Annotated in this window: 56 protein-coding genes and 2 pseudogenes (1 of these 58 running past the window's edge); 36 read left to right on the top strand and 22 right to left on the bottom strand. The window is 54.0% G+C overall.

Annotated features, from left to right (window positions below; translation table 11 throughout):
- The 5 genes in view from ABLV11_RS13410 to ABLV11_RS13390 are tightly spaced (at most 26 nt apart) and all read right to left on the bottom strand, a layout consistent with a single transcriptional unit that may run on beyond the window.
- Positions 1-798 carry the 5' portion of a sugar kinase gene (locus ABLV11_RS13410; protein ID WP_004112280.1) on the bottom strand. 150 nt of this gene lie to the left of the window's left edge, so only the first 798 of its 948 coding nucleotides appear in the window; it begins with the start codon at positions 796-798; its stop codon lies off the left edge, out of view.
- Positions 799-802: 4 nt separating this feature from the next.
- Positions 803-1,639: a ketose-bisphosphate aldolase gene (locus tag ABLV11_RS13405; RefSeq protein ID WP_016808483.1), complete on the bottom strand. Its 837-nt coding sequence runs from the start codon at positions 1,637-1,639 to the stop codon at positions 803-805.
- Positions 1,640-1,663: 24 nt separating this feature from the next.
- The gene (locus ABLV11_RS13400; RefSeq protein ID WP_115239676.1) at positions 1,664-2,707 is read right to left on the bottom strand and encodes an NAD(P)-dependent alcohol dehydrogenase; all 1,044 of its coding nucleotides are present in this window, start codon (positions 2,705-2,707) and stop codon (positions 1,664-1,666) included.
- 17 nt (positions 2,708-2,724) lie between these two features.
- Positions 2,725-4,104, bottom strand: a complete 1,380-nt coding sequence (locus ABLV11_RS13395) for an MFS transporter (protein ID WP_017146094.1) — start codon at positions 4,102-4,104, stop codon at positions 2,725-2,727.
- Positions 4,105-4,130: 26 nt separating this feature from the next.
- Entirely contained in the window at positions 4,131-5,207 is a 1,077-nt protein-coding gene (locus ABLV11_RS13390; protein ID WP_126488967.1) for a zinc-binding dehydrogenase, read from the bottom strand.
- 323 nt (positions 5,208-5,530) lie between these two features.
- Here ABLV11_RS13390 and ABLV11_RS13385 point away from each other — a divergent pair, with 323 nt between their 5' ends.
- Positions 5,531-6,784: a glycoside hydrolase family 18 protein gene (locus ABLV11_RS13385; protein WP_126488966.1), complete on the top strand. Its 1,254-nt coding sequence runs from the start codon at positions 5,531-5,533 to the stop codon at positions 6,782-6,784.
- Between the two features lie 100 nt (positions 6,785-6,884).
- Positions 6,885-7,229, top strand: coding sequence for an HNH nuclease YajD (gene yajD, locus ABLV11_RS13380; protein ID WP_004101273.1), 345 nt, complete (start codon positions 6,885-6,887; stop codon positions 7,227-7,229).
- A 49-nt stretch (positions 7,230-7,278) separates the two neighbouring features.
- Here the strand turns inward: yajD and ABLV11_RS13375 are convergent, their stop codons facing one another.
- Complete coding sequence (locus ABLV11_RS13375) at positions 7,279-7,554, bottom strand: YeaC family protein (protein ID WP_004101272.1); 276 nt, start codon at positions 7,552-7,554, stop codon at positions 7,279-7,281.
- 43 nt (positions 7,555-7,597) lie between these two features.
- Complete coding sequence (gene msrB, locus ABLV11_RS13370) at positions 7,598-8,011, bottom strand: peptide-methionine (R)-S-oxide reductase MsrB (protein WP_126488965.1); 414 nt, start codon at positions 8,009-8,011, stop codon at positions 7,598-7,600.
- Positions 8,012-8,350: 339 nt separating this feature from the next.
- On the opposite strand from msrB, the gene gapA reads away from it, so the two are divergent.
- Positions 8,351-9,346 (top strand): glyceraldehyde-3-phosphate dehydrogenase, encoded by a 996-nt coding sequence (gene gapA / locus ABLV11_RS13365; protein WP_004101269.1) that lies wholly within the window; start codon positions 8,351-8,353, stop codon positions 9,344-9,346.
- A gap of 269 nt (positions 9,347-9,615) precedes the next feature.
- Complete coding sequence (locus tag ABLV11_RS13360; RefSeq protein ID WP_126488964.1) at positions 9,616-10,500, top strand: D-hexose-6-phosphate mutarotase; 885 nt, start codon at positions 9,616-9,618, stop codon at positions 10,498-10,500.
- A gap of 163 nt (positions 10,501-10,663) precedes the next feature.
- Here ABLV11_RS13360 and ABLV11_RS13355 read toward each other — a convergent pair whose 3' ends face one another.
- The gene (locus ABLV11_RS13355; RefSeq protein ID WP_126488963.1) at positions 10,664-11,518 is read right to left on the bottom strand and encodes an aldo/keto reductase; all 855 of its coding nucleotides are present in this window, start codon (positions 11,516-11,518) and stop codon (positions 10,664-10,666) included.
- A 93-nt stretch (positions 11,519-11,611) separates the two neighbouring features.
- Positions 11,612-12,358 carry a MipA/OmpV family protein gene (locus tag ABLV11_RS13350; protein ID WP_004101263.1) on the bottom strand — a complete coding sequence of 249 codons (747 nt, stop codon included), beginning with the start codon at positions 12,356-12,358 and terminating at the stop codon, positions 11,612-11,614.
- 427 nt (positions 12,359-12,785) lie between these two features.
- Between ABLV11_RS13350 and yeaG the strand changes: the two genes are divergently transcribed.
- Positions 12,786-14,720 carry a protein kinase YeaG gene (yeaG, locus tag ABLV11_RS13345; RefSeq protein WP_004101257.1) on the top strand — a complete coding sequence of 645 codons (1,935 nt, stop codon included), beginning with the start codon at positions 12,786-12,788 and terminating at the stop codon, positions 14,718-14,720.
- A gap of 130 nt (positions 14,721-14,850) precedes the next feature.
- Positions 14,851-16,134 carry a YeaH/YhbH family protein gene (locus ABLV11_RS13340; protein WP_348855347.1) on the top strand — a complete coding sequence of 428 codons (1,284 nt, stop codon included), beginning with the start codon at positions 14,851-14,853 and terminating at the stop codon, positions 16,132-16,134.
- Positions 16,135-16,178: 44 nt separating this feature from the next.
- Here the strand turns inward: ABLV11_RS13340 and ABLV11_RS13335 are convergent, their stop codons facing one another.
- On the bottom strand, positions 16,179-17,336 hold the full coding sequence (locus tag ABLV11_RS13335; RefSeq protein ID WP_126489710.1) for a glycosyltransferase family 9 protein: 1,158 nt from the start codon (positions 17,334-17,336) through the stop codon (positions 16,179-16,181).
- A gap of 454 nt (positions 17,337-17,790) precedes the next feature.
- On the opposite strand from ABLV11_RS13335, the gene dgcJ reads away from it, so the two are divergent.
- The 3 genes from dgcJ to ABLV11_RS13320 all read left to right on the top strand — a co-directional run bounded on the left by dgcJ (position 17,791) and on the right by ABLV11_RS13320 (position 20,447).
- Positions 17,791-19,287, top strand: a complete 1,497-nt coding sequence (gene dgcJ, locus ABLV11_RS13330; protein ID WP_224330444.1) for a diguanylate cyclase DgcJ — start codon at positions 17,791-17,793, stop codon at positions 19,285-19,287.
- A gap of 33 nt (positions 19,288-19,320) precedes the next feature.
- Positions 19,321-19,821: a YbaK/prolyl-tRNA synthetase associated domain-containing protein gene (locus ABLV11_RS13325; protein WP_126488961.1), complete on the top strand. Its 501-nt coding sequence runs from the start codon at positions 19,321-19,323 to the stop codon at positions 19,819-19,821.
- 179 nt (positions 19,822-20,000) lie between these two features.
- Positions 20,001-20,447, top strand: a complete 447-nt coding sequence (locus ABLV11_RS13320; protein WP_004101248.1) for a DUF441 domain-containing protein — start codon at positions 20,001-20,003, stop codon at positions 20,445-20,447.
- On the opposite strand, the gene ABLV11_RS13315 is transcribed toward ABLV11_RS13320, so the two are convergent.
- On the bottom strand, positions 20,431-21,222 hold the full coding sequence (locus ABLV11_RS13315) for a helix-turn-helix transcriptional regulator (protein WP_004101246.1): 792 nt from the start codon (positions 21,220-21,222) through the stop codon (positions 20,431-20,433). The genes ABLV11_RS13320 and ABLV11_RS13315 overlap by 17 nt on opposite strands.
- Positions 21,223-21,322: 100 nt before the next feature.
- Here ABLV11_RS13315 and ABLV11_RS13310 point away from each other — a divergent pair, with 100 nt between their 5' ends.
- The gene (locus ABLV11_RS13310; protein WP_126488960.1) at positions 21,323-22,507 is read left to right on the top strand and encodes a CynX/NimT family MFS transporter; all 1,185 of its coding nucleotides are present in this window, start codon (positions 21,323-21,325) and stop codon (positions 22,505-22,507) included.
- A gap of 37 nt (positions 22,508-22,544) precedes the next feature.
- Here the strand turns inward: ABLV11_RS13310 and ABLV11_RS13305 are convergent, their stop codons facing one another.
- Positions 22,545-23,237: a CTP synthase gene (locus tag ABLV11_RS13305; RefSeq protein ID WP_032728084.1), complete on the bottom strand. Its 693-nt coding sequence runs from the start codon at positions 23,235-23,237 to the stop codon at positions 22,545-22,547.
- A 162-nt stretch (positions 23,238-23,399) separates the two neighbouring features.
- On the opposite strand from ABLV11_RS13305, the gene ABLV11_RS13300 reads away from it, so the two are divergent.
- Positions 23,400-23,909 (top strand): DUF523 domain-containing protein, encoded by a 510-nt coding sequence (locus ABLV11_RS13300; RefSeq protein WP_004112253.1) that lies wholly within the window; start codon positions 23,400-23,402, stop codon positions 23,907-23,909.
- The gene (locus ABLV11_RS13295) at positions 23,896-24,243 is read left to right on the top strand and encodes a DUF488 domain-containing protein (protein ID WP_004101238.1); all 348 of its coding nucleotides are present in this window, start codon (positions 23,896-23,898) and stop codon (positions 24,241-24,243) included. Before ABLV11_RS13300 ends, ABLV11_RS13295 begins: the two co-directional genes overlap by 14 nt.
- A gap of 3 nt (positions 24,244-24,246) precedes the next feature.
- Here the strand turns inward: ABLV11_RS13295 and ABLV11_RS13290 are convergent, their stop codons facing one another.
- Positions 24,247-24,486, bottom strand: coding sequence for a DUF333 domain-containing protein (locus ABLV11_RS13290; protein ID WP_004101237.1), 240 nt, complete (start codon positions 24,484-24,486; stop codon positions 24,247-24,249).
- 296 nt (positions 24,487-24,782) lie between these two features.
- Between ABLV11_RS13290 and ABLV11_RS13285 the strand changes: the two genes are divergently transcribed.
- The 3 genes from ABLV11_RS13285 to ABLV11_RS13275 all read left to right on the top strand — a co-directional run bounded on the left by ABLV11_RS13285 (position 24,783) and on the right by ABLV11_RS13275 (position 26,295).
- Entirely contained in the window at positions 24,783-25,796 is a 1,014-nt protein-coding gene (locus ABLV11_RS13285) for a sensor domain-containing diguanylate cyclase (RefSeq protein WP_004101236.1), read from the top strand.
- A gap of 57 nt (positions 25,797-25,853) precedes the next feature.
- The gene (locus ABLV11_RS13280; protein WP_004101234.1) at positions 25,854-25,955 is read left to right on the top strand and encodes a YoaK family small membrane protein; all 102 of its coding nucleotides are present in this window, start codon (positions 25,854-25,856) and stop codon (positions 25,953-25,955) included.
- A 214-nt stretch (positions 25,956-26,169) separates the two neighbouring features.
- Complete coding sequence (locus ABLV11_RS13275) at positions 26,170-26,295, top strand: hypothetical protein (protein ID WP_085955747.1); 126 nt, start codon at positions 26,170-26,172, stop codon at positions 26,293-26,295.
- Positions 26,296-26,343: 48 nt separating this feature from the next.
- Here the strand turns inward: ABLV11_RS13275 and ABLV11_RS13270 are convergent, their stop codons facing one another.
- From ABLV11_RS13270 to ABLV11_RS13255, 4 genes are all read right to left on the bottom strand, one after another.
- Entirely contained in the window at positions 26,344-26,607 is a 264-nt protein-coding gene (locus ABLV11_RS13270; protein ID WP_004101230.1) for a DUF2534 family protein, read from the bottom strand.
- A 128-nt stretch (positions 26,608-26,735) separates the two neighbouring features.
- Positions 26,736-27,374 (bottom strand): leucine efflux protein LeuE, encoded by a 639-nt coding sequence (gene leuE / locus ABLV11_RS13265; RefSeq protein WP_023320731.1) that lies wholly within the window; start codon positions 27,372-27,374, stop codon positions 26,736-26,738.
- An 89-nt stretch (positions 27,375-27,463) separates the two neighbouring features.
- Positions 27,464-28,378, bottom strand: a complete 915-nt coding sequence (gene lpxP / locus ABLV11_RS13260; protein ID WP_004101221.1) for a kdo(2)-lipid IV(A) palmitoleoyltransferase — start codon at positions 28,376-28,378, stop codon at positions 27,464-27,466.
- Between the two features lie 537 nt (positions 28,379-28,915).
- Positions 28,916-29,704, bottom strand: a complete 789-nt coding sequence (locus ABLV11_RS13255) for a class I SAM-dependent methyltransferase (protein ID WP_064398444.1) — start codon at positions 29,702-29,704, stop codon at positions 28,916-28,918.
- A gap of 257 nt (positions 29,705-29,961) precedes the next feature.
- Between ABLV11_RS13255 and fecI the strand changes: the two genes are divergently transcribed.
- From fecI to ABLV11_RS13230, 5 genes and pseudogenes are all read left to right on the top strand, one after another.
- Positions 29,962-30,483, top strand: coding sequence for a ferric citrate uptake sigma factor FecI (gene fecI / locus ABLV11_RS13250; RefSeq protein WP_004101219.1), 522 nt, complete (start codon positions 29,962-29,964; stop codon positions 30,481-30,483).
- Positions 30,480-31,427, top strand: coding sequence for a ferric citrate uptake sigma factor regulator FecR (fecR, locus tag ABLV11_RS13245; protein ID WP_004101218.1), 948 nt, complete (start codon positions 30,480-30,482; stop codon positions 31,425-31,427). The genes fecI and fecR overlap by 4 nt, the downstream gene beginning before the upstream one ends.
- A 97-nt stretch (positions 31,428-31,524) precedes the next feature.
- Positions 31,525-33,855: a TonB-dependent Fe(3+) dicitrate receptor FecA gene (fecA, locus tag ABLV11_RS13240; RefSeq protein ID WP_224330550.1), complete on the top strand. Its 2,331-nt coding sequence runs from the start codon at positions 31,525-31,527 to the stop codon at positions 33,853-33,855.
- Between the two features lie 60 nt (positions 33,856-33,915).
- A pseudogene (gene fecB / locus ABLV11_RS13235) lies at positions 33,916-34,256 on the top strand (Fe(3+)-dicitrate ABC transporter substrate-binding protein FecB); the annotation flags it as partial.
- A gap of 89 nt (positions 34,257-34,345) precedes the next feature.
- Positions 34,346-34,661 (top strand): annotated as a pseudogene (locus ABLV11_RS13230) (ferric citrate ABC transporter ATP-binding protein FecE); the annotation flags it as partial.
- A 36-nt stretch (positions 34,662-34,697) separates the two neighbouring features.
- Here the strand turns inward: ABLV11_RS13230 and fraE are convergent.
- Positions 34,698-35,741, bottom strand: coding sequence for a fructose-asparagine asparaginase (fraE, locus tag ABLV11_RS13225; protein ID WP_023320727.1), 1,044 nt, complete (start codon positions 35,739-35,741; stop codon positions 34,698-34,700).
- 278 nt (positions 35,742-36,019) lie between these two features.
- Between fraE and ABLV11_RS13220 the strand changes: the two genes are divergently transcribed.
- From ABLV11_RS13220 to ABLV11_RS13210, 3 genes are all read left to right on the top strand, one after another.
- Positions 36,020-37,207, top strand: coding sequence for an HD domain-containing phosphohydrolase (locus tag ABLV11_RS13220; RefSeq protein WP_126488937.1), 1,188 nt, complete (start codon positions 36,020-36,022; stop codon positions 37,205-37,207).
- 80 nt (positions 37,208-37,287) lie between these two features.
- Positions 37,288-39,072 carry a diguanylate cyclase gene (locus ABLV11_RS13215; protein WP_126488936.1) on the top strand — a complete coding sequence of 595 codons (1,785 nt, stop codon included), beginning with the start codon at positions 37,288-37,290 and terminating at the stop codon, positions 39,070-39,072.
- Between the two features lie 196 nt (positions 39,073-39,268).
- On the top strand, positions 39,269-39,607 hold the full coding sequence (locus ABLV11_RS13210; protein ID WP_004101200.1) for a hypothetical protein: 339 nt from the start codon (positions 39,269-39,271) through the stop codon (positions 39,605-39,607).
- Between the two features lie 96 nt (positions 39,608-39,703).
- On the opposite strand, the gene icd is transcribed toward ABLV11_RS13210, so the two are convergent.
- The gene (gene icd, locus ABLV11_RS13205) at positions 39,704-40,954 is read right to left on the bottom strand and encodes an NADP-dependent isocitrate dehydrogenase (RefSeq protein ID WP_004101197.1); all 1,251 of its coding nucleotides are present in this window, start codon (positions 40,952-40,954) and stop codon (positions 39,704-39,706) included.
- A 236-nt stretch (positions 40,955-41,190) separates the two neighbouring features.
- Here icd and rluE point away from each other — a divergent pair, with 236 nt between their 5' ends.
- Genes rluE through purB form a run of 5 tightly spaced genes read left to right on the top strand, consistent with a single transcriptional unit; the run spans position 41,191 to position 45,558 of the window.
- Positions 41,191-41,841 (top strand): 23S rRNA pseudouridine(2457) synthase RluE, encoded by a 651-nt coding sequence (gene rluE, locus ABLV11_RS13200; RefSeq protein WP_023329523.1) that lies wholly within the window; start codon positions 41,191-41,193, stop codon positions 41,839-41,841.
- 20 nt (positions 41,842-41,861) lie between these two features.
- Positions 41,862-42,338, top strand: a complete 477-nt coding sequence (locus ABLV11_RS13195) for an NUDIX hydrolase (RefSeq protein WP_004112222.1) — start codon at positions 41,862-41,864, stop codon at positions 42,336-42,338.
- A 38-nt stretch (positions 42,339-42,376) separates the two neighbouring features.
- Positions 42,377-43,483 (top strand): tRNA 2-thiouridine(34) synthase MnmA, encoded by a 1,107-nt coding sequence (gene mnmA / locus ABLV11_RS13190; protein WP_032728076.1) that lies wholly within the window; start codon positions 42,377-42,379, stop codon positions 43,481-43,483.
- Between the two features lie 59 nt (positions 43,484-43,542).
- Positions 43,543-44,184 (top strand): high frequency lysogenization protein HflD, encoded by a 642-nt coding sequence (hflD, locus tag ABLV11_RS13185; protein WP_004101185.1) that lies wholly within the window; start codon positions 43,543-43,545, stop codon positions 44,182-44,184.
- Positions 44,185-44,187: 3 nt separating this feature from the next.
- A complete protein-coding gene (gene purB, locus ABLV11_RS13180; protein ID WP_004101184.1) occupies positions 44,188-45,558 on the top strand; it encodes an adenylosuccinate lyase in 1,371 nt (456 codons plus the stop codon).
- Positions 45,559-45,607: 49 nt separating this feature from the next.
- On the opposite strand, the gene ABLV11_RS13175 is transcribed toward purB, so the two are convergent.
- Complete coding sequence (locus ABLV11_RS13175; protein ID WP_348855345.1) at positions 45,608-46,822, bottom strand: MFS transporter; 1,215 nt, start codon at positions 46,820-46,822, stop codon at positions 45,608-45,610.
- A gap of 101 nt (positions 46,823-46,923) precedes the next feature.
- On the opposite strand from ABLV11_RS13175, the gene ABLV11_RS13170 reads away from it, so the two are divergent.
- The 4 genes from ABLV11_RS13170 to ABLV11_RS13155 all read left to right on the top strand — a co-directional run bounded on the left by ABLV11_RS13170 (position 46,924) and on the right by ABLV11_RS13155 (position 50,800).
- The gene (locus ABLV11_RS13170) at positions 46,924-47,370 is read left to right on the top strand and encodes a helix-turn-helix domain-containing protein (RefSeq protein ID WP_017146109.1); all 447 of its coding nucleotides are present in this window, start codon (positions 46,924-46,926) and stop codon (positions 47,368-47,370) included.
- A gap of 84 nt (positions 47,371-47,454) precedes the next feature.
- Positions 47,455-48,129, top strand: a complete 675-nt coding sequence (gene phoP / locus ABLV11_RS13165) for a two-component system response regulator PhoP (RefSeq protein ID WP_004101181.1) — start codon at positions 47,455-47,457, stop codon at positions 48,127-48,129.
- On the top strand, positions 48,126-49,592 hold the full coding sequence (gene phoQ, locus ABLV11_RS13160) for a two-component system sensor histidine kinase PhoQ (RefSeq protein ID WP_004101180.1): 1,467 nt from the start codon (positions 48,126-48,128) through the stop codon (positions 49,590-49,592). The genes phoP and phoQ overlap by 4 nt, the downstream gene beginning before the upstream one ends.
- Before the next feature lie 86 nt (positions 49,593-49,678).
- Positions 49,679-50,800, top strand: coding sequence for a cupin domain-containing protein (locus ABLV11_RS13155; protein ID WP_004101179.1), 1,122 nt, complete (start codon positions 49,679-49,681; stop codon positions 50,798-50,800).
- A gap of 47 nt (positions 50,801-50,847) precedes the next feature.
- On the opposite strand, the gene pepT is transcribed toward ABLV11_RS13155, so the two are convergent.
- Positions 50,848-52,077 (bottom strand): peptidase T, encoded by a 1,230-nt coding sequence (pepT, locus tag ABLV11_RS13150; protein WP_004101177.1) that lies wholly within the window; start codon positions 52,075-52,077, stop codon positions 50,848-50,850.
- A 257-nt stretch (positions 52,078-52,334) separates the two neighbouring features.
- Here pepT and potA point away from each other — a divergent pair, with 257 nt between their 5' ends.
- From potA to potD, 4 genes are read left to right on the top strand one after another with little or no spacing between them, the layout of a single operon-like run.
- Entirely contained in the window at positions 52,335-53,471 is a 1,137-nt protein-coding gene (gene potA / locus ABLV11_RS13145) for a spermidine/putrescine ABC transporter ATP-binding protein PotA (RefSeq protein WP_023320723.1), read from the top strand.
- Entirely contained in the window at positions 53,455-54,312 is an 858-nt protein-coding gene (potB, locus tag ABLV11_RS13140) for a spermidine/putrescine ABC transporter permease PotB (RefSeq protein WP_126488934.1), read from the top strand. The genes potA and potB overlap by 17 nt, the downstream gene beginning before the upstream one ends.
- Positions 54,309-55,094 carry a spermidine/putrescine ABC transporter permease PotC gene (gene potC / locus ABLV11_RS13135; protein ID WP_004101171.1) on the top strand — a complete coding sequence of 262 codons (786 nt, stop codon included), beginning with the start codon at positions 54,309-54,311 and terminating at the stop codon, positions 55,092-55,094. The genes potB and potC overlap by 4 nt, the downstream gene beginning before the upstream one ends.
- The gene (gene potD / locus ABLV11_RS13130) at positions 55,091-56,137 is read left to right on the top strand and encodes a spermidine/putrescine ABC transporter substrate-binding protein PotD (RefSeq protein ID WP_004101169.1); all 1,047 of its coding nucleotides are present in this window, start codon (positions 55,091-55,093) and stop codon (positions 56,135-56,137) included. Before potC ends, potD begins: the two co-directional genes overlap by 4 nt.
- Before the next feature lie 50 nt (positions 56,138-56,187).
- On the opposite strand, the gene ABLV11_RS13125 is transcribed toward potD, so the two are convergent.
- Positions 56,188-56,469, bottom strand: a complete 282-nt coding sequence (locus ABLV11_RS13125; RefSeq protein WP_004101168.1) for a hypothetical protein — start codon at positions 56,467-56,469, stop codon at positions 56,188-56,190.
- Positions 56,470-56,741: the final 272 nt, after the last annotated feature.

The following is a 56,741-nucleotide window of genomic DNA, read 5'->3' as shown; positions in this document are numbered from 1 at the left end:
AAATCCCGAGGCAAAATTATCCCCTGCGCCAATGGTGTCGATGGCGGTAATGCCTGAAACCGCCGGCACTTCCAGCTTCATATCGGCACGCTTAATAAAGCAGCCTCGCTTGCCGGTCTTAATAACCACCGTTTTCACCCCGCAGTTCAGGAAGCTATCGGCGATCTCATCCAGCGTCTCTTTGCCGGTGAGCAGTTTTGCCTCGGCATAATTGGGAAACAGATAATCGACGTAGCTCAGCGCCTGGCGAATATCGTTCAGAGTTTCGTTAAGCCGCGGCTTAATCATATCGGCGCAAATAATTAATCCGTGCGCTTTGGCCTGAGTGAATATCTCCGTTAACGCTTTACCATCGAGCAGCGGGCTATTAAAAATGCTCGCCAGCGACAGCAGCTTTGCCTGAGAGAAGCGGCCAAAGTCCACATCGTTAATATTCAGCTTCCACAGACTACCATTGCGGTTAGTCACAAAAGTACGCTCGCCATCGGCGGTGACCAGACCCACATTAATGGAGGTATCGATTTCGCCATCCTGCTTCAGGCTGTGGATATCAATATTCTCCCGGCGACAGTGTGCAAGAATAAAATGTCCCGCCGCGTCGTCCCCTACCCGACTCATTAATGCCGTTCGATGACCGAGTCGGGAAATAATGGTTGCCTCGTTAATTGCGTCCCCCCCGGTGGTCATGGCGATGCGTTCTAAGGGATATGAGTCAACATCAAAGATATTTTTGCTCACCGGCTGCAGGGGAATATCAACAATGGCCGCGCCTATACAAATAACCTCGATATTATCCATGTTGTCATTCCGCTTTACCGTCAGAGCCAAACAGTTTTATTTTCTCCAGCGCGCGCGTTTTGACCGCTTTGCGCACTTCGCGCTCAACGTGCAGGAACGGTTGATTCTGGTTCTCCTGCACTGCCGCCATCGCCGCCTGGCACAGTTCGGTATGAATGTTAATTTTGGAAATACCCAGCGAAATAGCCTGCTTAATATCCGCGTCGCTAATGCCGGATGCGCCGTGCAGTACCAGCGGAACGGATACCGCCTCGCGCACGCGTTTCACCACCTCAAAGTTGAGTTTCGGCTCTGAGGTATAGACCCCGTGCTGGTTACCAATCGCTACCGCCAGGGAATCGCAGCCGGTGCGCTCGACGAATTCCGCCGCTTGATCCGGATCGGTATAGTGATAGCCCGCCAGCGCTTCTTCATAGACCGTTTCATTGCCCACGTGTCCCAGCTCCGCTTCGATCGGAATGCCCAGCGGATGGAAGAAGTCCACCGCCTCTTTGGTCAGACGAATATTCTCTTCGAAATCAAAGGCGGAAGCGTCGCGCATCAGGGAATTCATGCCATGGGCCCACGCATTGTGGATAATTTCCATGCTGCGTCCGTGGTCCCAGTGCGCAATCACCGGTACCGAGGCCTTTTTGGCCATTGAAACCATCATATGCGAAAAATCTTCAAACGAGGTATTGCCCACAAATCCGGTGCCGAAAGAGATAATCACCGGCGATGTTGACTCTTCCGCGGCATCGATAACGCCCATCAGCATTTCGGCATTCCACACGTTAAAGTGGGCAATGGCATAATGTTTATTTTGCGCATCATTTTCCCAATATTTAATATCAGCCAGCATAGTTGTTTCTCCCTTTTTAATAAATTAATGGTTAACTCTAATAACGCCTTTAATCATCTCGCGTTTGTTATTAACAGATTCCTCAAACGCGCGCTGAACATCCTCGTAGTCGTAAATGTGCGTCACCATCGACTTCACATCGAAACGGCCGGAGGAGATAGCTTCAATAGTCACCGGGTAGCGGTTGGCATAGCGGAAAACGGTCTGAATCGATACTTCGCGGTTAATTTTCAGGAAGTTAATTGCCGAATCCCCGGGGACCGTACCGACGATCATGATTTTCCCTCCACGCATGACCAGATACGGTGCCTGCTTAACGGTGATGGCCGAACCGGCGGTTTCGAATACGATATCAGCCCCCATGTCGCCGGATAACTGCTGGCAGCGCGCGACGGTGTCCTCTTTTGAGCCGTTGATAACGACTTTGGCCCCGAGCTGTTCGGCCATGGCCAGGCGTTTTTCCAGCACATCAACCACCGTGATATCAGTAGCCCCCAGGCAAAGGCATGCCTGCAGGGTCATTAAACCAATACAGCCTGCGCCAAGAATGACGATTTTCTTGCCAGGCTTGACGTCCGCCAGCATTGCGGCATGCATGCCGACCGCCGCAGGCTCCACCAGCGCGCCTTCCATCGTGTCCATATTGTCGGGCAGCTTATAGGTGAAGCTCTCCGGATGGCACAGGTAGTGGGTTAACGCGCCGCGATAATTTGGCTGCGTGGCCATGAAATCAACGTCAGGACAGATATTGTATTTCCCCTCCAGACAGTAGCGGCAGTGGCCGCACGGCACCCCGGGTTCAATATTCACCCGGTCGCCGGGTTTAAATTTGCTCACGCGGTTTCCCACCGCGACCACCGTACCGGCGCATTCGTGCCCCAGACCAATTTCCTGATTGGGATCTTTCGGCGGAATAAAGGGACCTGATTCGAAACCGTGAACATCTGAACCGCAAATACCAACGTATTCAATTTTGATCAGCACTTCATGTTCTTTGGGTACCGGAATATCAGCAGCGATGATTTTCATCATACCCGGCGTTTTTAAAATCGCTTTTGAATTATTCATTTTATTTTCCGTCAATATTATTTGCTGGTAACGGCATCAATACCGAGACTTTCGACAGAGACGCCTTTAGTTTCAATTCCGATTGTGGCGATAGCGACCGCAACAATAATGGAGACGGCCCCCAGCAGCACAAATACCCCGGTTACGCCATAGCCGTTAAGTAATACCGCCACCGCATAGGGCGCGGCGATACCGCTGATGCGCCCCACCGCGTTCGCCAGGCCTGAACCACGAAGCTTCGCTTCGGTCGGCCATATTTCCGGCACATAGACCGCTGAGGCGTAGCAAACGTACATATAGACAAACGTAATCAGGAAGAAGCCAATTAATGTGATGAGCAGCATACTGGTTTGCAGAGAATAGATATATCCCAGCACGGCGATTAATACCAATAAGCCCACACCCATAGTTTTCCGCGGTATTTTATCCATCACCAGCATGGCGATGAAAATGCCAAACGGCGCGCCGAACATACTCATGGTGTTTAAAACAATGGAGTCTTTCAGATTAATGCCCTGGGTCATAAATATCGTCGGCAGCCAGTTAATTAAGGTATACTGGACGACATTCATGGCAATCAGGACGAAGGAGCCTAAAATAACCCGCTTGAGTAATACGCCGGTTAATAAGGCTGAATAAGGAACCGCGCGCGGCGCTTTACCATCATCTTCTATTACCACTGGCGGCAATGGCTTACCGGTTTGCTGCACGACCCTCTCTTCAATGGCCCGCATCACCTTTTCCGCTTCCGCGTAACGTCCACGAGACTCCAGCCAGCGTGGCGATTCAGGGAAACTGCGCCAGGCAATAACGGTAGCAATTAGCGACAGCACCGCCGGGATCAGCAGCTGTACGCGCCAGTTCCATTCCGCGCTGATTAACGGCGTTAATCCCATCGCAATCAGCGAACAGAGCGGATAAGACCAGTTGCCGATAAACGAGACCCGACTGGACCAGGTGCCGCGATTTCTGCCAGGCATATATTCGGTGAATCCGGCAAATAAGGTCACCAGCAGCGCGCCTAACCCTACCCCCATGATAAAACGACAGGCAATCAGAAAGATCATATTCGGCGAAAACGCCCCAATGACCATGGCAATAATATGAATCGCTTCATACAGGATGAACGCATTTTTACGCCCGATCTTATCGCCGATAATGCCGCCACCGAGCGCGCCAAGAAACATTCCCGCCGTGGTAATGGCAGAAAACGTAGCGGTCGTGGAATTATCGGTCCAGCCCAAGTCTTTTAGCTGCGCGAGTATTAACCCGCCTACGGCATTACTCCAGCAGACAAGTAATCCGAAAGCGACCATGGCAAACATTGAAGCGTGCCAACGGCAGTCGGGCAGGCGATCGAGCCTGGCGCCGCAGTGCGGTTTTGCTATCTGTTCCATCCGGGAACCTTCCTTTAATAAATGGGTTATTCATCAAAGTCGTAAGTCATGATGACCTTAATCGCGGTTTTATCGATCATGGCATCAAAACCTTCGCGCCACTGCGACAGGCCAATGCGATGAGTAATCATTGGTTTGACTTTGATCGCGCCGCTGGCGAGCAGGCGAATGGCGTTGCGCCAGGAGGTGGAGTCGTAAGCCATATGGCCGATGATGCTTTTGTTCCAGGCAGTGATGTCGTTGATGGAGAAGTCCAGCGGTTTGAAGCCCATCCCCACGCGGACCACTTCACCGTTGGGGCGCAGCATTTCGATAGACTGTTTGAGGGCAATGTTGGCGCCTGAACATTCGATAACCAGACCGAGATTATCTTTGCCGCAAATTTCCTGACAGCGCGCAACTACATCTTCGCTCGAACCGTTGACCACCGCCGTCGCACCCAACGCTTTAGCGATGGGGAAACGCACCGCGACGTCCTCTTCCAGCCCGACCATCACGATATTGACGGCCCCCATGATGCGCGCCATCTGTACGGCAAAGAGCCCTAGCGGACCGGTACCGAAGACCACCACGTCCTGACCGGGGAGAAATTTGGATTGTTGAGCGATAGATTTATAGGCGTTACAGATAGGATCCAGCACCGCCGCTTCTTCGTAATCAACGCCCGGCGGGATTTCCCACAGCGCGTGGCGATGAATTTTGAGGATCTCCCCCGGCACCAGGCAGTATTTCGAAAATCCGCCGCCCCAGGTATTGTTATCAAGACCTAAATTAACTTTTTCTGTACAACACAGAAAATCACCTTGTTCGCAGGCCGGACACACGCCGCAGACGTGCCCGCTATTATCTGAAACCACCCGCTGGCCCACTTTCCAGTCCTTAACCTTTTCGCCGACCCGGACGATTTCACCGGCAAATTCGTGGCCGCGAATGGAGTTGAATTGGTCGGATCCGCTATCGACGTTGTAGTGCTTCATATCCGCGCCGCAAATGGCTGCCGCCTTGATTTCAATCACCACATCATCCGGACCGCAGACCGGTTCCGGAACATCAATCATCTTATAGCCGCCAAAGGCCTTACCAAATCTTGCCAGTGCTTTCATTGCGTCTTCCTTTGTTTGTGGTTTTGCATCAGTGGGAGCAATACTTAACCACGAAATCTTTAAGGTCAACATTAAATCTTTAAAACACAGATATTGATCTGCATTTCACAACTTAGATCACAAATACGGCAAAATGGATGGCGGAGAGAGATGTGAAGGAAAGCTTATGGCGTTGGCATGGCGCGGCTTCGCTGATGCAGCGTGAACCCCTTCGCAGTTTTGGGCAATGGAAGATGCTAGCCTGCACGAGCTGTTTTTTCGCCACGTCATTTCCGTGGCGTGTTTGTTTTACTAAGTCACTTTTCTGTCAAAGAGGATTTGCTATGAAACTTTTGCCTTTACTGGCAGCTTTACCCCTGCTCTGCGCGAGCGTCGCTTCTGCTAATACCCTGATGTCCGTCGGCTACTTTAACGGCGGCGGCGACGTCACTGCCGGACCTGGCGGCAATATCGATAAACTTGACGTCCGGCAGATTACCCATCTCAACTACTCGTTTGGTCTGATCTATAACGACGAAAAAGGTGAAACCAACGCGGCCCTGAAAGACCCCGGCAGGCTGCATCAAATCTGGCTGTCGCCGAAAGTGCAGGCTGATTTGCAGAAAATCCCGCATCTGCGCCAGCAGAATCCGAACCTGAAAGTTTTGCTTTCCGTCGGCGGCTGGGGAGCGCGCGGATTCTCCGGCGCGGCGGCGACAAAAGAAACCCGAGCGCTGTTTATTCAGTCGGCGCAGGAGATCATTGAAAAATATGGTCTTGATGGTATCGATCTGGACTGGGAGTATCCGGTCAACGGCGCATGGGGACTGGTCGACAGCCAACCGGCCGATCGCGATAATTTTACCGTCCTGCTGAAAGAGCTGCGCGCGGCGGTGGGCAATAAAAAACTGGTGACCATCGCCGTGGGCGCTAACGCGGAGAGTCCGAAGAGCTGGGTGGATGTCAAAGCGATAGCCCCCTCGCTCGACTACATCAACCTGATGACCTACGACATGGCTTACGGCACCCAGTACTTCAATTCCAACCTGTACGACTCCTCTCAATGGCCGACGGTCGCAGAAGCCGATAAGTACAGCGCTGATTTCGTGGTCAACAACTATCTTGCGGCGGGTTTGAAGCCCAGCCAGATGAACCTGGGGATTGGTTTCTATGGGCGGGTACCGAAACGCGCCGTCGAGCCGGGCATTGACTGGAGCAAACCGGATGCGCAGAAAAATCCGGCAACGCAGCCTTATTTTGAGCCGCAGCAGGTCGAGCTGTTCAAAACGTTGGGCGTCGATCTGTCAAAAGATACCTACGTGAAATATAACGATATCGTGGCGAAGTTCATCAACGATCCGCAGAAGCGCTTTACTCAGCATTGGGATGATGAAGCGAAAGTGCCGTGGCTGTCGGTAACTTCTTCCGACGGTAAAGCGCTCTTTGCCCTCTCCTACGAGAACCCGCGCTCGGTGGCGATCAAAGCCGACTATATCAAGAGCAAAGGACTGGGAGGCGCGATGTTTTGGGAGTACGGCGCCGATGATCAAAACCAGCTAGCGAAACAGCTGGCCGAATCCCTGGAGATCAAACGCTGATCTGCGCGATGTCACCGCCTGCACAATAGGTTATGATAAGCACATTCCGCTGCGCCAGCTCCGGCGCAGCTTTTCATTTGCAACAGAAGGCATGGGTATTATGGCTTATATCCCGAAAAACTACGCCCGTCTGGAAGTCGGATATCGCGAAAAAGCGCTGAAGCTCTTCCCCTGGGTCTGCGGACGCTGCTCGCGTGAGTTTGTCTATTCGAATCTGCGTGAACTGACGGTACATCATATCGACCACGACCACTCCAATAACCCGGAAGATGGTAGCAACTGGGAGATGCTGTGCCTCTACTGCCACGATCATGAACACTCAAAATACACCGAGGCCGATCAGTATGGTTCAACGGTGGTGGCCGGCGAAGATGCGCAGAAAAGCGTCGGCGAAGCGAAATATAACCCTTTCGCCGATCTAAAAGCGATGATGAACAAGAAATAACGCCCAGCTGACGCTAAGCCCGGCGTTCAATTGGCCGGGCCGTTCAGGCTCAGGATTTAAACGTCGCGATAGGTTGCGGCGAAATACCAAAGTCCACTTTCAACTGCTGTTTACTCTTCATCACCATCTGTCCGTTGGTGTCGATGGTCATATGCTGCGCGTCAACGTTATATCGGGCCTGCCAGAGCATCACCAGCTGCAGACAGTTCTCTTTCTGCTCGGCTGTTAACGCCACGCCGTCGGGCCATTTTCCCAGCTCCACCGCCGTCGCCAGACGCTGATACACTTCCGGCGTCATGCCGTCGATAATCCGTTCAATTTCCATCGTTCTCCCACCTCATGTTGGAATAATTTGCTGAATCGTTTTTTCAACCCTTGGTTTGCTCACCATTTTCATCATTGGTGAAGCTTAAAGAGGCCGAATTAACACAAAAACGCTCACCGGTAGGCTGCGGGCCATCCGGGAAGACGTGTCCAAGGTGAGCATCGCAGTTTCCGCAGCGAATTTCCGTGCGCTGCATACCGTGGGAGTAATCGTTAAGATAGCGAATAGCATCATCGCTTACCGGCTCATAAAAGCTCGGCCAACCGCAGCCTGAATCATACTTGGATTGCGAGTTAAACAGCGGCGCGTCGCATACCAGGCAGTGGTAGACGCCGTCGCGTTTGTTGTGGAGTAGCCGCCCGGTGAACGGCGGTTCAGTACCGTGATTCTGCGTCACGTAAAACTGCATCTCGCTCAAATTTTTTTTGAACTCGTCCGAAGAGGGTTTATTCGACATTGGCTTGCTTCTCGCTGTGAAAGGACAACTTTTTCGGCTTAATTCTAACAAAATATTAACAATAAAGCGTGCACTTTTGTTCTAAACTTAGGCGACGCCAAAAGGCAGCCACACAATTGTGATGAATATCACATTTTTATCTCAAATGACCTTTAAAATTCCGGGCGCAGCCCCCATATGGAATTGGGCTCAAAGGGAAAGTGGGATAAATCAACCGCGCAAAGGCATGCTCCGGATTGATTTGTCGCAATGATTGACACGATTCCGCTTGACGCTGCGTAAGGTTTTTGTAATTTTACAGGCAACCTTTTATTCACTAACAAATAGCTGGTGGAATATATGACTATCAAAGTAGGTATCAACGGTTTTGGCCGTATCGGTCGCATTGTTTTCCGTGCTGCTCAGGAACGTTCTGACATCGAGATCGTTGCAATCAACGACCTGTTAGACGCTGACTACATGGCTTACATGCTGAAGTATGACTCCACTCACGGCCGTTTCAACGGTACCGTTGAAGTGAAAGACGGTCATCTGATCGTTAACGGTAAAAAAATCCGTGTTACCGCTGAGCGTGACCCGGCTAACCTGAAGTGGGACGAAGTGGGTGTTGACGTTGTTGCTGAAGCAACCGGTATCTTCCTGACCGACGAAACCGCTCGTAAGCACATCACCGCTGGCGCGAAAAAAGTCGTTCTGACTGGCCCGTCCAAAGACAACACTCCGATGTTTGTTAAAGGTGCTAACTTTGACAAATATGAAGGCCAGGACATCGTTTCCAACGCTTCCTGCACCACCAACTGCCTGGCTCCGCTGGCAAAAGTTATCAACGACAACTTCGGCATCATCGAAGGTCTGATGACTACTGTTCACGCCACTACCGCTACTCAGAAAACCGTTGATGGCCCGTCTCATAAAGACTGGCGCGGCGGCCGCGGCGCAGCTCAGAACATCATCCCGTCCTCTACCGGCGCTGCTAAAGCTGTAGGTAAAGTACTGCCAGAACTGAATGGCAAACTGACCGGTATGGCGTTCCGCGTTCCGACTCCGAACGTATCCGTTGTTGACCTGACCGTTCGTCTGGAAAAAGCTGCTTCTTATGAAGAAATTAAGAAAGCAATCAAAGCTGCTTCCGAAGGCGCAATGAAAGGCGTTCTGGGCTACACCGAAGACGACGTTGTCTCTACCGATTTCAACGGCGAAGTTTGCACTTCCGTATTCGATGCTAAAGCGGGTATCGCTCTGAACGACAACTTTGTGAAACTGGTTTCCTGGTACGATAACGAAACTGGTTACTCCAACAAGGTTCTGGACCTGATTGCTCACATCTCCAAATAAGTTGAGATGAGACCGTAATCTGTAAGAGCGACTCCGGTCGCTCTTTTTTTTGCCTAAAAATATACCCGTCATACTTCAAGTTACAGATGTGTTGGCTACGCTCGCTCACCCGAATCACTTACTACGGTAAGCTCATCGGGATGAATCAGGGACATCCATGTCCCTGACCGAAGGCCATCTTCGGTTGTTCAAATTCGTTCCTGACGAATTTGTCGTTCACTTGCCACCTTCCTGCAACTCGAATTATTTAGGGTAAAAAGGATTGCGTAATGATTAATAAAATTTTTGCCCTCCCGGTTATCGAACAGCTTACCCCTGTCCTTTCCCGTCGCCAGCTTGATGACCTGGAACTGATCGTGGTTGATCATCCGCAGGTTAAAGCTTCCGTGGCTTTCCAGGGCGCTCACCTGCTCTCCTGGAAGCCCGCAGGCGAAGAAGAGGTCCTGTGGCTCAGCGGCAATACTCCATTCAAAAATGGCGTTGCCCTGCGCGGCGGCGTGCCGATTTGCTGGCCATGGTTTGGCCCATCAGCTCAGCAGGGTCTGCCGTCGCACGGTTTTGCCCGCAATCTGCCGTGGGCCCTGAAAGGCCACGATGAAGACGATAACGGCGTAGTGCTGACCTTTGAACTAAAAAGCAGCGATGCCACTCGCCAGTACTGGCCGCATGAGTTCACCCTGTTAGCGCGTTTCAAACTGGGTAAAACCTGCGAAATTGAGCTGGAAGCGCACGGCGAATTTGAAACCACTTCCGCCCTTCACACCTATTTCAACGTCGGTGACATTGCGGCAGTGAAGGTCAGCGGTCTGGGCGACCGTTATATTGATAAAGTGAAAAATGCCGAAGAAGGCGTATTAAGCAACGGCACTGAAACCTTCCCGGATCGTACCGACCGCGTCTATCTGAATGCAGAAACCTGCAGCGTCATTCACGATGATGCGCTCAGCCGCAACATCGATGTCGTCCATCATCACAACAGCAACGTGGTTGGCTGGAACCCGGGACCGGCCCTTTCCGTCAGCATGGGCGATATGCCCGATGATGGCTACAAAACCTTCGTTTGCGTAGAAACTTGCTGCGTAACCGAATCGCAGAAGGCCAGCGAAGAGAAACCTTCGCGCCTGGCGCAAACCATTCGCGTGATGAAACGCTAACGCACTGAAAGAGCGCATACGGGTTAAAATCTAGTGCGCGTATTTCTGCCGGGAGGCAGCTGACGCTTTGCCCGGCCTGACGCACTGATTGCGATCGTATTCATGCCTGGTGGCAGCTCGCGACCGGAGCCCCGCAGGGTCGGGGCTTTTCTTTATACCCTATTCAGACCATATCCAGCGGTGTTTTTCTTCCCGGTGCCGGGTAAGCTTTTTCCAGCAGCGCCCTCTCTTCAGCGGTTAGCTCGATGTCCAGCGCCGCAGCATTTTGCTCAACATGTTCGATACTCGATGCTTTCGGGATCGCCAGTACCCCCTGATGGCTGATAACCCATGCCAGAAGCACCTGCGCGGCGGTTACGCCCCGGGCCTGCGCAATATTTTTCACAACGGTATGATTTAAAAGTCCATTGCGCAGACGGCCGGCCTGGGCCAGCGGACAGTAGGCCATCACCGGCAGCCGCTGCTGCTGGCACCATGGCAACAAATCATGTTCAATACCGCGAGAAGCCAGGTGATAGAGTACCTGGTCAGTTGCGCACTGCTCGCCGCCGTCAACCTGCCAGAGTTCTTGCATATCAGCGTAATCAAGATTCGATACGCCCCAGCGACGAATTTTGCCCTGCGCAACGAGCGCTTCCATACCTGCCACCGTCTCCTGCAATGCGTAGTCGCCGCGCCAGTGCAGCAGGTAGAGATCGAGATAGTCGGTCTTCAGGCGGCGCAGGCTGGCTTCGCAGGCGCTGGCTATTTTGCGACCGCCAGCGTTCCACGGATACACTTTAGACACCAGCACCACGCGCTCGCGCTGGCCGCGAATGGCTTCGCCGACAACCTCTTCGGCGCCGCCGTCAGCATACATTTCCGCCGTATCGATCACCGTGAGCCCAAGATCGATGCCCGCGCGTAGTGCAGCAGACTCCTGAGCGCGCAGCGCCGGGTTTTCGCCCATGTACCAGGTCCCCTGCCCTATGACGGGAACCGCTGGATGCTCGCCAAAACTGATTGTCCTTTGTGCCATGACTACCTCCTGTCGTTTGATTGCACCACCGTAATGCAAAACAGGGCATTACGCCCTGTTTTGATGCACAAATTGCTCTGTAATAAAGCACTATCAGAAGGAGTAAGTGATCCCGGTTGAAATCAGACCGCTCCAGGATTTGTCCACCATCGGACTATCGGTGATTTCGTCAGACAAGCGGGTGTAGCGGGCCACGCCGTATACGCTCCAGTCGCCGAGGAAACGATAGTTTGCCGACAGCTCGAGGTACGGGTTCCAGCTGCTGTCCGGATCGTAGCTGCGCATGCCGCTGCGATTCGACTCATGTTTCGAAACACCATAGTAGTACTCGTTCTGATTATCGCTATTCCATTCAACGCCAATACCCGGCGTAAGCGTCAGGTTGCCGTTGGTGTAGCGATATAGCCAGGCCAGATCCCATACGATACCGTTGCTGTTATCCAGGGTGTCCCCTGACAGCGCGGTGCGCAGGAAACCGTACTGCGTATAGTGTTCGTACGCAAGTCCTGCCATCACCGTGGATTTACGTTTATCCAGACGGCGCATCTGCTCGCTATCGCTGTCGCCTGGCTTAAAGTACATCGGCGACCAGTAGGCGGTCACGGAGAGCTTATCGTTGGTATCATTCCACAGGTAAAGACCACCGCCTAAACCACGAAACCAGAAGTTATCGCTCTCGTAATTAATCACCGGCACCGGGTAAACATCAGCATCATACTGCTTGTACGGATGTTCAACGACGCCTACACCCGCCCCTAAAGTGAACTTCCCTTCAGCGTGTACGGCGGATGCTGAAGTCGCAATCAACACACCAAGTGCCAGAAGTTTGATTTTAGTCACGATCCATATTCCTGTTGTCAAATTATTAGCGCAGGCAGTTTAACGTTGTATACGTCATGCCTCAAATTCTTTACCAGTCATTACACTGAATTCACCAGATTCTCATCCTCAGATGACCATTCGCTGACAGCCGAATGACAGCGTCATGACGGCGTGAAACCAGAAGTGGAAATGAGAGGCTGCTTTTCTGGATGAGTTGTTGATAAGTCATTGAAATTGATTTTCCACGCCATGCAAGTTTTCCAAATGCATCTACGCTTTAATTTAGAAGAAGTAAATGCGGGGCACGTTATCCCGAGACTTCGCCAACCTGGCATAAGGGTTGCTGGAGAATCAGAGAGCGCTGTGCAGCTTACCTCTTCCGGGGGCTCCCACTATTCATATGAACGGCTCTCAACCTGTGCTAAAAACGAAAGGACGGCATGCCATGAATATATTCGATCACTATCGCCAGCGCTATGAAGCTGCCAAGGACGAAGAGTTCACACTGCAGGAGTTTCTTACCATCTGTCGGCAAGATCGCAGTGCTTATGCTAACGCAGCAGAAAGATTGCTGATGGCCATCGGTGAGCCGGTCATGGTCGATACGGCCCTGGAACCCAGGCTATCCCGTCTCTTTTCAAACCGGGTCGTTGCGCGCTATCCGGCATTTGAAGAGTTTTACGGTATGGAAGATGCCATCGAGCAAATTGTTTCTTACTTAAAGCACGCCGCTCAGGGGCTTGAAGAGAAGAAACAGATTCTGTATCTGCTGGGCCCTGTGGGCGGCGGTAAATCATCGCTTGCCGAACGCCTTAAGTCCTTAATGCAGCGCGTGCCTATCTATGTGCTTAGCGCAAACGGAGAGCGTAGCCCGGTCAACGACCATCCGCTATGTCTGTTTAACCCGCAAGAGGATGCGCAAATCCTCGAAAAAGAGTACGGCATTCCAAACCGCTATCTGGGAACAATTATGTCGCCGTGGGCGGCCAAGCGTCTGCAGGAATTCGGCGGCGACATTACTAAGTTCCGCGTGGTGAAAGTGTGGCCGTCAATCCTGGCGCAGATTGCCATCGCCAAAACCGAGCCCGGCGACGAAAACAACCAGGACATCTCGGCGCTGGTGGGTAAAGTGGATATCCGTAAACTGGAACACTATGCGCAGAATGACCCGGATGCCTACGGATATTCCGGCGCTCTGTGCCGCGCCAACCAGGGGCTGATGGAATTTGTAGAGATGTTTAAAGCGCCTATTAAGGTGCTGCATCCGCTGCTGACCGCGACGCAGGAAGGGAACTATAACGGTACTGAAGGGATCTCCGCCCTGCCGTTTAACGGGATTATCCTCGCCCACTCCAACGAATCGGAATGGGTTACCTTCCGCAATAACAAGAACAATGAGGCCTTCCTCGACCGCGTGTACATCGTCAAGGTGCCTTATTGCCTGCGCATCTCGGAAGAGATCCGCATCTATGAAAAACTGCTCAATAATAGCGAACTGACTCACGCGCCCTGCGCGCCGGGAACCCTGGAAACGCTGTCGCGCTTCTCGATTCTGTCGCGCCTGAAAGAGCCGGAAAACTCGAGCATCTACTCGAAAATGCGCGTCTATGACGGTGAAAGCCTGAAAGATACCGACCCGAAAGCGAAATCCTATCAGGAGTATCGCGATTATGCCGGCGTTGATGAAGGGATGAACGGCTTGTCTACCCGCTTCGCGTTCAAAATTCTGTCGCGGGTATTTAACTTTGATCACGCCGAAGTCGCCGCGAACCCGGTGCATCTGTTCTACGTCCTGGAGCAGCAAATTGAGCGTGAACAGTTCCCGCAGGAGCAGTCCGAACGTTACCTGGAGTTCCTCAAAGGTTATCTGATCCCGAAATACGCCGAGTTTATCGGGAAAGAGATCCAGACCGCCTACCTTGAGTCTTACTCGGAATACGGGCAGAACATTTTTGACCGTTATGTGACCTACGCCGATTTCTGGATTCAGGATCAGGAGTATCGCGACCCGGATACCGGCCAGCTGTTTGATCGCGAGTCGCTGAATGCGGAGCTGGAAAAAATCGAGAAGCCGGCCGGGATCAGTAATCCGAAAGACTTCCGCAACGAGATTGTCAACTTCGTGCTGCGCGCCAGAGCGCACAACAGCGGACGCAATCCAAACTGGACCAGCTACGAGAAACTGCGCACGGTTATTGAGAAGAAAATGTTCTCCAATACCGAAGAGCTGTTGCCGGTGATCTCGTTCAACACCAAAACGTCAACCGATGAGCAGAAAAAACACGATGACTTTGTCGACCGCATGATGGAGAAAGGCTATACCCGCAAGCAGGTTCGCCTGCTGTGCGAATGGTATCTGCGGGTACGTAAATCATCCTGATAGACCAGCCCGGCAGGCAACCGCTGCCGGGCGAATAATAACTGCGAAGACCCAATGACATTCAGCGCCAGGCACATTCCGGCGCTTGAATGGCCGGGGCATAGTTGGCAAATGCAGTACAGGAGGGCATATGACCTGGTTCATAGACCGACGCCTGAACGGGAAAAATAAAAGCGCCGTCAACCGGCAGCGCTTTCTGCGCCGCTACAAAGCGCAGATAAAGCAGTCGATCTCCGAGGCCATAAACAAGCGCTCGGTGACCGATATTCAGAGCGGAGAGTCCGTCTCCATCCCAACGGACGATATCAACGAACCGATGTTTCATCAGGGGCGCGGCGGCCTGCGCAATCGCGTTCATCCCGGTAACGATCACTTCGTGCAGAATGACCGTATTGAACGTCCTCAGGGCGGCGGAGGCGGTGGAGGAAGCGGTCAGGGACAAGCCAGCGCCGATGGCGAAGGCCAGGATGAGTTTGTTTTTCAGATCTCGAAAGATGAGTATCTGGATTTGTTATTCGAAAATCTTGCCCTGCCGAATCTGAAGAGAAATCAGCATCGGCAGTTGACGGAATTCAAAACTCATCGCGCAGGCTACACCGCTAACGGGGTTCCCGCCAACATCAGCGTCGTTCGCTCGCTGCAAAACTCGCTGGCGCGGCGCACGGCGATGACCGCCGGTAAGCGCCGGGAGCTGCATGCTCTGGAAGAAGATCTGGAGAGTATTAGCAAAAGCGAACCGGCACAGCTGCTGGAGGAGGAGCGGCTGCGCAAAGAGATTGCCGAGCTACGGGCGAAAATCGACCGCGTGCCGTTTATCGATACTTTCGATCTGCGCTACAAGAACTACGAAAAACGGCCAGAACCCTCAAGTCAGGCGGTGATGTTTTGCCTGATGGACGTCTCCGGCTCGATGGATCAGGCGACAAAGGATATGGCAAAACGCTTTTACATCCTGCTGTATCTGTTCCTCAGCCGGACCTATAAAAACGTTGATGTGGTTTATATCCGCCACCATACGCAGGCAAAAGAGGTCGACGAACACGAATTCTTTTATTCGCAGGAGACCGGCGGCACCATTGTCTCCAGCGCTCTGAAGCTGATGGACGAAGTCGTTAAAGAGCGCTATGACCCAGCGCAATGGAATATCTACGCCGCTCAGGCATCGGACGGCGATAACTGGGCGGACGATTCACCGCTGTGTCACGAGCTGCTGGCGAAGAAAATCCTGCCCGTGGTCCGCTACTACAGCTATATCGAGATAACCCGTCGTGCGCACCAGACGCTGTGGCGGGAGTATGAACACCTGCAGTCGACCTTTGAAAACTTTGCCATGCAGCATATTCGCGACCCGGAAGATATTTATCCGGTGTTCCGGGAACTGTTTCACAAGCAAACCTCAAAAGCGGACGGTTAATCTCTTCCGGACAGCCAGCCTTCACAGCTGGCTGTTTTTTCGCTTTATCCGGCCCGGGTCTGCTGTAGAGTGCCAGGGTCAATCTCCGCCATGATCAGGTCGGGCAAGCTCTCCAGCTGGTGCACCTTACCGCACTTAACGATGATCTGCCGGGCCCTATCATATCCCGGCGCCCACAGCCGATTATTCATGCGCACATCCTTATACACTGCGACCAGCGGTTTTTTCCACGCAGCCGCCATATGTACCACCGAGGTATCCGGCGAGATAACCAAATCGGCCTGCGCAATCAGCGCCATGCAGTGGTGCAGCGTTTTAAACGGATTCACGCTGACCTTCTCCGGCAGAGAAAGACGAATTTCATTGCGGTGGTCGAGCAATATAATATTGATAGCGGGATACTCTTCGCGCAGTCGGGTGAGAAGCGTGGCCAGCTGCTCCTGCGACATGCTGCGGTCCTGATGGCCGGCAAAAATATTAATGACCAGATTTCGTCCACTTTTAGCCGCCAGATAATCACGCACCTCGTGCTCGACATTCTCGGGAATATGCAAGTCATAAGACTGCAGATATTTTTTGTCCAGCTGGAGATAATCGGCAATGAGCGTAAAGGTCTTGCTGACGTGCCAGTTTGCACAGTCAAAATCAAAAGAGCGGGTATAGTGATTAATAGAAGGCCATTTATTAAACCCCAGCACCGAGCGCGCTTTTATCTGCCGTAACAGCAGCATCCGGTGCACCGGAATATCAAACAGCGAGGGGTCAATAACAATATCATACTTATTATTCGCAAGCTCATTAATAACGGACTGAGGAACGTTATGGGTAAACTTACGCAGATAAGCCGCCGAGTCGACATTCTCAGCTTCATAAATATGGCGAATATGTGGATTATCACGCATGACCTGGCTGTTCGATTTCGTTAACAGAAAATCAACAGTCATACCTGCCTTATGGAGGCATTTAACCAGCGCAGAATCAACGACAACGTCGCCTATCGCGCCTTCATTGCGCATAAGCAGTACCGTTTTGGCGGACGTTAAATCTGCTTCGCGACGCACGCGACTATCCCACAACGCTTTTGCGATATAAACCCGCAGAATATTGCGTAATTTCTTAAAAAAATAATTGCGGCGCCGGTTGAGCTCTCTTATTTTTTTAAACTTCCGGGGAGCTACCTGCACCGCTGCGTTTTCCATCATCATAACCTCGTCACCACAATCAACAACACCTCTGCTAGTCATCCTAATGACTAATGAAAATAAGAAAAGTTCTCTTGTTATATAAAATTATCCTGTTTTTGGCGCAGGGCGAATAGTAATACGTTTCGTTATTGCAGCATATGTTATTGCATGCAAAATGAGGGAAAAGTGAAGTTAATGTGGATAAAAGGGGTATGAAAGCCTACAATTAGCTTGCTTATAGTTTGCATGAATTCTGGTTTCAGTTTTCATATCGCTATCGGGATCGCCATACACAAAGTGAACTCTTTCTCCATTCAACATGTAATGTGGCTAAACATGCACACGCTTTTGCTAGAATCTACGGGTGACAACTGCTTAAGTTTTATCACAGCGTATCCTGATTTTTCCCCTTCATGACATGAATAGACCGTGCGCAGGTAAACTGACCTTAACGATCTGGTGAACTAACGTAATGAAATTAAAGAATAAATTACTTCGTCATTTGATTTCGGCTGGGGTAGTGGTCCTGACCTCTTCATTCCTGGTCTATGAGTTAGTCGTCAGCCATCGGGATATGTCGGAATATATGCACTATATTGTCGAAAAAGGCGAGTACGCTTTTCTCTACGATAAATATCAAAATCAGCTGGTTATCTCCCAGATCGCCCGCAAGTTAGATACCCTACCTTCTGCTGAAGTTGCTCAACAGGCATGCGACAGCGTACAAACAAAAGGCAGCGTTAGCGGTCTGAATATTACGGAGTACACCTTTCCCCTGCTTAGCGGCACGCTCAGTGCGAATCAGTCTTCCTGCCTGGCGTGGGTTAACGATCTGCCCGCGCTGCAGGCCTTTGATACCATTATCGACCATAACAGAACCCACCATGGCCAGGAAACCGGTCCTTATAAATCCGACAACAAATTACGTTACTTCATTGATTTTAAAAATAAATATGTGTATTTCCATACTCAAGTCGAGATTAAAAACCGCGCACTGGACAACTGGAACTTTCTCCACGACGGCAAATTAGGTATTACCCAGACTAACCTGAACAGCTTACTGCGCGGCCGCACGCTGATGTCCAGCATCTACGTGGACGCGGTAACCGGGCAAAATATTCTCTCGTTTTTGTCCCCGGTGTATCACCACGAAGGGCTTAAAGGGGTCGTCATGGTCGATGTCAGCCGTAAAGATATCGAAGAGCTCCTGTATACCGCTGACCGCCCGCTGGTGTGGCGTTATCTCGACATCACATTAACGGATTCGGACTCAACCTCAGAAATCATTGTTCACCGCAGCAAAACGCATCTTTTTAGCTATGCCCATTATCAACATGCGGTAGCCACAAACCTGCAGATCTCGCTGTCGCTGGACGTGATGTATTTCCTGCTCAGCTCCTGGAAGCTCTTCCTGTTTTACCTGATATCTACCGGCGTGCTGCTTCATCTTGTTCGCATGCATTTTCGTTTGTATATCGATGTTTTTAAAGAAAATATTAGTGATTCATTAACCGGTCTTTACAACCGTAAAATTCTCTCCTCGCTGCTGGAATCGCGCATGCAAAAGCTGACGGAACAGGGGGTGAATATTGTGTTTATGGCGCTGGACTGCGACCGGCTTAAATTCATTAATGATACCTTTGGGCATAACGAAGGCGACCGCGCAATTGTGATGCTTGCTCAGTCCATATCCGCCGCCATACGCAAAAGCGATTACGGTATCCGGTTGGGTGGCGATGAGTTCTTTCTGATACTGATTGATTACGCCGAAGAAGAGGCCAAAAATATTACCGAGCGTATCCGCCAGCATCTGCGAACGATTGACGTCAACAAGCGCGTTAACTTCTCATGGGGCGCCTGTAGCATGGCACCGGGAGATAGCCTGGCCGATACCATGCAAATCGCCGATGCCCGGCTGTACGAAAATAAAAAACAAAAAAAGCACGTCCATCCGGGGCGAGAGGATTAATCTTTAGCTTTAAATTTTTAAGGAACCATCAGCATGAACGCGTCTGCAGGACTCAGCATTCATCAGCAGCTGATCGCGCTGCTTAACCGCTCCCATGCCCGCTACCGGGTAGTGGAACATGAAGCCGTCGGGAAATGTGAAGCGGTGTCGAAGATCCGCGGTACCGCGCTGGGTCAGGGAGCCAAAGCGCTGGTATGCAAAATTAAAGGTCATGGCGTAAATCAGCACGTTCTGGCGATTCTTGCCGCCGACCTGCAGGCGGATTTAGCCCGTCTGGCCGAGTATATCGGCGGCAGTAAAGCCTCCCTCGCCAGCCCGGCGGAAGTGGACTCCCTGACCGCCTGCGTGTTTGGCGCGATTCCTCCCTTTAGTTTCCACCCGGCGTTGCGGCTGGTTGCCGATCCGGTCCTGTTCGAGCGTTTCCCGGAAATCGCCTTTAACGCCGGGCAGCTTGATAAATCGATCATCCTGGATACCGCCGACTATCTGCGCATTGCTCGGCCGGAATTGGCGGCTTTTCATCGCCAGACCTGAGTCTGCTCCCGCCGTCTCCAGGCCGTTTCCGCTTTTTTGCGAGCTTCGCGGCGGGAAGATCGCCATCGGGCAGATGCCTGAAAACATCATTCTGAGATAAAAAAAGCCTGTTTAGTCACGCAATTATGCGTAGAGTAAACGGGCTTCTCTTTTTTGTTTTCTGGCAAGGACCTCTGCACATGCTCGACACCACCCTGTTAATACTGCTGGGCCTGGCGGCGCTCGGCTTTGTTAGCCATAACACAACCGTGGCTATTTCAATCCTGGTGTTAATTATCGTTCGCGTCACCCCGCTTAACGCTTTCTTTCCGTGGATAGAAAAGCAGGGGCTGACCATCGGTATAATTATTCTCACCATTGGCGTGATGGCGCCAATCGCCAGCGGTACGCTCCCGCCTTCAACGCTGCTGCATTCCTTTGTTAACTGGAAATCGCTGCTGGCCATCGCGGTAGGCGTTTTTGTTTCCTGGCTTGGCGGGCGCGGCGTGGCGCTGATGGGCTCGCAGCCGCAGCTGGTTGCCGGGCTGCTGGTCGGCACCGTGCTCGGCGTCGCCCTCTTCCGCGGCGTACCGGTCGGCCCGTTGATCGCCGCCGGGATAATTTCGCTGTTTATCGGGAAGTCGTAGCCAGGCTGGCAAGATAGCGTCCCGGCGTCTGCCCAAGGCCCTTTTTAAACATAGTAATAAAAGCGGTGGTGGAGTCGTAGCCCAGGCTTTGCGCCGTCTGCTGTACCGTTTGCCCGCGAATCAGCATCTGCAGGGAGAGAATAAGCTGCAGCTGATGCCGCCAGCGCCGAAAGCTCAGCCCCGTCTCGCGCACCACCAGCCGCGCCAGATTGCGTTCACTCATGGCAAACTCCGCCGCCCACTGCGCCAGGGTTTGCCAGCGGGCCGGGTCGACGGCCATCATTTCCGCCATTTGACGAATTTTGGCATGTCCGGAGACCGGTAGCTGCAGATGCTCCTGCGGCTGCTGCGGTAGCTCATCAAACAGCACCTGCACCAGCCGGTCCATCTCCGGTTTACCGAGCCAGGCCCTGCCGCGCTGGGCCATCGCGAGGATCAGCTCGCGCACCAGCGGCGAAATCTTTAACGTACAGCAGAAATCCGGCATCGGCGCCGCATCGGGTTCGATAAATAAGAAGCAGATTTGCGCCTCCGGCGTCGCGCGATTACTGTGCGGTACCTGCCCGGGCACCCACACCGCGTACTGCGGCGGCACCATCCACATGGCGTTCTCGACTTCACAGGTTAGCGCCCCGTGAAGGGCCAGTATGAGTTGCCCTTTACGATGCTGATGGCGCGGAATGTACTGTTCATCCGCGACAACCTGAATACGAAAAGCCAGCGCCGCCTCGTGGCCGCTGTCCGGGTCGTAGCCGTCCAGGCCGAGTCCGATCATAAAATTGTCCGATTTTAGCGATAATCTGTCATTTTAGCTTGATTTAAACATCCCACAAACAAGCTATTGTGAATGCCTCGTATTCTTGTTTGAGATCGCCATGAATTCTGTTTTACCTTCTGCCGGCCGCCGTCCTCTTTTATTGATTGCCGGTATTCTGCTTATCGCCACGACCTTACGCGTGGCATTTACCGGCGCCGCGCCGCTGCTCGACGCCATTCGCAGCGAATATGGCCTCACTACCGCACAAACCGGGCTGTTAACGACGCTGCCGCTGCTGGCCTTCGGCCTGGTGTCACCGCTGGCTGCGGGAGTCGCTCGCCGCTTCGGCATTGAACGCAGCCTGCTGCTGGCGATGATCCTGATTTGCCTCGGAATTGGTCTGCGCTCCCTGCCCTTCGTCTCGCTACTGTTTATCGGCACCGCGGTGATCGGCTGCGGTATCGCGCTGGGGAACGTACTGCTGCCGGGGTTAATCAAACGCGACTTTTCGCAGCACGTCGCCAAAATGACCGGCGCTTACTCTCTCACCATGGGTGGAGCGGCGGCATTGGGCTCGGCCATGGTGGTACCGCTGGCGCTTGCCGGACTTGGCTGGCGCGGCGCGCTATTGACGCTGATGGTTTTTCCACTGCTGGCGCTGTTTGTCTGGCTGCCGCAGTCGCGCAGGCAGGCTACCGCGCCGCTGACCGGTTCGGGAGCCATCCATAACCGCGGTATATGGCGTTCGGCGTTAGCCTGGCAGGTGACGCTGTTTCTTGGCATTAACTCGCTGGTCTATTACGTTATCATCGGCTGGCTGCCGGCCATTTTGCAAAGTATTGGCTACAGCGAAGCGCAGGCGGGTTCCCTGCACGGGTTGCTGCAGCTGGCGACCGCCGCGCCGGGACTGGCGATTCCATTAATCCTTCATCGGTTAAAAGATCAGCGCGGTATTGCGGTGCTGGTCGCCATGATGTGCGCGGTCAGCGCGCTCGGATTATGGTTTCTCCCGAGCCAGGCGGTAATGTGGACGCTTATCTTCGGCTTTGGCTCCGGCGCGACCATGATTCTGGGGCTGACCTTTATCGGACTGCGCGCCAGCTCAGCCCATCAGGCCGCTGCGCTGTCGGGAATGGCGCAGGCGGTGGGCTATCTGCTGGCCGCCTGCGGGCCGCCGGTGATGGGTAAAATTCATGACGCCTCGGGCGACTGGCATATTCCGCTGATCGCCGTGGCGCTAATTTCTGTCGTGATGGCGGTCTTCGGCGCGCTGGCTGGCCGCGATCGGGAAATTCACGGCTAGCGGCACTCTCGCCCGGCAAACGCTGCCGGGCGTTTATTTAACGGCTCGCGGCGTGTAAAAACGCGTGAACCAGCGGCGCGGGCCGCCCCTCCAGCGCATTGCGCTCGTGCTGGAACAGCGTGGCGACAAAGAATGGATGCGTAACCAGCTCGACCGCACGAATCTCGCCGTCATCGTCCCAGCCGGTCACCCGCAGATCGCCCTGCTCCAGTTCGCGAGCAAAATCGTCGGCAATCCCATAATTACAGTGGTATCCCTCCTGAATGCTATCGCGACCGTAAGCGCGCGCGATAAGCGTATTGGCGCGCAGCTCAATATTATCCGTCTTTTCAACCAGCGAGCAGCTTAGCGGCGCGATGACCATCCGGCCTTCGGTATCGGTTTCCGCATGCGCGGCATCCTGCCAGCCCATAACGTTGCGCGCATACTCAATAATGGCGTGCTGAAACCCACCGCAGGTACCGAGGAACGGTATGCTGTTTTCACGGGCGTGGCGAATGGCGATAAATGCGCCTGCGACGTTTTTATAGGGGCTGGCGGGTACCACCCAAATAGCATCGTAGTCAGCAAGATCCTCAGTAGATTTTATCTCACTGGTTGCCAGCCAGTCATAGCGCAACGAAAGCTCGAGGACGGCTGCAGCATCATCTATTGCCAGGGGAATCGCTTTGTGGGCGACAACATCGGGGTTGTAATCACCAACCAGGGCAATACGCAGGGGGGAGTTCATAGCAGGATCCTTATGTCAGAGCGATTATCAGGCAACACAAGGAGCCTCAGATTAGCGATCTCACATGCAGAAAACAATCCTTATTTTCTCTGCGCCTGAAGACGGGCATTTTGCGCCGACTGGCGGTATGGTATAGGACAGAAGAATGGCTATGGATACACGATGAAGAGCAAAATTCTGGTTAGCGCCTGCCTGATGGGCTTTCAGGTTCGCTATAACGGCAGCCACAAGGCCCGCTTGACTGACGCATTGACTCGCTGGCAGCGTGAGGGACGGCTGGTCACCCACTGCCCAGAGCTGGCGGCCGGATTGCCTGTACCGCGACTACCGGCTGAGATCCTCAACGTCCAGGGCGCAGAGGTGATGCAAAATCGCGGGCAAATTGTTGAAAGCGACGGCAAGGATGTCACTGCTCATTACCAGTTGGCCGCCTGGCTGGCGCTAAAAGCGGCGCAAGAAGAAGGGTGCGCTGCGGCTCTGCTTACCGATGGTAGCCCCACCTGCGGCAGCCAGTTTATCTATGATGGTACCTTTAAAGGCCAGCGCAAACCCGGTGCTGGTGTTGCCGCCGCCCTGCTTCGTGAGCACGGCATTAAGGTATTTTCTGAGCAGCAGCTCCCGCAGCTGCTGGCGTGGATGGAACAAAGGGAGGGCAATGATGATTCAGTGTAAACGCGTTTATGACCCGCAGGAAACGAGCGACGGCTACCGGATACTGGTAGACCGTCTGTGGCCGCGCGGGATAAAAAAAGAAACGCTGAACTACGATGAGTGGTGTAAAACGCTGACGCCATCAGCAGATTTACGCAAGGCTTTTCACAGCGAGACCATCGATTTCGCCCACTTTAGCCAACTCTATCGCCAGGAGCTTGAGGCTCAACGGGAGGAAGGCAAACGCCTGGCGGCCCTGGCCAGTCAACAGCCGCTGACGTTACTCTATGCGGCGAAAAACACCCGGCAAAATCATGCGCAGGTGCTGGCTGACTGGCTAAAATCGCTACAATAAACGCTACGGCTTATTCGGGTGATCGCGCCGCCAGAGCGCCCATTCATCTAACGTTTCCCCGCTGGGCAGCTTACATTCAGTGCGTACGCCCTGCGGGCTTTGGATGGGAACCTGCGTGCCGCCGAGCTGCTGACAGTAAACCGAAGCCGGGTTAGCCATCCCCACCGGATGTGCAGGTTGCGTCGGCTGAGTCTGCGCACATCCGGCCATCGCCAGAGGCAACATAGCTATCATCCACTTCATTTCTACTCCTTAATTGATCAAAACGGACTTTCGCCCTGAATCTCCACCTTTTCTCCATTTTAGCTGCACTTTTGCATCGTAGAGTAGCCCTGTTCTCGAACTGACCAGAGAACAGATCATTCCATAATCAATGAGTTTTTCCCCGTCGCCCCCGACGGGGCTTTTTTCCCACCCTCGATGCAGGTATTCTCCCGACAGATGTGTTAAATTTTGTGTATCTCTGTTAATTCTGCGCTAATTGTCGTTTCGCATAGCTTGCCGGTAGTTACGATTAGCGTTCGGGAGCCGTATTCCTCATGTCCGATTTTCTCCTCGCTCGCGTTTCGCAAACGCTCGCCAATGAACACACCCTGGAAACATTGGTGCGACAGCTGCTTGAGATGCTGGAGCTTGTTACCCGAATGGAATCTACCTACCTGACTCGTATCGACTTCGAGGCGCAGCGCCAGCAGATTATGTACGCGCACAATAGCAGCGAAATGCAGATCCCTGAAGGTTTCTCCGTTCCCTGGAATGACTCCCTGTGTAAACGTGCGCTGGACGACCGCTGCATATTCAGCAACGATGTCGCCGAGCGCTGGCGTTCGTGTATCGCCGCCCAGGATTTGGGTATCGCAACCTTTTTCAGCATCCCCGTGCGCCTGACCGATGGCTCATTATTCGGCACGCTCTGCGCCACCAGCCGGGAAAGACAACCCTATAACATTGAGGGTGAGCAGGTGATGAATCTGTTTGCCAACCTCATTTCGCACTATGTTGAGAAAGAGACCCTGGTGCAGCAGCTTCGGGCAGCAAACGTCGCGCTGGAGATGCACTCATACACCGATGAGCTCACCGGTTTGCCGAATCGCCGCTCGTTGTTCAAGCATCTTGCCGCACAGTTTGCGCAGGCCAGAGAACGCCAGCGCAGCGTACTGCTCATTTTTATCGATCTCGATGATTTCAAGGCAATCAACGACCGATTCGGTCACCCCTGCGGTGACAGCTTTCTGATTCAGGTTGGAGAACGCCTGTTGGCCCGCGCCCGCCGCGGCGATATTGTTGGCCGCCTGGGCGGCGATGAATTTTTGCTGGTTGGCCTATGTTCAGAAGCGGAGGAACAACAGGAGTATATTGCCGCTTTACGTAAAGAGCTAACGGGGATCTATTTCCTTGGCGCGCACCGAATTAACTATCCCGGCGCCAGCTTTGGCGTGATTGAAGCCGACCCACAGGCAATGGACGTTGAGCAAGCGCTAAGAAGCGCCGACGACGCGATGTATCAGGATAAAAAGTCACGTCGCCAGGGAACATTTTTTCATATTGACTAATGTACGGTGAAATCCCGTATCATGTTAATCACGATTCGCACCTACAGGGGCTCAATAATGAGACTGGGTATTCTATTTCCGGTGGCTATTTTTATCGTCGCCGTTGTTTTTCTGGGCTGGTTTTTTGTCGGCGGCTATGCGGCACCGGGCGGGGCGTAATGAAGAAAAGCACCATTATTATGCTTATTGTCGCAATTGTGGCCGTGGCGGGTACGCAGCTGGGCTGGTGGTAAAACCAGGAATATTCGCCCTTCAGACTGGCAAACATTGCGGAATTTTCTTATCTACTCAATAACTTAAAAGAATAGACTCACTTCATCAGCCGTTTGCGCTTGTCGCCGTTCGCGGACAGATTTAACTGGAGAAGTGAGAAATGAAAAAATCGATCGTGTTGCCGTTAGTGCTCGCGCTTTGCACGCTATTATCGGGATGTATCGTCGACAGAGGCTATCACCACGGGCACCGTCATCATCATCACGACGACAGAGGCTGGCGATAAAGCGCAAAACATCACAAGGCGAACTTCGGTTCGCCTTGTCGCATACGATTAGTCCCGGCGATCGGAACCCAAAAAAAGGAATCCCAGCGGAATGGAGAACAGCAGCGTAAACACGATGCTATAAACCGTCACCATCGCCCCTTGCAGGAAAAACATTGAAGTCGTCCACTCTGAGTACGGCATATTGTACTCGCTCACCACGCCGCCAAAGGTTGCACGCCCTACCACGATAAGCGCGATGGCAAATATCGCCGCTATCGACATAAAGAACTTCTTGCTGTTTTTATTGCTGGTGAGTTTCTGCAGAATCATCCGGGTTCCCTTTTTTCTGAGCGATAATCGGCTGTATATGTAACACCAATGCAATCAAAATTGAAGGGAATTTGTTACAAAGCACAGAGAGCCAGCGGCGGGCCGGTGGCATATACCGGCCCCAACGATTACGACTGTAGCGTTGCCAGACGAGCGGCAAAACCGACAAACACGAGGCCAATCAGGCTATTACCGATTTTCGCCAGTTTCTTTTTCGTTTTTACGTAGCGCGTGACGAAAGAGCCGGAGACGATAAGGAAGCTCATGTAAATAAAGCTAATTATCTCCAGGGTCAGCGCCAGAATAAAGAACGCCAGCCCGGGAGTTTTGGCATTGACGTCAATAAACTGCACGAAGAATGAGACATAAAAAAGAATCGCTTTCGGATTCGTCAGGCTGAGGGTCAGCGAACGCTTAAGAATCGCGCTCCCCGGCTCGGAATCAGAAGACGAGTGCCCATCGCGCTGCGTCAACACCGCGTAGAGCATCTTCCCGCCCATCCACAGTAGATAAATCGCCCCCAGGTAGCGGACGATATTGAATAATACCGGCGTGGTCTTGATGAGGGTCGCGACCCCGGCAAACGCCAGAAACATCAGAATGGCATCACCGATAAACACGCCCGCTGCCGCCAGATAGCCTTTTTTCACGCCGTGAGCGACGCCCGTCTTGAGGACAAAAAAGGTATTGGGACCGGGCACCAGAATGATAAAGATAGCCCCAACCAGATAGGTCAGGTAATTCAGTACACCAAACTCAGCGAACACAACGCACTCCTTCGCTTACAACAAAAATATGATCCCGCGCACGTTAACGCAACCGGGACCATTTTGAAAGCGCCGCAAGTGCGGAGGGCTTAATAGAGCGAAGTTTCGCCCAGCGGACGGGTTTTAAAACGGCGATGAACCCACAGATATTGTTCAGGGGCGCGCAGGATCTCTTTCTCGATAATCTTGTTGATATAGCTCGCCGCATCCTGTTTATCTTCTCCAGGATAGTCGCGCATCACATCGCTGATATGCAGGCTATAACCTTTGCGGTCCGCTTTACGCACCATGCTGATCGTCAGCATTTTTGCGCCCGACAAACGAGAAAGCACGTAGGTGCCGTTAGTCGTCGCCGCTTGCTGGACCGAGAAGAACGGGGCAAATACGCTCCCCTTCGGGCCGTAGTCCTGATCCGGCGCGAACCACACCGCTTCGCCCGACTTTAACGCATGCACCAGTCCGGATAAATTTCGGCGGTCAATCATCGCCTTGTTCGAGCGCAGGCGGCCGCGCGTCTGCACCCACTCCATCAACGGACTGTTATGCGGACGGTAGGTTGCCATCATGGGGCGACACAGCCCCATCGTGCGGCCACCCAGTTCAAGAGACATAAAGTGGACGCCGACAACCATCACGCCTTTCCCTTCGCTCAGCGCATTGTTGAGGTTGACCATCCCCTCGACGTCAAACCATTTTTTCACTCGCTCATCGCTCCAGAACCATGCCATACCGGTTTCAATCAGCCCCATTCCCAGAGACATGAAATTTTGCTCGATCAGCTTTTCGCGCGCCGCTGGCGACATTGTGGGGAAGCAGAGTTCGAGATTACGTCTGGCGATATGCTCACGACGTTTAAGGAAGCGCCGGGAGGCGCGTCCCGCGCTGGTGCCGATAAGATGCAAAACGGGATAAGGAAGCTGGACAATCAGCCAGAGTACGCCCAGGCCAAACCAGGTACCCCAATTACGAGGATGAAGAAGACTTTTATTAAAAGCGTAAGACATGTTTTTTCCTGTAAACATTAGAACATGAGGTAACGCTTAAGGAAAAAACGAGTCCCTTCATCTGTCATTAGGCGGTACGTGTAGCAGTTCAGACAATAATAATCCTGTTAAATTCACTGCGGCAAGTAAAAAACTACGCCAACAGAAAAAAACACATTACCCGCACACCTGTAACAAAATGTAAAACAAAAATGAATAAATCATTACAAATATCCACCACAAGAATGATTAACACGCTAATCATTCATCATAAGGCAGGCTGTTCTCGAAGCAGGAGAACGCTGCGCTCCCTGCAGGCAACGGCGGAGGCCGCGTCAGGACAGGGCTGCGCAGCAATGGTACCGGGATAATTTTGGTTTTCCGTTATCCTTTTAACCACGTCAGCGCTTGCGCTCTCCATTCATCTCTCTTAACGCTTTTTGATTTAACAGAAGAATATAAGAAAGCTTCCCGAAGCCAAAGTTGAAATAAGAATCACCTTATTTTACTTTCCTGACAATAATTAATAATTATCGACAATTATCCATTTCGTCACCGTTATTTCGGACTTTTTACCTGAATTGCTTTAACCGAGCAGCAGGCAATAAAGTTTAAATGCTTTTTATGACGTTGAAAAAAGCGCAGCATTGATAAAAATCTCGGACGATTCTCGCGCTTTAGCAAGCCATTGCAGACAATTTTTAGCGCCTGTATAAAACCTTCATCTTTCATTAACCCTCGCGGCGACATCAGCGACATCGGTCCATGATGAATGCTTACGGCATCAAAGCCGCTCCGTTGGAAAAGGGCCCGCCAGGCGGCAGCGCTCAGCGGGCTGACGTTGGATTTCACGACCCCCTGCAGCTGTCGCCGGGCGTCCTCTCCCAGCGTATCATGCGTATACATGATATCGTGCGTCAGCAAACGGCCACCGGGCTTGAGAACGCGAAAATATTCTGCCACCAGTTTTTCTTTGGCTTTATCCGCATACATGGTGAGCATCGCTTCATTTATCACCACATCAAACGTCTCGTCGGCAAATGGTAGCCGACCCGCATTCGCCTCCATCACTATGACCCGATGATCCACACCTTCGCGAACGATATTTTGCCGGGCTTTCGCCAGCGCGCCTTTATCCATATCGATGGCGTAAACGGTACAGTGAAAACGCTGCGCCAGCTCAATAGAGGTTGTCCCCATATTACAGGCCACCTCCAGGACTTTATTGTCGGCGCTAAACCCTGCCTGCTTAAATAGCCACTCAGTGGCCTCAATGCCGCCGGGACGTAAGCGGGTTTTCCCCAAACTTGCCAAAAAAGTATGTCCGGCTTTTTCGCTAGCGTTCATCTGACTCTCCTTACCTCATAAGATGCATTATAAATACAACATTAAAGTGAGAGAGGGAATAATGATAATGAATTTTATTTGCATTAAGGACGAGGTTAAAGAAAAGGTGCAATGAGGAATAAAATATATTCAATGTTTAACAATTACTTATCGTTACTAAAGTTCTGTATGGCCCGTATTGCTGGCGCGACTTATTGAAATGATAACCATTCTCATATTAGCATGTGCCGTATTGATCAACTCTCCTGAACCTGGCTATGCCCTCTTCTTCCGCCATCGCCTCTCCGCTAACGCTTGCCTCGCTCTATAGCGATCATCATGGTTGGCTGAAAAAATGGCTTACCTGTAAGCTGCAATCCGCTTATGACGCCGACGACGTAGCGCAGGATACCTTTGTCCGAATTATGGCCAACGAGTCGCTGCTGACGATTCGCGATCCAAAATCCTTTCTCTGCACGATTGCTAAACGGGTGATGATCGACCTGTTCCGCCGTAACGCCCTGGAGCGTGCATGGTTAGACATGCTTTCGCAGCTTCCCCCAGAGCTCTCTCCCTCACCGGAGCTACGGCAGAGCCAGCTCGAACTGTTACAGCAGATTGATGCCATGTTGGACGGGCTTAACGCAAAAGTCCGGGAAGCGTTTTTGCTCTCGCAGCTTGAAGGGCTGACCTATGCCGAAATCGCCAGCCGCCTGGCGGTTTCCGTAAGCTCGGTTAAGAAATATATCGCGAAAGCCACCGAGCACTGTCTACTGTTTCGACTGGAGAATGGCCTGTGAAACCGACGCTGAGCGAATCTCGTCGTCAGGCGCTGCGCTCCGCCTCGCACTGGTACGCGGTGCTCAGCGATGGATGCGTGAGTCCGCAGCAGGAGGCCCGCTGGCAGCAGTGGTATGAGCAAAACAAAGAAAATCAGTGGGCCTGGCAGCAGGTAGAAAACCTGCGACAGCAGATGGGGCAACTGCCGGGCGGCCTGGCCAGCCGTGCCCTTAACGATAGCCGACTGGCGCGTCGCCACGTACTGAAGGGTCTGATGCTTTTGCTGGTCATCGGAGGCAGCTGGCGGCTCTGGGATTCCGAACTGGCGGAGGGCCTGGGCGCCGACTACCGTACGGCGAAAGAAATACCTCGCCAGCAGCAGCTTGCCGACGGTTCGCTCCTAACGCTGAATAGCGAAAGTGCCGCCGACGTCCGTTTTGACAGACGACAGCGCATGGTTCATTTACGCTACGGCGAAATCGCCATCAGGACCGCTCACGACAGCCTGCAGCGTCCTTTCCGCGTGCAAACGCGGGAAGGCACGCTCACCGCGCTCGGTACCGAATTCACCGTCCGTCAGTTTGCCGGCGGCACCCGGCTGGCGGTACAGCAGCATGCCGTGGAGGTGGTTTTACCATCCGGCAGCGTCCAAATCGTCAACGCCGGGGAAAGCCTGTGGTTTACCCGCAATCGCTTCTTCGCCCTGGTTAAGTTCAACGACGGCGAGGATAGCTGGATCAGAGGCGTGCTGACCTTCCGCGACGCCCCGCTAAGCGAGGTGGTCGAAACCCTCGCCCGCTATCGCTCCGGGGTGTTGCGCTGCGATCCCGCGGTGGCCGAATTACGCCTGAGCGGCACCTTTCCGCTGGAGGATCCTGACGCCATTCTGAAGGTTATTGCGCAAACGCTGCCGATTTCATTACGGTTTGTCACTCGCTACTGGGTGACGCTCGTTCCAGCCTGAGAAGAAAAATCGAAAAAATTCTCATTATCTATTGTCCCTTTTCCCGGCTCGTTCGACTTATTAGATGAATATAACCATAAACGTTCGTGGAGAAGAGATGACGCCTTTACGCGTTTTACGCACACCGATGCCTCTGGTAATAGCAATCCGTTTAACGCTGCTGCCGCTAGCAGGGCTGGCTGCCGCGCCGATATACGCCGCCGCGCAGTATGACATCGCCGCCGGGGGATTAGACAACGCCCTGAACCAATATGCCGCCCGCAGCGGTATCACGCTTTCCGCCGACGCCAGCCTGACGCGCGGCAAGCATAGCCCGGGCCTGCACGGCAGCTTCGAAACCGAAGAGGGGTTACGCAGGCTGCTGAACGGCAGCGGATTACGGCTAAAGCCGCTGGGCAAGAATGCCTGGACCCTGGAGCCCGCTCCTGACAGTTCAGACTCCACCCTCACCGTCGTCGGGGACTGGCTTGGCGACGCGCGCGAGAATGATGTCTTTGAACACGCCGGCGCCCGCGACGTTATCCGTCGGGAGGATTTCGCCAAAACCGGAGCCGCCACGATACGCGAAGTGCTGAACCGGATCCCCGGCGTCAACGCGCCGGAAAATACCGGTACCGGCAGTCACGATCTGGCAATGAACTTCGGTATTCGTGGCCTCAACCCGCGGCTTGCCAGCCGTTCCACGGTGCTGATGGACGGTATCCCGGTTCCCTTTGCCCCCTACGGCCAGCCGCAGCTTTCGCTGGCGCCGGTCTCGGTCGGCAATATGGACGCCATCGATGTCGTGCGCGGCGGCGGCGCGGTGCGCTACGGGCCGCAGAGCGTCGGCGGCGTGGTGAACTTCGTCACCCGCGCAATCCCCGAGGATTTTGGCATTCAGGGCGGCATGGAAGGGCAGCTCAGCCCCACCTCTTCACAAAACAACCCGAAAGAGACGCATAACCTCGCGATCGGCGGCACGGCGGACAACGGTTTCGGCTCCGCCCTGCTTTACTCAGGCACCCGGGGCAGCGACTGGCGCGAACACAGCGCCACGCGGACTGATGATGTGATGCTGAAAAGCAAATACGCGCCTAACGAAGTCCATACCTTTAACAGCCTGCTGCAATACTATGACGGAGAAGCCGATATGCCCGGCGGCCTCTCCCGCGCCGACTACAACGCCGACCGCTGGCAGTCCACGCGTCCTTATGACCGTTTTTGGGGGCGCCGCCAGCTCGCCAGCCTCGGCTACCAGTACCAGCCGGATGCGCAGCATAAATTTAATATTCAGGGGTTCTATACCCATACCCTGCGCAGCGGCTACCTGGAACAGGGTAAGCGCATTACCCTCTCCCCGCGCGAATATTGGGTCCGCGGCATCGAACCGCGCTACAGCCAAAGCTTTATGATCGGCCCATCCGCCCACGAGGTCGGCGTCGGCTATCGCTACGTCAACGAATCGACCCACGAGATGCGTTACTACACCGCAACCACCAGCGGCGAGCTGCCCAGCACCGCCAGCCCCTACGATCGCGATACCCGTTCCGGTACCGAAGCCCACGCCTGGTATATCGACGATCGCGTGGATATTGGCAACTGGACGATTACGCCAGGAATGCGCTTTGAGCACATTGAGTCTTATCAGGACAATAATCTGCTGGGCACCCGCGAACGGGTCAGCTATAACGCTCCGCTCCCGGCGCTGAATGTTCTTTATCACCTCACCGACAGCTGGAATCTTTATGCCAACACAGAAGGCTCATTCGGCACCGTACAGTACAGCCAGATTGGCAAGGCTGTACAAAGCGGCAATGTGGAACCAGAAAAAGCGCGTACCTGGGAAGTCGGCACCCGCTACGACGACGGCGCGCTGACCGCCGAAATGGGGCTGTTCCTGATTAACTTCAACAATCAGTACGATTCCAACCAGACCAATGACACGGTTACCGCCCGCGGTAAAACGCGTCATAGCGGCCTGGAAGCGCAAACCCGTTACGCCCTTGGCGAACTCTCACCCGCGCTTGATAATCTCTCGGTCTACGCCAGCTATGCGTACGTTAATGCTGAAATCCGCGAGAAAGGCGACACCTACGGTAACCAGGTTCCTTTCTCGCCGAAGCACAAAGGCACCCTTGGCGTCGATTACAGCCCCGGCAGCTGGACGTTTAACCTTAACGGCGACTTCCAGTCCAGCCAGTTTGCCGATAACGCCAATACCGTTGCCGAAAGCGCCGATGGCAGCACCGGTCGTATTCCCGGCTATATGCTGTGGGGCGCCCGCGTGGCCTATGACTTTGGTCCACAAATGGCCAATCTCAACCTCGCGCTGGGGGTGAAAAACATCTTCGACCATGCGTATTACACCCGCTCATACGACGATAACAACAAAGGGCTTTACGTCGGTCAGCCGCGCACGCTGTACCTGCAAGGATCAATGAAGTTCTGATTGATCGAGCGTTGCCGGACAGCGCTATTCGCGCCCTGTCCGGCAAGCTGGAGGAAAATCATGTTTAGCCTTGTTCGTCAGTGCATTTTAGCCCGCTGTTTGCCGCCACCGTACAGGATGAGCGCGGTCGCTTTACGCTTGATAAAACGCCGCAGCGCATCGTGGTGCTTGAACTCTCCTTTGTTGACGCGCTGGCGGCGGTCGACGTTAGCCCAACAGGCATGGCCGATGACAACGATCCGTCGCGTATTCTGGCGGACGTACGCGCACGTCTGAAGCCCTGGCAGTCGGTGGGCACCCGTGCCCAGCCCTCGCTCGAGGCCATCCGCGCGCTGCATCCCGATCCGATCGTCGCCGATAGCGGTCGCCATGCCGGAATCTACGCCGCCGAGCGTATTGCCAGCGACATGGTTAAAATCGTCCATCACCGGGCGGTAGATATCACGCCATGAAACCGTTCCGGCACGCTTTTTTTATCTGGGGATGGCCGCTGCTGGCACAGGATAACCCGCTGGTGCTACTTGATGAACCAACAACCTGGCTGGATATTAATTATCAGGTGGAGCTGATGAAGCTGATGCGCGAGCTACAGACGATGGGCAAAACCGTGTTCACCGTACTGCACGATCTGAATCAGGCCAGCCGCTACTGCGACCATCTGGTGGTGCTTGAAGGGGGTCAGGTGCAGGCTCAGGGCCTGGCGGAAACGGTACTGACGCCGGAGATGCTGCGGGAGATTTTTCACCTGGAAGCGGAGATTTACCCGGAGCCGGTTGTCCCGGCGCCCGATGTGCGTGGTGAAATAACCCGGGTAAGGCGTACTGCGCCCTACCCGACGTTAATCAGTAAGTGTGGAAATATTGCTGAATCACCTGCGGATTTTTCGTTTGCGTCAGCGCGGTCATCAGCAAAATGCGCGCTTTTGCCGGATTGAGAGAATCGGCCACCAGTCCCGGCTGGCCGCCATCTACCGGCACCACGCCGCTGCCGGTACGCGAGGCGCGAACCACCACGATGCCGGCTTTTTCCGCTTTTTCAATTCCTGCCGCACTGCGTACGGAGACCGACCCCGCGCCGGTACCTGCGTAAATAATCCCGTCAGCATGGTGAGCGATCGCCGCGTCATACATATATTCAGGGTCATCCTGGTAGCCATAAATAATGACCACTTTCGGCAGCGCGTTCAGGTTACGGACGTCGAAAACCGAACGCACGGTGTGAATTTTTTCCACGCGGGTTTCGAACTGCGGCTTACCGCTGACGATCACGCCGAGGTAGCCCTCTTCCGGCGCCCGGAAGGTATCCAGCGTCGTGGCGTTGGTTTTAGTGACAAAACGCGCTGCCCCGATGCGATCGTTAAGGACCACCATCACCCCGCGGCCTTTCGCTTCCGGGTCAGCCGCCACGGTCACCGCTTCCAGCAGATTCATCGGGCCGTCGGCGCTGATGGCCGTTGCCGGGCGCATTGCCGCCGTGAAGACCACCGGCTTATTGCTTTTTACCGTCAGGTTGAGGAAATAAGGCGTCTCGTCGAGGGTATCGGTACCGTGGGTAATGACTACGCCGTCGACATCCTCGCGGGCCAGCAGTTCATTGACGCGTTTGGCCAGCTTGAGAATAATATCGCTGGTCATATTTTCGCTACCGATATTGGCAACCTGCTCACCGTCAACGCGGGCGACTTTACTCATTTCAGGTACGGCGTTAATCAGCGTCTGTACGCCAATCGCGCCGGCTTTATATCCGGTTGTCTGGGTGTTGCTGGCCGCCGAACCGGCAATGGTGCCTCCGGTTGCCAGGATCACAATATGCGGCAGACGCGTGTCGCTGAACGCGAAAGCACTTATCGACAGTAACGCAATGGTCAGTAATGCTCTAAAATTCATAATTACCTATCCCCAAATAGATTTTAATCAAATTCGCCCGGTGATAATGCAAAGGGCTTGCCAGGATTTAATGTATTTTGCCGGTCAAAAGTGGTTAACTATCGGACAAAAAAGGATTTTTATTTCGCCAGGAGCGCGACATTGGTGCACAGATGCGCTAAAAACGGGCATCATAAAATGCAAAATCAGAAACAACTCATGCAATCTGTTCTGTCTTGATGGCATCGCGAGTAACCAAATAAGCCATAACGACGCGGGTAACCCGAGAGAGAAAAACGATGCGTATCGCCTTAAAATCAGCATTGATGCTAACAACCCGCGTCATACAAATCATTAATCCTGAACTGCAGCTGCATATGCAGCGAACGGCGCTGATCGCACTGGAGCTGGCGCAGGCATCAGGGCTTTCGCGCCCGCAGCAGCAAACGGTCTTTTGCGCCGCGCTGCTGCATGATATTGGCGTTCTGGGTAACAAAAGGGCCTTCTCCTCGCTGAACGCTATCGATAATCTCAATGACCCCCATCAACATCGGGGAGCAGAAATGCTGGCCGGATTAACCACCCTGGCCCCAATCCTGCCGATTATTCGCGATCATCATTTTAGCCCGCACCACAGGGGCAGCCTCGAACAGCATATCGTCTATTTTGCCGATGTTTTTGAGCGCCTGCTGGCCGGTAATAAAGGCGGTTCGGCTTATCAACCCGATATTATTATTACGCAATTTCGTACGCTCTATCAGGCGATCGACCCGTCGCTGTGTCAGACCTTGTGCCAGCTCGCACAAAAAGAGCATTTCTGGCTGCATCTTAATCCTGGACATATTCAGCGAATGCTGGAAATTATCGGCCCAATTAACGATGTCTATATGGGTATTGATGGCCTGAAAGATATCTGTCTGTTAATCGCCAACATTGTCGATACCTACAGTAGCTTTACCGCCAGCCATAGCCTGAAGGTTGGACAAATTTCGCGCGCCCTTGCCGCCTGGATGAATCAGCCGGAGCTGGAGTGCCGGAAGATTGAAATTGCCGGCTATTTGCACGATATCGGTAAAGTCTACATACCGCTGGCCATCCTCGAGAAACAGGGCGAGCTCAATGATGAAGAGCTGCTGCAGGTTCGGGAACACAGCTATATGACCGGCGAAATTCTTAGCGCATTTAGCGAACTCGGCGATATTGTGAACTGGGCGGCCAATCATCACGAAAAACTGGATGGCAGCGGTTATCCTCTGCATCTGAGTGGCGATTACCTGCAGCTGGCAGATCGCATCATCGCCATCGCGGATATTTTCACCGCCCTTACCGAAGACCGCCCTTATCGCCCCGGCATGAGCCGTCAGCAAGCGTTACGGCTGATTGAGTGTGATGTGACAAACGGCGCGCTGGATAAAGACGTTTACCGCGTTTTACATCAGCATGCCGAAGCGCTGCACGCTATTATTACTCACACGCTGCCCTCTTAATTTGCCGGCTCTCTGCTGGTGAAGCCGGAGCGCAGCGACAAAAAATATAATTAATTCATCTGCACGCAAGGATATATCCGGTGAGAATCGCCACCATGACCAATTGGGCCTACGGGATCACCGTCGCCCTGACCCTCGCCTCAGGCATGGCAATGCTGATGGCCTCAAGTGCGGATAATGCTGAACGCCGCGCCGTCGAACAACGTCAGGTGTTCGACCAGTTGAGTGAAGAAGTCGAAAGCGGCGCCTGGGAGCTTTCCGATCTGGCGCGGCTCTTTATCATCCAAAAAAATCAGGATGTGCTACGCGAATACCGGCAGCAGGCGCAGACCATTGCCGCCATTGAACACCGGCTGGTTAAACTCAAAGATAATGGCGCAACCGCTGAAGAACTGGCGCTGCTGCGGGAGGGTTTACAGATTGCCGATGAACTCCAGGATGAGCAGCAGGCGGCGCTGGCGCAGGTTGCCCGGGGGGAAGAAAAAGCGGCGGTAAGCCTGCTTTACGGCGCGGCCTACGAACAGGAGCTTGAGCGGGTACAAACTCAGCTTGACCACTTTCGCCTGCTGCTCGAAGGCCGGGTGAATAAAATCATCGCTCAGGCCACGGAGAAATCACGTATCTGGCGTACGCTCTCTGAAGTCATGGTTGGCCTCACCGCCCTGATGTTTCTGTTTGTGCTGGGATTTATCCTTAAGCGGCGGGTGCTCTATCCCGTCGTCCGTCTGAGCGATGTGGTACAGCGGCTGGCATCGCAGGATTATGCGGTCGAGACGCCGCAGTTCACCCAGATAGATGAAATTGGCGATATGGCCCAGGCGATTCGTATCTTTCGCGAGAACGGGCTGGCGCGGCAGCGGCTGGAACAAGAGCGCGATGCCGACTGGGCCGTCCGCGAGCTGCTGGCGCGGATGACCCAGCGTCTGCAGGGCTGCGAATCATTCGAGGATGTGATCAAGGTGGCCGAGCGCTTTGCCCCCAGCATCGCCCCGCAGATCCCCGGCCGACTCTATATCCTCGACACCGATCCCTGGCAGATGCGCTGCGTTGCGCAGTGGCTTTCTCCGCCGCAGGAAACGGATGTCTTTCATCCCGATAACTGCTGGGCCGTTCGGCGCGGGCTGAGTCATCCTCCGGTTAACGGCGAGCCGGATATCGCCTGTTACCACCTGACTGAACCACAGGCCAATCAGTCGCTATGCGTGCCGCTGATTGCGCAAGGAGAAGCGATTGGCCTGCTCTCCTTCAGCAACGTCACCGCCGCAACCGCGCCTTCCCGCGCCTATCTTGAACTGATGGCCGAAGCGCTGGGTCTGGCGCTGGCGAATCAACGTTTACGCAACGCGCTGCTGGAAAAGGCGCTGTTCGATTCATTAACCGGCCTGCGCAACCGTCACCATCTGGATGATGCTCTGCATACTCAAATGAATCTGGCGGTTCGCAACGGTACGCCGCTGAGCTGCCTGATGATCGATATCGATCACTTCAAGGCAATTAACGATAATTACGGCCACGAAGCGGGCGATCTGGTCATTAAAAACGTCGCCGCAATTATACAGCGTGCGGTGCGTGATATCGGGATGGCCTTCCGCTACGGAGGCGAAGAGTTCCTGGTGCTGCTGGGCGGAACCCATGAAGAGGCGGCAATGGCCTGCGCGACCGAGATCTATCACAGCGTTCAGCGCCTGACTTTGCGCTATGGCCTTGCTGAGATTGGTCAGATCAACGTCTCCATCGGCATCGCCAGCTACCCGCAGCACACGCATAGCGACAGCCTGCTGCGCGCGGCAGACGCTGCGCTCTACCGGGCAAAAGAGTTGGGCCGGTCAAGAATTGTGAGCTTTGGGATGTTGAAGGCGGATTGAGTCGATATTCGCACCGTTATGTAAAAGGAGCCGTGCGCTCCTTTTGCCCAGTGCAATCATCAGGACAGCGTAGCAAACTTTGGCGCGCCGGATTTTCTATCCTCTTGAAAAGTAAGCCGCTTGATCCAGGGCAAAGTCATAACTCCGTCATTGAGTAAAATTCATCGCCTGATTTGAACAAGGCTATGTCGTTTTCATGTTTTTAAGGTTTACGCTGTTCTACCTACTTTTTATCCCCTTGCAGACTTTTGCGCTTAATTACTCTTCAACCTTTTTAAGGCTCAATTGCCCGCAGAGAGGCCTCGTGGAGGTCATTTTGCATGTTTACGATCATACCCAGGAAAAATGGCAGAATAATTTTGAGACCGGCGCAGGGCACAAACGCTCAGGCGATATGGAACTGATCCCCTTTGCCAACGGGGATATTCTCTTCCACTCGGTGTCAACAGATGCATTTAGCTATCTCTACAGCGGCGAAGAGAAGCTTTACCGCTGTTTAAAATTGGATGAAAGACCGCTATACCCTTCCTTTTAACCCTGCGTAGGCGACGCGATCCAACCCGGACGTAGTCCGCAGAGTAAAAAAAACGGGAACCCATCGGCTCCCGTTTTGTTTAACCCAAAATCTGGATTACATGTTGGCGATGATCGCGTCGCCAAACTCTGAACATTTCAGCAGCTTAGCGCCTTCCATCAGACGTTCAAAGTCATAGGTCACGGTCTTAGCGGCGATAGCGCCTTCGGTACCTTTAACGATCAGGTCTGCCGCTTCGAACCACTGCATGTGGCGCAGCATCATTTCGGCGGACAGGATGATGGAACCTGGGTTCACTTTATCCTGGCCGGCATATTTCGGCGCAGTACCGTGGGTCGCTTCAAACAGCGCGCACTCGTCACCGATGTTTGCACCCGGGGCAATACCGATACCGCCAACCTGCGCCGCCAGGGCGTCAGAAATATAGTCACCGTTCAGGTTCATACAGGCGATGACATCGTACTCCGCCGGACGCAGCAGGATCTGCTGCAGGAAGGCGTCGGCGATAACGTCTTTAACGACAATCTCTTTCCCGGTGTTCGGGTTTTTGATCTTCATCCACGGGCCGCCGTCAATCAGCTCACCGCCGAACTCTTCGCGTGCCAGCTGGTAGCCCCAGTCTTTAAACGCGCCTTCGGTGAATTTCATGATGTTGCCTTTGTGCACCAGGGTCAGAGAATCGCGATCGTTGGTGATAGCGTATTCGATGGCGGCGCGAACCAGGCGTTTGGTGCCTTCTTCAGAGCACGGCTTGATGCCGATGCCGCAATGTTCCGGGAAGCGAATTTTCTTCACGCCCATTTCATCACGCAGGAATTTGATGACTTTATCCGCTTCAGCAGAGTCTGCTTTCCACTCGATACCGGCGTAGATGTCTTCGGAGTTTTCGCGGAAGATAACCATATCGGTCAGTTCAGGATGCTTAACCGGGCTCGGTGTCCCCTGGTAGTAACGAACCGGACGCAGGCAAACGTAGAGGTCCAGTTCCTGACGCAGGGCAACGTTCAGAGAACGAATGCCGCCGCCGACTGGCGTAGTCAGAGGGCCTTTGATAGCAACACGATATTCACGAATCAGATCAAGAGTTTCGGCAGGCAGCCAGACATCCTGGCCATAAACCTGGGTCGATTTTTCACCGGTGTAAACTTCCATCCAGGAAATTTTACGCTCGCCCTTATAGGCTTTCTCAACGGCAGCATCAACCACTTTCAGCATCGCCGGAGTGACGTCAACGCCGATACCATCGCCTTCGATGAACGGGATAATCGGGTTATTAGGGACGTTCAGCTTGCCGTTTTGCAGGGTGATTTTTTGACCTTCCGCCGGAACTACTACTTTGCTTTCCATTAACCTCTCCTTCGAGCGCTTCTGGTTCTGCTCTTCCCTCTTCACGCTAGCCGGGCGTTGGCTTTATTCGCCCACTCCCGTCAGTGGAATATCCCGCTAACCGGAGATTTCGCGTCCGTGTCGCCTTCCTGTAATGCGAATCGGTTTGAGCAACCTTTTTGTTAATAAGTTGTAATGAGCATGTCAATACTACCTGAATGTTTGCGTCCATGAAAGGCATTCGTAATTAGGCTATAATGCGGCAATTGACAGAGTCTGAAAATACCATGCAAAAAACTTCATTTAGAAAACATCGCGTTGAGCGATTCAGCACGCAACAAGTCACCAGACAACGTAAAGAACGCCAGCCAAAAACTGTGATCTTGTTCAATAAACCATACGATGTATTGCCGCAATTTACCGATGAAGCCGGGCGCAGCACGCTAAAAGATTTTATTCCGGTTGCCGGCGTCTATGCCGCCGGTCGACTGGACCGCGATAGCGAAGGCCTGCTGGTGCTGACCAACGACGGCGCGCTGCAGGCGGCTCTCACCCAACCGGGTAAGCGCACCGGTAAAGTTTATTACGTTCAGGTGGAAGGTGAACCCACGGCGGATGCGCTGACCGCGCTCCGCGACGGCGTCACGCTTAATGACGGCCCCACACTGCCAGCAGGAGTGGAGCGTGTAGCGGAGCCAGAGTGGCTCTGGCCGCGTCATCCCCCCATCCGCGAGCGTAAATCCATTCCTACCAGCTGGCTTAAAATTACCCTCTATGAAGGGCGCAATCGCCAGGTGCGGCGGATGACCGCCCACGTCGGCTTTCCCACGCTGCGCCTGATTCGCTATGCGATGGGAGGCTATACGCTGGATGGTCTGGCCAACGGCGAATGGCGTAAAATTGATTAACAGTAGCCTGAGGAAAAACAATGTTTAAGCCGCACGTCACCGTCGCCTGCGTGGTTCACGCTAAAGGCAAATTCCTGGTTGTTGAAGAGACGATCAACGGTAAAGCGTTATGGAACCAGCCGGCAGGCCATCTCGAAGCCGATGAAACCCTGGTTCAGGCCGCAGAACGCGAGCTTTGGGAAGAGACCGGCATTCGCGCGACGCCGCAGCACTTTCTCCGCCTGCATCAGTGGATAGCCCCGGATCGCACGCCATTTTTGCGTTTCCTCTTTACCATTGAGCTTAACGATACGTGCGCCACCGAGCCCCACGATAGCGATATCGACCGCTGCCTGTGGCTCAGCGCTGAGGAAATTCTTAGCGCGAGCAACCTGCGTTCGCAGCTGGTTGCCGAGAGCATTCGCAGCTATCAGCAGGATCCGCGCTACCCGCTGGCGCTCATCGGCGAATTTAACTGGCCGTTTACAGGGGGTGCCTCAACGGAGGACGCGTGCTAGAATACGCCGCCTCGAAGTTCAATGTAGTGAGTAATCCAATGTCAGAAAGCCAGAAAAAAGTGATCGTCGGCATGTCCGGCGGGGTTGATTCCTCAGTTTCCGCCTACCTGCTGCTCCAGCAAGGGTATAAGGTGGAAGGCCTGTTCATGAAGAACTGGGAAGAAGACGACGGCGAGGAATACTGCACCGCAGCGGCGGATCTTGCCGACGCGCAGGCCGTTTGCGATAAGCTCGGAATTGAACTTCACACCGTCAACTTTGCCGCAGAATACTGGGACAACGTGTTTGAATTGTTCCTTGCAGAGTATAAAGCCGGACGCACGCCCAATCCGGATATTCTGTGCAATAAAGAAATTAAATTTAAAGCCTTCCTCGAATTTGCCGCAGAAGATCTCGGCGCTGATTACATCGCCACCGGCCACTACGTGCGCCGGGCCGACGTTAACGGCAAGAGCCAGCTGCTGCGCGGCCTCGACGGTAATAAAGACCAGAGCTACTTCCTCTATACCTTGAGCCACGAACAGATCGCGCAAAGCCTGTTCCCGGTGGGGGAGCTGGAAAAGCCGCAGGTGCGTAAAATCGCCGAAGAGCTGGATCTCATCACCGCGAAGAAAAAAGACTCGACCGGTATCTGTTTCATCGGCGAACGCAAATTCCGCGAATTCCTCGGCCGCTACCTGCCTGCTCAGCCGGGTAAAATTATCAGCGTTGACGGCGACGAAGTTGGCGAGCATCAGGGTCTGATGTACCACACGCTGGGGCAGCGTAAAGGTCTGGGCATCGGCGGTATCAAAGACGGCGGCGAAGACCCGTGGTATGTGGTCGACAAAGATGTCGAAAACAATATTTTGATTGTCGCTCAAGGCCATGACCATCCGCGCCTGATGTCCGTGGGGTTGATTGCTCAACAGCTGCACTGGGTTGACCGCGAGCCGCTCACGGGCACGCTGCGCTGCACGGTAAAAACCCGTTACCGTCAGACCGACATCTCCTGCACCGTGAAAGCGCTGGATGATGACCGCATTGAAGTGATCTTTGATGAGCCTGTAGCCGCCGTCACGCCGGGCCAGTCTGCGGTCTTCTACAACGGCGAAGTATGCCTCGGCGGCGGGATTATCGAACAGCGCTTGCCGCTGCAGGCCTGACAGACATATCAGCCGCTGAAGGCCCCAACCGGGTATTTGGCGGTTTACAAGGAGAATGTGTGGCGAAGAATTATTATGACATTACGCTGGCGCTGGCCGGCGTTTGCCAGGCCGCGCGTCTGGTTCAGGAACTGGCGCACCAGGGGCACTGCGATAGCGACGCCCTGCATGTGTCGCTGAACAGCATCATCGATCTCGACCCGGAGTCTACGCTGGCGGTGTTCGGTGGTAGTGAAGCCAATCTTCGCCTCGGGCTGGAAACCCTCATTGGCGTGCTGAATACCAGCAGTCGCCAGGGGCTGAACGCCGAACTCACCCGCTATACTTTAAGCCTGATGGTGCTGGAACGTAAGCTTGCCGCCAGCAAGGGAGCCATGGATACCCTCGGCAACCGTATCGGCGGTCTGCGCCGTCAGCTTGAACATTTCGATCTGCAATCCGAGACGCTGCTTAGCGCAATGGCGGGCATCTATGTGGATGTTATTAGCCCGCTGGGCCCGCGTATTCAGGTCACCGGCTCTCCAGCCGTGCTGCAAAGCCCTCAGGTTCAGGCAAAGGTTCGCTCTGCCCTGCTGGCGGGTATTCGCTCTGCGGTGCTCTGGCACCAGGTCGGCGGCGGCCGTCTGCAGCTAATGTTTTCTCGTAATCGTCTGGTTAACCAGGCCAAACAAATTCTTGCTCATTTAACCCCGGAGTTGTGATCTATGGAATTATCCTCACTGACCGCCGTTTCCCCAGTCGACGGCCGCTACGGCGACAAAGTCAGCGCGCTGCGCGGTATCTTCAGCGAATTCGGTTTGCTGAAATTCCGCGTTCAGGTAGAAGTGCGTTGGTTGCAAAAACTGGCCGCGCACGCAGCGATCAAGGAAGTTCCTGCTTTTGCTGCCCACGCAAACGGTTACCTTGATAAAATCGTCGCCGATTTTAGCGTAGAAGATGCAGAGCGCATCAAAACTATCGAGCGCACCACCAACCACGACGTCAAAGCGGTTGAGTATTTCCTCAAGGAAAAAGTCGCCGACGTGGCTGAACTGCACGCGGTCTCCGAGTTTATCCACTTTGCCTGCACCTCCGAGGACATCAACAATCTGTCCCACGCGCTGATGCTGAAAACCGCTCGCGACGAAGTGATCCTGCCATACTGGCGCAAGCTCATCGACGCGGTGAAAGAGCTGGCGGTACAGTATCGCGATATCCCACTGCTTTCCCGTACTCACGGTCAGCCGGCTACGCCGTCCACCATGGGTAAAGAGATGGCCAACGTCGCTTACCGTATGGAGCGTCAGTATCGTCAGCTGAACCAGATCGAAATCCTTGGCAAAATCAACGGCGCGGTAGGTAACTATAACGCCCATATCGCTGCCTATCCGGAAGTTGACTGGCATCAGTTTAGCGAAGAGTTCGTGACTTCTCTGGGCATCCAGTGGAACCCGTACACCACCCAGATTGAGCCGCACGACTATATCGCCGAGCTGTTCGACTGCGTCGCCCGCTTCAATACCATCCTGATTGATTTCGACCGTGACGTGTGGGGCTACATCGCGCTCAATCATTTCAAGCAGAAAACCATTGCTGGCGAAATCGGCTCCTCAACCATGCCGCATAAAGTCAACCCGATCGACTTCGAGAACTCCGAAGGCAACCTCGGTCTGGCCAACGCGGTTATGCAGCATCTGGCAAGTAAACTGCCGGTTTCCCGCTGGCAGCGTGACCTGACCGACTCCACCGTGCTGCGCAACCTCGGCGTGGGCATCGGCTACGCGCTGATCGCCTATCAGTCAACCCTGAAAGGCGTGAGCAAGCTGGAGCTGAATCAAGACCGTCTGCTGGATGAGCTGGACCACAACTGGGAAGTTCTGGCCGAGCCGATCCAGACCGTCATGCGTCGCTACGGCATCGAGAAGCCGTACGAGAAGCTGAAAGAACTGACCCGCGGCAAGCGCGTCGATGCCGAAGGCATGCAGCAGTTTATTGACAGCCTGGCACTGCCGGAAGATGAAAAAGTTCGCCTCAAAGCCATGACCCCGGCTAACTACATCGGCCGCGCGACCACGATGGTTGACGAACTGAAGTAAGCCTTTCGACCCTCTTTCCGCCGGGAAAGAGGGTTATTTTTCCTCCCTCTCATCCGATCGTCGTCATCCCCCGGGTTATTAACCAGAATAGCAGCGCCAGCAGGCTAACTGATGCTCCCAGCAGGCAGAGGCCTTGCCATCCTGCGCTGGCATATACCGCAGTCGTACTTATCGCTCCCAGCGCGCTGCCGAGGGCATAAAACAGCATATACAAACCGACCAGTCTGCTGTGCGCCTCAGGACGGCTACGGAAAATCATGCTCTGATTAGTGACGTGCAGCGCCTGGCCGCCGAGATCCAGCATGACAATGCCAATCAGCAGCGCCGCTGGCGACCATGCCATCAGTGATAAAGGCCACCACGCCATCAGCAATATCACCAGGGCCGCGGCGCTGGTGCGCTGGGCATATCCGCGGTCGGCCCATTGACCAGCGCGACCTGCCGCCAGGGCGCCGATCGCGCCCACCAGGCCCAGGGCGCCAATCTCGGTATGAGAAAAGCTAAAGGGTGGCGCGCTTAACGGCAAAACTAACGCGCTCCAGAAGATATTGAACGCGGCAAACATTAGTAATGCCAGCATGCCTCGCACCTGCAGGTTTTTCTCCTGACGCAGCAGCGCCAGCATGGATATCAGCAGCTGAGGATAGCTCAGTGGGCGCGATGCAACCGCCAGTACCGGCAGACGACGCCACAGGGGAAGCGCGATGCCTAACATCAGCAAAGCGGCAAAGATATATACCCCACGCCAGCCGAATAGATCGCTGATGCTTCCCGAAAATACCCGCGCCAGCAGCAATCCAATAAAGACCCCGCTTTGCGCTGCGCCCACTACCCTGCCCTGTTCAGAGGGGGCGGCCGCGCTTGCGGCATAAGCAATCAACCCCTGCGTCATGGCGGTACCCAGCAGACCAACGGCAAGCATGCTGGCTAACAGCATTACTGTCGATGTTGCCAGACTGACGGCAAATAGCGCAGCGATCAGTAATATCACCTGCGTCGCCATCAGTCGGCGGCGATTCAGCCTGTCTCCCAGCGGTACCAGCAATAACAAAGCCAGCGCGCAGCCAAGCTGAGTTGCCGCGATCGCGCCACCGATCGCGGCGTGGCCGATCGCAAAATCGCGCGCCAGGGCATCAAGGAGCGGTTGTGCGTAATAAACATTTGCCACGCTCAGGCCGCTGGCGATAGCAAACAGCAGCACCAGACTACGCGGCATGACCGTTGGCGGCCCCTCTGGCGATGGCGATAATAATGTCGCTTTCATCCTTCCCCCCTGGAGCATTCTGGTTTCAAAACAAAACTCATTGCAGTCTGGAGCATGAAGTTTTAAAATGCAACTAGTTTGCCATCTCCTCAGGAGCGCCTGTGTCCTCATCAGAAAACAGGGAAAACACAACCTGCCCCGTCGCCCGAAGCGTGGATATTATCGGCGACCGCTGGTCGCTGTTGATTGTGCGCGATGCCTTTGATGGCACCAGTCGCTTCAGCGATTTCCAGCGAAGCCTTGGTATAGCGCGTAATATTCTCTCCGACCGTCTGCACAAATTGCTAAACTCGGGTATTCTCACTACCCAATCCGCCTCAGACGGCACGGCCTATCAGGAATACGTACTGACGGAAAAAGGCCAGCGCTTGTTCCCTGTCGTCGTTGCGCTACGCCAGTGGGGAGAGCAGCATCTCTTTGCCGATGGCGAACGCCACTCGGTACTGATCGATAAACGTACGCAGCGCCCGGTTCCCGTGATGACGCCGATGGCCGAGGACGGATTACCGTTGAATTTTCATGAGGCTAAGGTACAAAAAATTAAATAAAATTCTTTATTTAACAGCTGTTTATATTAAAGGTGTATAATTAGCGCTAAACTATTCAAATCATAAATAAAATGGAGAACGGGCATGCGCGTACTCGTGGTTGAGGATAACGCTCTGCTGCGCCATCACCTGAAAGTTCAGCTACAGGAGCTTGGCCATCAGGTAGATGCGGCGGAAGACGCAAAGGAAGCGGATTACTATCTGGGTGAACACGTTCCGGACATCGCCATTGTCGATCTTGGCCTGCCGGATGAAGACGGCCTCTCGCTGATTCGCCGCTGGCGCAGCCACGACGTATCGGTACCGGTTCTGGTCCTCACCGCGCGCGAAGGCTGGCAAGATAAAGTCGAGGTTCTGAGCGCCGGAGCGGATGACTACGTCACCAAGCCGTTTCACATCGAAGAGGTCGCCGCGCGTATGCAGGCGCTTCTGCGGCGCAACAGCGGCCTCGCATCGCAGGTGATCTCAATACCGCCATTCCAGGTAGATTTATCGCGTCGCGAGCTGTCGGTTAATGACCAGCCCATCAAGCTGACGGCGTTTGAATACACCATTATGGAAACCCTGATCCGTAACCGGGGCAAAGTAGTCAGCAAAGATTCATTGATGCTGCAGCTCTATCCCGACGCCGAGCTGCGCGAAAGCCATACTATCGATGTGCTGATGGGACGATTGCGTAAAAAAATCCAGGCTGAGTATCCGCAGGATGTGATTACCACCGTGCGCGGCCAGGGCTATCTGTTCGAACTGCGCGGATGAAAGGGCTGTTGCGGCATATTTTACCGCTATCGTTACGCGTCCGCTTTCTGCTGGCGACGGCCGCCGTGGTGCTGATCCTGTCGCTGTCTTATGGCATGGTCGCGCTGGTCGGCTATAGCGTAAGCTTTGATAAAACCACCTTCCGCCTGCTGCGCGGCGAGAGCAACCTGTTCTATATGCTGGCAAAGTGGGAAAACAACGCCATCGACGTTGATATTCCCGACAACCTCAATATGCAAAGTCCGACGGTGACGCTGATTTACGACGCTCACGGTCGGTTATTATGGGCGCAGCGCGATGTTCCCTGGCTGGTGAAGCGTATCCAACCGGAATGGCTCAAAAACAACGGCTTTCATGAAATTGAGGCCGACGTGGACAGCAGCAGCATGCTGCAGCACAACAATCATGAGATCCAACAGCAGCTGAATGCCATTCGGGAAGAGGACGACAGCTCCGAAATGACCCACTCGGTGGCGATCAATATCTATCCGGCCACCAGCACCATGCCGCAGCTCAGCATCGTGGTTGTCGACACCATACCGGTGGAGCTCAAGCGCTCGTATATGGTATGGAGTTGGTTTATCTACGTACTGGCGGCCAACCTGCTGCTGGTGATCCCGCTTTTGTGGGTGGCGGCATGGTGGAGTTTGCGCCCTATTGAATCGCTGGCCAAAGAGGTGCGCGAACTGGAGGAGCATCACCGTGAACTGCTCAATCCCAACACCACCCGGGAGCTTACGCGGCTGGTCAGCAACCTCAACCGCTTGCTGAAAAGCGAACGCGAGCGTTATGACAAATACCGCACTACCCTGACCGACCTGACCCATAGCCTGAAAACGCCTCTCGCAGTGATGCAGAGCACCTTACGCTCCATGCGCGGCGAGAAGCTCAGCGTCAACGAAGCAGAGCCGGTAATGCTGGAGCAGATTAGCCGTATCTCGCAGCAGATCGGCTACTACCTGCACCGTGCCAGCATGCGCAGCGGCGGGTCGCTGCTGAGTCGCGAGCTGCATCCCATCGCTCCGCTGCTCGATAGCCTGACCTCGGCGCTGAATAAAGTTTACCAGCGCAAAGGCGTGAATATTAGCCTGGATATTTCGCCGGAAATCAGTTTTGTCGGCGAAAAGAATGATTTTATGGAAGTGATGGGCAACGTGCTTGATAACGCCTGCAAATACTGTCTGGAATTTGTCGAAGTCTCCGTCCGTCAGACCAACGACAACCATTTACACATCCTCGTAGAGGATGATGGTCCCGGGATCCCCCACACGATGCGCAGCGCGGTATTCGATCGCGGCCAGCGCGCCGACACGCTGCGTCCCGGCCAGGGCGTGGGGCTCTCCGTCGCGCGAGATATCGTTGCCCAGTACGATGGTCGAATTCTCGCCGAAGAGAGCCTGCTCGGCGGCGCCTGCATGGAAGTTATTTTTGGCCGCCAGGCCCTGGAAGATAAAGAGAGCTAAAACAGTCGGTTTTTTAACGGCGCCTGCATCATGCTGGTGCCGCATCCGTTATAATCCCTGACAGACACCTGCTGTGGAATATAAATATGGATTATCAATTAACGCTTAACTGGCCCGACTTTATCGAACGCTACTGGCAAAAACGCCCGGTAGTGCTGAAACGGGGCTTTGCTAATTTCGTCGATCCGTTAAGCCCGGACGAGCTGGCCGGACTGGCGATGGAGAGCGAAGTCGACAGTCGCCTGGTCAGTCATCAGGACGGTAAATGGCAGGTCAGCCACGGTCCGTTTGAGAGCTACGACCATCTGAGCGAAAATAACTGGTCGCTGCTGGTACAGGCGGTCAATAACTGGCACCAGCCGACGGCGGCGCTGATGCACCCGTTCCGCGCCCTTCCCGACTGGCGCATTGACGATCTGATGATCTCGTTTTCCGTTCCGGGAGGCGGCGTCGGCCCGCATCTCGACCAATACGACGTGTTTATCATTCAGGGTACCGGTCGCCGCCGCTGGCGCGTGGGCGAAAAGGTGCCGATGAAGCAACATTGTCCGCACCCGGACCTGCTGCAGGTCGACCCGTTTGAAGCCATTATCGATGAAGAGATGGAGCCCGGCGATATTCTGTATATCCCGCCGGGGTTCCCGCACGAAGGCTACTCGCTGGAAAACTCGCTCAACTATTCGGTCGGCTACCGCGCGCCTAACGCCCGCGAGCTGTTCAGCGGCTTTGCCGATTATATTCTGCAGCGTGAACTCGGCAGCCAGCGCTACGCCGACCCGGACGTGCCGTCGCGCGAGCATCCTGCGGATATTCTGCCCGTCGAGCTGGACCGCCTGCGCGATATGATGCTGGGATTAATTAATCAGCCAGAGCACTTTAAGCAGTGGTTTGGCGAATTTATTACTCAGTCCCGCCACGAGCTGGACGTGGCGCCGCCGGAGCCGCCGTACCAGCCGGATGAGATTTACGATGCCCTGCAGCAGGGGGATAAGCTGACACGTCTCGGCGGCCTGCGCGTGCTGCGAATTGATGGTGAGGTGTTCGTCAATGGCGAGAAAATTAACTCTCCGCACCGCCCGGCGCTGGACGCGCTGGCAACCCACCTGACGCTCAATGCAGAGCATCTTGGCGATGCGCTGGAAGATCCCTCCTTCCTCGCCCTGCTGGCCGCGCTGGTCAACAGCGGCTACTGGTTCTTTGAGGACTAAGTCTTCGGTTCGCCCGGTAGCGGCTAACGCCTTACCGGGCCTGTACGTTACGCGCCTCGTTTTGCCGTTAGCTCGGCGATACGCACAATCACCTGCACCGCCTTCTCCATGCCTTCGAGCGTCACAAACTCATGCTTGCCGTGGTAGTTATAGCCGCCGGTAAACAGGTTCGGGCACGGCAGCCCCATAAAGGAGAGCTGGGCGCCGTCGGTACCGCCGCGAATCGGCTTCATCTGCGGATCGATTTGGCAATCCACCATCGCCTGACGGGCAATCTCCACCACGTGCGGATGCGCCATCACCTTCTCATGCATATTGTAATAGCTGTCTTCGATGACCAGCTCAATATAACAATCCGGATGCAGCCCTTTGCCGACCTTTTTGGCGATCTCCATCATTTTGCGCTTGCGGGCTTCAAACTGCTTACGGTCAAAGTCGCGGATGATGTAGTGCATGTCGGCGCGATCCACCGTGCCTTTGATACTGGCCAGATGATAGAAGCCCTCATAGCCTTCGGTGGTTTCCGGCGCTTCGTCAGCAGGCACCTCGGCATGGATACGCGCCGCCAGCGACAGAGCATTGACCATCACCCCTTTCGCGGTGCCGGGATGCACATTATTGCCCACGATCTTAATCGTAACCGACGCGGCGTTAAAATTCTCAAACTCCAGTTCGCCCACGCCGCCCCCGTCGACGGTATAGGCCCAGCGGGCATCAAACGCGGCGACATCAAAATGCTTCGCCCCTTTGCCCACCTCTTCGTCTGGCGTAAAGGCCACGCGGATATCGCCGTGGGGAATCTCCTTCGCCTTCAACGTCGCCAGCGCGGTCATGATCTCCGCGATACCGGCTTTATCATCGGCGCCGAGCAGCGTTTTACCATCGGTGGTAATCAGCGTCTGCCCCAGCAGCTGGTGCAGTACCGGGAACATCACCGGCGAAAGCACCTCATCGCCAATACCGAGTGCGATATCACCGCCGCGATAGTTTTCTACGATCTGCGGATTGACGTTCTTGCCGCTGAAGTCAGGCGACGTGTCGACGTGGGAAATAAAGCCAATCGCCGGAATATCGCCCGCAACGTTAGCTGGCAGGGTGCCCATGACCGTCCCTTTTTCACTCAGCGTCACGTTCACGAGTCCCATTTCTTCAAGCTGCGCCTGAAGCAGCCGTAACAGCTTCCACTGTCCTTCCGTGCTCGGTACCTGCCGCACGCCAGGCTTCGACTGCGTGTCCAAAGAAACGTACTGCAAAAAACGCTCAAGCAATTTATCCATGTAGCCACCCTCTTCTTTTGTGACAACATTATTGATAAGCCGGAAAAGACAAATATTGCGTCAGGTCATTTTTAGCCCGGCAAATGAGAATTTAATACATTTCGAACGATAATGTTGTAAAGGTAGCTCATCATGGCGCATCAATCATTGGCGATTACAGGCGTTTGCCGTAGAATGCTCGGCCTTATTATTTTATGTGCAAACCCAAAGGTGGTTAACCACAAACCCCGCATCGGTAAGCTTTCCGCTGCGTCTACATGGGACAGAGTCAAAAATTGAATATACAACCGCGTTCGCGTTCTCCGCTGGTTCAGCTGACGGAAATTCGCAAAAGCTTTGATGGTAAAACGGTAATCTCCGGCCTCAATCTGACCATCAACAACGGTGAGTTTCTCACCCTGCTTGGCCCCTCTGGCTGCGGTAAAACAACCGTTCTTCGTCTTATCGCCGGACTGGAAACCGTCGATAGCGGCCGAATCCATCTCGAAGATCAAGATATCACCCATATTCCGGCGGAAAACCGCCACGTGAACACCGTCTTTCAAAGCTATGCGCTCTTTCCGCACATGACGGTGTTTGAGAACGTCGCCTTCGGCCTGCGCATGCAGAAAACCCCGCCGGCGGAAATCGCTCCCCGCGTCCACGACGCCCTGCGAATGGTGCAGCTTGAAGAGTTCGCCCAGCGCAAACCGCATCAGCTTTCCGGCGGACAGCAGCAGCGCGTGGCGATTGCCCGCGCGGTGGTTAACAAACCGCGCCTGCTGCTGCTGGATGAATCCCTCTCAGCGCTCGATTATAAACTGCGTAAACAGATGCAGAACGAGCTGAAGGCGCTGCAGCGTAAACTCGGCATCACCTTCGTCTTCGTCACCCACGATCAGGAAGAGGCGCTGACCATGTCCGACCGTATCGTGGTGATGCGCGATGGCAAAATCGAGCAGGACGGCACGCCACGCGAAATCTATGAAGAGCCGAAAAACCTGTTTGTCGCCAGCTTTATTGGCGAAATCAACATCTTCAACGCCACGGTCATCGAGCGGATTGACGAGCAGCGGGTGCGTGCCAGCGTAGAAGGCCGCGAATGCAATATCTACGTCAACTTCGCCGTTGAAAAAGGCCAGCGGCTCAACGTGCTGCTGCGCCCGGAAGACCTGCGCGTTGATGAGATCCACCACAGTAATGAAGCCGATGGCCTGATAGGCTATATCCGCGAACGCAACTATAAAGGAATGACGCTGGAATCGGTGGTCGAACTGGAAAACGGCAAAATGGTCATGGTCAGCGAATTCTTCAATGAAGACGACCCTGATTTTGACCACTCTCTCGACCAGAAAATGGCCATTAACTGGGTAGAAAGCTGGGAGGTTGTGCTGGCCGATGAAGAACACCAGTAAATTCCAGAATGTGGTGATTGCCACCATCGTGGGTTGGCTTGTGCTGTTTGTCTTTCTGCCCAACCTGATGATTATCGCCACCAGCTTTCTGACCCGCGACGATACCAACTTCGTCAAGCTGGTCTTTTCGCTGGATAACTACGCGCGCCTGCTCGATCCGCTCTACTACGACGTGCTGCTGCATTCGTTGAATATGGCGTTCATGGCGACCCTGGCCTGTCTGGCGCTTGGCTACCCTTTCGCCTGGTTTCTGGCAAGGCTGCCGGAGAAGGTACGCCCGCTGATGCTGTTTCTGCTGATTGTGCCGTTCTGGACCAATTCGCTGATTCGTATCTACGGACTGAAAATTTTCCTCAGCACCAAGGGCTATCTGAACGAATTTTTACTATGGCTGGGCGTCATCGATACGCCGCTGCGCATCATGTATACGCCATCGGCGGTCATTATCGGCCTGGTCTATATTCTGCTGCCGTTTATGGTGATGCCGCTCTACTCCAGCATCGAAAAGCTCGATCGTCCGCTGCTGGAAGCGGCGAAAGATCTCGGCGCCAATAAACTACAAACCTTTATCCGCATCATCATTCCGCTGACCATGCCGGGCATTATTGCCGGCTGCCTGCTGGTGATGCTTCCGGCAATGGGGCTGTTCTACGTGTCTGACCTGATGGGCGGCGCGAAAAACCTACTGATTGGTAACGTCATTAAGAGCCAGTTCCTCAACATCCGCGACTGGCCGTTCGGTGCGGCGACCAGCATTACGCTAACGCTGGTGATGGGCCTGATGCTGCTGATTTACTGGCGCGCAGCGCGTTTACTGAATAAAAAGGTGGAGCTGGAATGATCGGTCGACTGCTGCGCGGCGGCTTTATGACCGCTATTTACGCGTATCTCTACATTCCCATTATTATCCTGATCGTTAACTCGTTTAACAGTTCGCGCTTCGGCATTAACTGGCAGGGTTTTACCACCAACTGGTATAGCCTGCTGATGAATAACGACAGTCTGCTGCAGGCAGCACAGCACTCACTGACCATGGCGGTGCTGTCGGCGACTTTCGCTACGCTTATCGGATCGCTGACCGCCGTCGCGCTGTACCGCTATCGCTTTCGCGGCAAGCCGTTCGTCAGCGGAATGCTGTTTGTAGTGATGATGTCCCCGGATATCGTGATGGCGATTTCGCTGCTGGTGCTGTTTATGCTGATCGGTATTCAGCTGGGATTCTGGTCGCTGCTGTTTTCCCACATCACCTTTTGCCTGCCCTTCGTGGTGGTCACGGTGTTTTCGCGCCTGAAAGGTTTTGACGTGCGGATGCTGGAAGCAGCGAAAGATCTCGGCGCCAGCGAAATGACGATTCTGCGAAAGATCATTTTGCCGCTGGCGCTGCCCGCCGTGGCTGCAGGGTGGCTGCTGAGCTTCACCCTGTCGATGGATGATGTGGTGGTCTCTTCGTTTGTAACCGGGCCGGGCTATGAGATCCTGCCGCTGAAGATCTATTCGATGGTCAAAGTTGGGGTATCGCCAGAGGTCAATGCGTTGGCGACGATTCTGTTGGTTCTGTCGCTGGTGATGGTCATTGCCAGCCAGATAATTGCACGTGATAAAACTCAGGGGACGTTAAAATGAAAAAATGGTCACGCCACCTGCTCGCTGCGGGCGCTCTGGCAATCGGGATGAGCGCCGCGCACGCGGACGATAGCAAAACGCTCTATTTCTACAACTGGACCGAATATGTCCCGCCGGGGTTGCTGGAGCAATTCACCAAAGAGACCGGCATCAAGGTGATCTATTCGACCTACGAGTCGAACGAAACCATGTATGCCAAGCTCAAAACCTATAAAGACGGCGCTTATGACCTGGTGGTACCTTCCACCTACTTCGTCGACAAAATGCGTAAAGAGGGCATGCTGCAGAAGATCGATAAGAGCAAGCTGAGCAACTTCGGCAATCTCGATCCTGAAATGCTCAATAAACCGTTCGACCCGAATAACGATTACTCGATTCCGTACATCTGGGGCGCGACGGCCATCGGAATCAATAGCGATGAGATCGATCCGAAAACCGTTACCAGCTGGGCGGATCTATGGAAGCCAGAGTATAAGAGCAGCCTGCTGCTGACCGACGACGCGCGCGAAGTGTTCCAGGTCGCGCTGCGTAAACTGGGCTACTCCGGCAATACTACCGATCCGAAAGAGATTGAAGCGGCCTATAACGAGCTGAAAAAACTGATGCCGAACGTCGCGGCGTTCAACTCCGATAACCCGGCGAACCCGTATATGGAAGGCGAGGTAAATCTCGGCATGGTGTGGAATGGCTCCGCGTGGGTTGCGCGTCAGGCCGGTACGCCGCTGGAAGTCGTGTGGCCAAAAGAAGGCGGCATCTTCTGGATGGATAGCCTGTCGATTCCGGCCAATGCCAAAAACGTCGACGGCGCGCTGAAGCTGATCAACTTCCTGCTGCGCCCGGAAGTGGCCAAACAGGTTGCAGAAACTATCGGTTACCCGACGCCAAACCTGGCCGCGCGTAAAATGCTGAGCCCGGAGGTCGCCAATGATAAATCACTCTATCCGGACGCCGCGACGATTCAGAAAGGCGAATGGCAGAACGATGTCGGCAGCGCCAGCACGCTTTATGAAGAGTATTATCAGAAGCTAAAAGCGGGTCGTTAATCATCTCACAGGCCGGGTAGCATTACCCGGCCTCTTCGGGAGGACCGCCGCTAGCTTCTCAGCGGATGTATTCTCGACTTTATTAGCGCTTCCTCAACGTCAAAATCGGCCAGCGAATAGTTGGTCGCCACCAGATAAAATCGCCCATCCTGCGCCGGATATTCATGTACTTTGTAGTTCGCCATTTTCGGCTGCGCAGCAGAAGCGTCGCCCCTGCCGGAACCGGCGGCGTATTTCGAACGGACTCGCAGAGAGTGGCTTTTAATATCCCGATGGATTTCGCCGTGATGCTCGTCGCCGAGGATCAGGTAGTCAACATACTCAGTGGCCATGGTGTTATTCCTTCTCTGTTGTCCGAGTTAAGAAACATGCCACAAATGTCTGTCTGATACTGTTTTGTTAATCACAACGTTACATATATGTGAAATAGACAATCCACATTATAACGGCCCTCCCACCAGACAGCGATGAGGGGCCGGATTTTAACGGTCGAAAATAACAACAGTGCTTTTACTCTGGCAACCGCGTTGTCTACGGTGAAGCCAGATTCTTTTCCCGCTGGCGGTGCCGCGCACCGGTCCGGACTACCCGACCGCGCTGGCCC

The sequence above is a fragment of the Klebsiella sp. GW_Kp181 genome, assembly GCF_040062315.1.
GTDB classification, from domain to species: domain Bacteria; phylum Pseudomonadota; class Gammaproteobacteria; order Enterobacterales; family Enterobacteriaceae; genus Klebsiella; species Klebsiella oxytoca.
This window is presented reverse-complemented; position numbering and strand designations above follow the sequence as displayed.

Bases quoted from the DNA above. Each gene is read 5' to 3' on its own strand.
- ABLV11_RS13405 (WP_016808483.1), bottom strand. From the start codon at position 1,639: ATGCTGGCTGATATTAAATATTGGGAAAATGATGCGCAAAATAAACAT.
- ABLV11_RS13400 (WP_115239676.1), bottom strand. From the start codon at position 2,707: ATGAATAATTCAAAAGCGATTTTAAAAACGCCGGGTATGATGAAAATC.
- ABLV11_RS13395 (WP_017146094.1), bottom strand. From the start codon at position 4,104: ATGGAACAGATAGCAAAACCGCACTGCGGCGCCAGGCTCGATCGCCTG.
- ABLV11_RS13390 (WP_126488967.1), bottom strand. From the start codon at position 5,207: ATGAAAGCACTGGCAAGATTTGGTAAGGCCTTTGGCGGCTATAAGATG.
- ABLV11_RS13385 (WP_126488966.1), top strand. From the start codon at position 5,531: ATGAAACTTTTGCCTTTACTGGCAGCTTTACCCCTGCTCTGCGCGAGC.
- yajD (WP_004101273.1), top strand. From the start codon at position 6,885: ATGGCTTATATCCCGAAAAACTACGCCCGTCTGGAAGTCGGATATCGC.
- ABLV11_RS13375 (WP_004101272.1), bottom strand. From the start codon at position 7,554: ATGGAAATTGAACGGATTATCGACGGCATGACGCCGGAAGTGTATCAG.
- msrB (WP_126488965.1), bottom strand. From the start codon at position 8,011: ATGTCGAATAAACCCTCTTCGGACGAGTTCAAAAAAAATTTGAGCGAG.
- gapA (WP_004101269.1), top strand. From the start codon at position 8,351: ATGACTATCAAAGTAGGTATCAACGGTTTTGGCCGTATCGGTCGCATT.
- ABLV11_RS13360 (WP_126488964.1), top strand. From the start codon at position 9,616: ATGATTAATAAAATTTTTGCCCTCCCGGTTATCGAACAGCTTACCCCT.
- ABLV11_RS13355 (WP_126488963.1), bottom strand. From the start codon at position 11,518: ATGGCACAAAGGACAATCAGTTTTGGCGAGCATCCAGCGGTTCCCGTC.
- yeaG (WP_004101257.1), top strand. From the start codon at position 12,786: ATGAATATATTCGATCACTATCGCCAGCGCTATGAAGCTGCCAAGGAC.
- ABLV11_RS13340 (WP_348855347.1), top strand. From the start codon at position 14,851: ATGACCTGGTTCATAGACCGACGCCTGAACGGGAAAAATAAAAGCGCC.
- ABLV11_RS13335 (WP_126489710.1), bottom strand. From the start codon at position 17,336: ATGATGGAAAACGCAGCGGTGCAGGTAGCTCCCCGGAAGTTTAAAAAA.
- dgcJ (WP_224330444.1), top strand. From the start codon at position 17,791: ATGAAATTAAAGAATAAATTACTTCGTCATTTGATTTCGGCTGGGGTA.
- ABLV11_RS13325 (WP_126488961.1), top strand. From the start codon at position 19,321: ATGAACGCGTCTGCAGGACTCAGCATTCATCAGCAGCTGATCGCGCTG.
- ABLV11_RS13320 (WP_004101248.1), top strand. From the start codon at position 20,001: ATGCTCGACACCACCCTGTTAATACTGCTGGGCCTGGCGGCGCTCGGC.
- ABLV11_RS13315 (WP_004101246.1), bottom strand. From the start codon at position 21,222: ATGATCGGACTCGGCCTGGACGGCTACGACCCGGACAGCGGCCACGAG.
- ABLV11_RS13310 (WP_126488960.1), top strand. From the start codon at position 21,323: ATGAATTCTGTTTTACCTTCTGCCGGCCGCCGTCCTCTTTTATTGATT.
- ABLV11_RS13305 (WP_032728084.1), bottom strand. From the start codon at position 23,237: ATGAACTCCCCCCTGCGTATTGCCCTGGTTGGTGATTACAACCCCGAT.
- ABLV11_RS13300 (WP_004112253.1), top strand. From the start codon at position 23,400: ATGAAGAGCAAAATTCTGGTTAGCGCCTGCCTGATGGGCTTTCAGGTT.
- ABLV11_RS13295 (WP_004101238.1), top strand. From the start codon at position 23,896: ATGATTCAGTGTAAACGCGTTTATGACCCGCAGGAAACGAGCGACGGC.
- ABLV11_RS13290 (WP_004101237.1), bottom strand. From the start codon at position 24,486: ATGAAGTGGATGATAGCTATGTTGCCTCTGGCGATGGCCGGATGTGCG.
- ABLV11_RS13285 (WP_004101236.1), top strand. From the start codon at position 24,783: ATGTCCGATTTTCTCCTCGCTCGCGTTTCGCAAACGCTCGCCAATGAA.
- ABLV11_RS13280 (WP_004101234.1), top strand. From the start codon at position 25,854: ATGAGACTGGGTATTCTATTTCCGGTGGCTATTTTTATCGTCGCCGTT.
- ABLV11_RS13275 (WP_085955747.1), top strand. From the start codon at position 26,170: ATGAAAAAATCGATCGTGTTGCCGTTAGTGCTCGCGCTTTGCACGCTA.
- ABLV11_RS13270 (WP_004101230.1), bottom strand. From the start codon at position 26,607: ATGATTCTGCAGAAACTCACCAGCAATAAAAACAGCAAGAAGTTCTTT.
- lpxP (WP_004101221.1), bottom strand. From the start codon at position 28,378: ATGTCTTACGCTTTTAATAAAAGTCTTCTTCATCCTCGTAATTGGGGT.
- ABLV11_RS13255 (WP_064398444.1), bottom strand. From the start codon at position 29,704: ATGAACGCTAGCGAAAAAGCCGGACATACTTTTTTGGCAAGTTTGGGG.
- fecI (WP_004101219.1), top strand. From the start codon at position 29,962: ATGCCCTCTTCTTCCGCCATCGCCTCTCCGCTAACGCTTGCCTCGCTC.
- fecA (WP_224330550.1), top strand. From the start codon at position 31,525: ATGACGCCTTTACGCGTTTTACGCACACCGATGCCTCTGGTAATAGCA.
- fraE (WP_023320727.1), bottom strand. From the start codon at position 35,741: ATGAATTTTAGAGCATTACTGACCATTGCGTTACTGTCGATAAGTGCT.
- ABLV11_RS13220 (WP_126488937.1), top strand. From the start codon at position 36,020: ATGCGTATCGCCTTAAAATCAGCATTGATGCTAACAACCCGCGTCATA.
- ABLV11_RS13210 (WP_004101200.1), top strand. From the start codon at position 39,269: ATGTTTTTAAGGTTTACGCTGTTCTACCTACTTTTTATCCCCTTGCAG.
- icd (WP_004101197.1), bottom strand. From the start codon at position 40,954: ATGGAAAGCAAAGTAGTAGTTCCGGCGGAAGGTCAAAAAATCACCCTG.
- rluE (WP_023329523.1), top strand. From the start codon at position 41,191: ATGCGGCAATTGACAGAGTCTGAAAATACCATGCAAAAAACTTCATTT.
- ABLV11_RS13195 (WP_004112222.1), top strand. From the start codon at position 41,862: ATGTTTAAGCCGCACGTCACCGTCGCCTGCGTGGTTCACGCTAAAGGC.
- mnmA (WP_032728076.1), top strand. From the start codon at position 42,377: ATGTCAGAAAGCCAGAAAAAAGTGATCGTCGGCATGTCCGGCGGGGTT.
- purB (WP_004101184.1), top strand. From the start codon at position 44,188: ATGGAATTATCCTCACTGACCGCCGTTTCCCCAGTCGACGGCCGCTAC.
- ABLV11_RS13175 (WP_348855345.1), bottom strand. From the start codon at position 46,822: ATGAAAGCGACATTATTATCGCCATCGCCAGAGGGGCCGCCAACGGTC.
- phoP (WP_004101181.1), top strand. From the start codon at position 47,455: ATGCGCGTACTCGTGGTTGAGGATAACGCTCTGCTGCGCCATCACCTG.
- phoQ (WP_004101180.1), top strand. From the start codon at position 48,126: ATGAAAGGGCTGTTGCGGCATATTTTACCGCTATCGTTACGCGTCCGC.
- ABLV11_RS13155 (WP_004101179.1), top strand. From the start codon at position 49,679: ATGGATTATCAATTAACGCTTAACTGGCCCGACTTTATCGAACGCTAC.
- pepT (WP_004101177.1), bottom strand. From the start codon at position 52,077: ATGGATAAATTGCTTGAGCGTTTTTTGCAGTACGTTTCTTTGGACACG.
- potA (WP_023320723.1), top strand. From the start codon at position 52,335: ATGGGACAGAGTCAAAAATTGAATATACAACCGCGTTCGCGTTCTCCG.
- potB (WP_126488934.1), top strand. From the start codon at position 53,455: ATGAAGAACACCAGTAAATTCCAGAATGTGGTGATTGCCACCATCGTG.
- potC (WP_004101171.1), top strand. From the start codon at position 54,309: ATGATCGGTCGACTGCTGCGCGGCGGCTTTATGACCGCTATTTACGCG.
- potD (WP_004101169.1), top strand. From the start codon at position 55,091: ATGAAAAAATGGTCACGCCACCTGCTCGCTGCGGGCGCTCTGGCAATC.
- ABLV11_RS13125 (WP_004101168.1), bottom strand. From the start codon at position 56,469: ATGGCCACTGAGTATGTTGACTACCTGATCCTCGGCGACGAGCATCAC.